The organism is Halorubrum persicum (assembly GCF_002727125.1).
In the GTDB taxonomy this organism is placed as follows: Archaea; Halobacteriota; Halobacteria; order Halobacteriales; family Haloferacaceae; genus Halorubrum; species Halorubrum persicum.
In genome coordinates this window covers 1-56856 of the sequence record NZ_NHOA01000017.1, presented here as the reverse complement: position 1 = coordinate 56856, position 56856 = coordinate 1, and the positions used below count along the sequence as shown (strand labels likewise).

Sequence of the window (56856 nt, the reverse complement as noted above, 5' to 3'; positions counted from 1 at the left end):
CTCGGCGAGGTCGGCGACGGCACGGGAGAGGTAGCTCTCGCTGTGGTCGAGCTTCGTCGCGAGCTCGGAGATCGTGTCGCCGCGGTCGACCGTGGCGAGGACCTCGAGTTCGATGCGCCGGAGCACGGTGTAACATAGTACGAAACTTGTATATAAAGAAGTTTCGAGTAATGTTACAGCCAACAGGCATGAGAGTCGTCTCCATCGTCTTAACCAACAAAACTATGGATTCGTGGGACGTGTTGGTTAACACGAGAGTATCCGATGTCCTACGAACCCCCGACCCCACCGGCGAACCTCCCGACGGAGATCGTCAACACGCTCAACGAGTCGGACCCGGAGCAGCTCCGAGACGTTGCGACGTACGCTGAAGCGCTCGCCGAGCACAAGGAACGAGAGGCCCGTCTCGAGGAGTCGGCAGATCAAGACGAGGTCGAAGAGCGACCGGACGATCTCCCGGACGACGTCCCTGCAAAAGCGACGATCACGATCAAGGAAATCAACGACAATCGCTACTACTACTGGCAGTGGCGGGAGGGAGAGAAGATTCGTTCTCAGTACAAGGGTCCGGTCAACCCGGACGAGTAAAACTCGATGATGGAGGACACCCACCCCACGTTTCCGTCGTAACTGGATGTTGGTGGAGGGGGTGACGCTGATTTCGAAGGGACCACACCCCCCGCGTTTCCGTCGTTTCTCCACGACGGCGTAGGGGGAGACTACGATAGTGCTATGCAGCCACTAATTCTGTTGACCTAGAACCAATCTAGAGATGAACTAACTTCTGTAACACATAGATTAAAGTGGTATAGCTGAGAAACGTTCATTAAGTGTACTTCGCCCAAAGAGGGGGCGAAGTACTTCGCCCCCTCAGATGAAACGATCCTTTCCAGCTGCTTCTGTAGACGGCCAGTATTGGACGGCTAGGCCGCTCTCGTCTTTGGTATCTCGTCGTAGATGTCTTCTTCGAGTCCCCTCCCCACCTGTTCGGTGATTACGACGGAAACGTGGGGTGTGTGGGTTCGGGGTTCGACATCGAGGCGACGCTTCCGTCTACGGGTTTCCTCTCTCACGTCGGAAACGCGGCTATATTGTCAGCAATCCAATTCCACCGAATTACGGCATTTTCCGGCTGATATCGGACAAGGAACGTCGGAAACGTGGGGTGGCGTTCTCCACTAGATTTATACTCCCCCCGCTCACACCGTGTGATATTCAATGACGCCCGACTCTTCACCCAGTTCTGTCGACGATCCACTCTTTGAATCCGGGCATCGTATCTTCGCGAACAAGGATCTCCTGAAAATCGGCCACGTTCCGGAGGCTGACCGGATCGTCGGTCGCGACGAGGAAATCTCGAAGCTCGCGAAACGTCTCAACGGTGCTGTTCACGGGTACTCCCCGGAAAACGTGATGATCTACGGGAAAACGGGGACCGGTAAATCTCTCGTTTCGAAACACGTCTGCCAACGAGCTCAGAATGCCGCTCAGGATGGCGTCGAGATTGGAACCGCGTATATCGACTGTGCTGAAGACAACACGGAGACTCAAGCAATCTCCTCACTGGCCGCGAAGCTGAACGATGAATCTTCGACTGGAATCTCCGTCCCACATACCGGCCTCAGTACGTCGAAATACTACAAACTCCTCTGGAAGACGCTCGACGCTCAATTCGATTCTGTGATCATCATCCTCGACGAGATCGATCTGATGAACGACGACAGCGTGTTGATGAAGCTCTCGCGCGCTGAGGAGGCGGGGAAAATCGACTGTAGCGTCGGCGTCATCGCGATCAGCAACAAGATCCAGTACGTCGACAACGTGAACGAGCGCGTGAAAAGCAGCTTCCAGCACAAGGAGCTGTTCTTCAAGCCATACGACGCCAACCAGCTCCGGGAGATCATGTTCAACCGTGAGGACGCCTTCCAGGACGGCGTCCTTTCGGAGGACGTGATTCCGCTCTCGGCGGCCTTCGCCGCGCAGGAACACGGCGACGCTCGGAAGGCGATCGACATTCTTCGCCACGCCGGGGAGGTCGCCTACGAGGCCGGAGCAGAGCAGGTGACGGAGGAACACGTCCGCCAGGCACAGCAGCACGCCGAAAAGGACCGGTTCAGAGAACTCGTGAACGGCGCACCCACGCAGGCGAAGGCGGCGTTGCTGGCGCTCACGGAGCTGAGTGTCAACAGCAACGACGATGCGTTCCTCACGAGCCGGGTGTACGACCAGTACGAACGCATCTGCAACCATCTCGATATGGATATCCTCTCCGTCCGCCGGTTCCGCGACATCCTGAAAGAGCAAGCCTTCCTCGGGGTTGTCGAAATCGAGAAGATCAACAAGGGGAGTGCGGGCGGCATCCACCTCCAGAACCGACTCATCGAAGATCCCCAGGTCGTCCGCGAGACGATCCTCGAGGACAGCCGGATGCAGGACTGGACTCGCGAGTAGTGACCCCCTACTACTGAGTGGGTGCGGACGACGGAAATCCGGGGTGGGGCGTGAGGAAACGACGGAAACGAGGGGGGTCGAAAATTACGTCGGAAACGTGGGGTTGGATCGAAACGACGGAAACCAGGGGTGGGGTCCACTACAACAGTTCGTTGGAGGCTCCGAACGAGGTCAAAACGGCGCCCCTCTCACCGGAGAGCTCTCGGCGAATATCGGTTCGGCCCCATCCGAGGGGTGAAAGCACGCTCTCGACGGCTCTGACCAGCTGCGTCTCGTAGTACGAGGCGTCGTAGGTCTCGATCTCCTCGTGGGCGAGGGCGACCCGGTCTCGCGAGGATTTCTCGTCGTCGACGACCACGTACTCGATATCCTGGCCCGGGTGGACTGCTAGGTCCTGTTCGCGGGCTCGCTTCAAGGCGGCCACGTTCTGGGTATTCTGTGAGTAGCCTTCCAGGGGCTTGGAGACACGGTTCCGCTCGACGAGCCGCTCTACTGCTACGGTGCCCGCCTGCAGTTCGTCGATTGCTCGTTCGAGCCGTCCGAGCACCGCGTCCGGTGACCGCGTAGCATCGAGCTGGTCGAGACAGTCCCGCTGGACGTCCTCAATGAACGGCGGGGTCGAGCGCTGCCGGGCTTCGATGCCCCTGATCTTGAAGTCGTCGTCGCCGGCGACCTTCCCGAAGTACTTCGTCAGCGCGCCGGCGTCGCTCTCGCGCTGCGGCACGAACGCCACCCAGTCGTAGTGGGCCTCGTGTTCGAGCCGAATCTCGACACATTCCGTGATCTCCGCCGCGAGCGTCTCGAGGTCCTCGCGGTCATCGTCGTCGACGTCGGGGTCCGGCGTCACCCAGATGGAGTCGACGATGCCGTGGACGACGCGCCAGCCGCCAGCTTCCAGTCGCTGTTTCGCCGTCAGCAGAATTTCACGAGCGAACGCGTTGATTGCCTCGTGGCACTCGATGCGGCCGAACTTCGCGTTGCTGAACCCTTGATAGCCGAAGCAGGCGACGAGGATCCACTTCAGCGCTCCCGACCGCCCCTCGAGTTCTGCCAGTCGGTCCTCGTCGGGGTCGTCCCGTTCCTTCTCGCGACGGATGGCCGCCTTGATCTCGTCGCGAGCGTCGATGATCGGCTGTAGCACGTCGACGAGGTAGCCCCGGTCCTCGCAGATCGAGTATCCGAGGCCGGGGACGTCGTCGCGGTCGCTGTGGCAGCTACACCGGATGACGTCCGGCGAAACGTTCCGGGTACAGATGATGTTCGGATACAACGAGGAGAAGTCGAGTTCGTGGACGTTCTCGTGCAGGCCGACCTCGGGCGCGAAGATGAACCCGCCGCGGTCGGCGTCGTGGAGCGTCCCCATCGGCTTGAAGAACTCGTGGCGCCAGGAGTTCCACGGGACGAGGACACCGCGGTCGTGGGCCTCGCAGATCTGGATCGCCGTAAGGACGTTCCCGATTGACGCCCACGCGAGCTCCTGGACGGGCTTTTTCGAACGCGACACGAGGTCGAGGACGCCGTCGAGGTTCGTCTCTCCGTAGAAGAACGTGTTCGACTCGTCGATAATCGCCCGGCCGGGCACGTTGTACCGCGCTGGGGAGTGACCGACGCGGCCGTAGCTTGAGTACGTCGACCGGCTCGCGAGCTGCTGGTAGTCGACGTCCGGCCACCGACTCAGCGAGAAGTCGTCGACGCCGGCGTCCGTCGCCATCTCGTACAGGGTCGGGACGATCTCGCCCGTCGAGCAGACCAGGACGTCCGGATCGTGTTCGTCAAGCGCCCCTTGGACGGCGGTCAGGATATCCGTCGGCGAGCCGGTGACGGTGTCGCCGGCGACGGACAGTTCCTCGTAGACGTCGTTGCTCGTTTCGGTCACCGGGACGCTGAGTCGGAGCGTCGACAGTTCGCTTGCCGGCGTCGGATCGGCGCCGGTTTCCAGACAGTACCGAAACTCTCGCGAAAAGTCCACGTTGAAACAGGCGAGATCCCCGACTGGATAGGCCGACAACTGGCATGCCTGCCGGGCAAGTGGGGTGACACGGTCGATATGGGCGACGTCGACGGCGAGGACTGGTTCCTCGTCTCGTCGAAAGCCGGGGCGTCGCGCAACCATCTCGGTCGCGACGACATCCGGGTGCTGGTCGTACACCGACTGGAGCGTCGTGAGGTCGAGGTCGGAATCAGGGTCGCGAGCAGCGACGTAGAAGCGCGGCGAGTAGTCTTCGTGCTCGGTCGCGACGGCGCCGTCGGCGGTTGCCTCCCACTCCAGGACGCGGCCGTCGTCTAGGAAGTCGATGCTGAACGGCATCTACGTCTCTCTGACGTTCGAGTCGTCGATAAGCTATGGCGTGTCGTTTCCGGGTTTCAACGTATGGCCCCAAGACCCCTCTACTGGTGTTTTCTACCCGTTTGTCCGTTCTCCGTCATCTCTGAACGGTTTCCGGAATTCATATCGTTGGATTCAGTCGGTGTACTCTCCAGTAGAAGTAATATAGGAATGTACCAAAGGACTATGTTCCTCTATCTCGTGCGTTTCCACATGAGCGACCGAAACCCGCCGGAGGAGTTTGGGGACATCAACGAGGCGGTCGGTGAGGAATGGGAGGCCGAAACAACGCCCTACGAGCGCATTCGACACGTCGTCGCGCATACGTACAGTCCCGTCTCAGCTGATGCGGTGGCTGACGATGCACGGACCGCTCCAAAGACCGCGCGCAAGCACCTGAACACACTCGCAGACGAAGGATTCGTCGAGACGACGCCCGGCGAACAGGGCGGCACGCTCTATCGCCGCTCACCCGAATCGCTCGTGGTCGAACAGGCTGCCGACATCCTCGAGCACGTCTCGACCGACGAACTCGTCACCCGCATCCAGGAGATGCGCGAGCAGCTCACCGAGTATCGATCCGAATTCGGTGTCGACTCACCCGAAGAATTAGCGGTCAACCAGACGAATCAGGCTCTCACCGAGGCCGGGTCTCCACAGGACGAAATCGACCCAGAGACGATTCGTGAGTGGAAGACGCTCCGCCGGAACCTCGCGTTCGCGAACGCTGCCCTCTCGATCGGCAACGCCGAGCAGTTCGTCGACACCGACCAGCGCTCGACTGACGACAGCGTCCCTGCCTGAGCGATGCAGGATGCTTCTGACCGAGCGGAACCCCATACGCTCCGCGGGGCGACGGACCGTCCAGCACTGTTGACGATTCGCGACGTCGTCGAGCAGATGGAACCGCTCGCGACAGCAGAACTCGACGACTACCTCCATCCATCAGTCCTCGAAGTCGTGCTTGACGACGGGCTGTGTGGGGCCGACGAGGCCCGAATCGACATCCAGTGGACGACACGAAATGATTACAAGTTCCACTATACGGACACGGAAGGGGTGAATCTGCGCTGGGGAAAGCACCCACACGCAGGAGACTACATCCACGTCCCCGGATTAGAACACTATCACCCACCGCCCGATGCGAGTTCTGATCCAGACGAGGTCGAAGCGTCCTGTATCACACAGTCTCCGGAAGAATTGGTCACTCGCGCGGTCCTCAAACTCTGGCGGGTCGCCTACCACACGCACTCGTATGAGCCACTTAATGCAGGTCGTAACCCGCCGTAGGAACCAATCCGAATGCTTTCCTCCACGACCCCTCACTGAGAAGCGAGCTCTTCAGGCGATTGGGTCAAGCGATTTCATCGAGAAATCCGACTTCGAGCAGTACTGTTCTGCAAGTTCCATCAACGCTCGAGTTCGTCGGATATCGGCAACGTTGTGGATGATGAGTGGCTCGTAGGCGCCCTCTTTCCATGCGGTGACTGCCTCACTACTGTCGGTAAATGGATCGACCTCGTTCATTCCGGCGCCGATCAGTTCCTCGTAGACGCCACTCAGCGTATCCTCACTCGTATTGAAGCGTGTCTCGAAGACATCCATCACGTCGACGTATGGCAACACTCCAAAGGGCCACTCGAGCCCGTGCGTACAGAGCCGAGTCCGTAGAAACGGCAGGTCGAACCCTCCGTTCCACCGTTCACCGTTGTACGCGACGAGCTTTGCTTCACGTTGTGTGAGTGTCGACGTGACGAATGTCGCCAGTTCATTCAGGAGTTCCTGTTCGCTGTCGAGGACTGAGAGCTGCACCGGCGTCTCGAGAGTGTCGTTCAGCTGATCTGCGAGGCCTGATTGTGGTGTCATTCCGTCTGTATTGAGAAACACTCGCGACGATACCGCCGAGTCGAACCCAACTACTGTGAGTTCGTCATCGGTCTCGAACCCCGTTGTTTCGATGTCGAAGGCGATCGTCGTCAACTCAGTCATTCTGACCTCCAGTGTCACGTTCGACGGACGATTGCTGTTGCTCGCCCCCAGCTTGCGAAAGCTGTTCCTCAAGTTCTGTCAGGCGTTCTTCGTGGTCGTCGAGGCGAGATTCCTGTTCGAGGTCGATGCTGAGCAGCGCCGGCAGCAGCGGATTCTGGTGGTTCAACAGCCCGCTCGCGTCGGCGTGCTCGCGGGCGTACTCGAACAGCCGGTCGAATCGTGGCTGGTTGCGACGCCGCAGTGCCCGCCGGAACTCCGCCCAGCGCTCTTCGATGGCCCGCAGTGCATCCCGGTACGTTGGGTTTGTGCGCCCCATCGCTATCGATCTCCTGTCCCGGTCGCCGTCCACGCATCGAGCAAGGGGTCCGCGGTGGGCGCCACCGTCTCACCGTCAGCTGTGACGCCCGTCCCGACGCCCTCCGGAGTCGGCGTCGACGGCGCCGGCGTCGTCGGTTCCACGCCGACCTGCGTGGCGCGTGCGGCGAGCAGCTGCCGCCAGTACGCGAACGTCGTCTGGTAGTACGCGCCGTCGTCGACGGGATAGACGAGCGTCTCGAAGTCCTCGCCGACGACCCGTGGGCCCATCCGCGTCTGCTCGCACTCCAGATGGTGGTCGGCGACCGTCGCGACCGGTTCGGTGAATTCGTTTCGCTCGTTTCGCGTAACGAGCACTGGGATGTCGTACCCCTCGGCGTAGGTCGCCAACCGGGCGAGAGTTCGAGCCTGAAGGGTTTTCGCGTGGGTCTCGCTAAGGGTATCGTCGGCACGGTACTGGGCGTCGACGGCCGGTGCGACGATGAGGGCGGGCGTGTGGGACGACGGGTCCTCGTCGCGACCTAGTGCCCGTCGACCGGCTGCCCGGGCGTCGGCGGTGGACATCTGGATTGCCGTGTTCACTGCTGTCGGGAGATCACAGACCGCGCCGTAGTGCTGGTAGGCGGTGAAACCGCGTGCCACGTGGATTCGGTTGAGCAACCGCTGGCTAGGGGCGATCTCCGTCAGCGTGGTCGTCGTCGCATGGCCGTTTGCGTCGACCCAGAAGGCGGGCCCGTCGTGCAGGAGGAGATGGTCGAGCACGAGCGACTGCAGAATCGGGACGCCGCGGCCTCCCTCGACGTCGAGCAGCGTGATACCGTCCTCAAGGGAGGGAAGCAGCATTCCGTCCGTAGCCGGATCGGCTTGATTAGCCAGATTCTGATTGCGGTCAGCGCTCCGTGTTGGCTGGTCTACCGCCAATCGGTTCGACGTTGAGTATTCTCCCATATTCGACTAGTTGTCTACGTTCCCGATAAGCCGCGGCGTGGCGCTTCCGCGTTTCAGGGAAGGCACGAGACAGAGGAAATTCGCCCCCAGTCGTCGAGTTTCTGTGGATAGCTAATGGTTTCCGAGAACATTTCCAGAACTGAGTTCTTCCCGTATTGGAGAGTTAACCAACAAAACGAGTTCTCGCGTATTTTGTTGGTTAATACGTCACAGCCGATTTCGCTGCTCAGACAGGAACGAAACAAGGTTGTCAACCGCGTCTGCTGGCAGTTCTTCTTGCCGAAAGACACCCTTGAATGAGTCTTCGAACCCATCCTCTTCGAGTCGATTCAGGACCATCTCGATCCGTTTATCGAGCTTCTCTGGGTCGCCACGGTGGACGTGTCGCTCGATGCGGTCGAAATCCGCACGCAAGCTAATCACGACGAGGTCACGGGTATCGGCCTTTCGCCCGCTGTGGAGTTTCATCGCGAACAGAAGGGCCGGTTCCGGGATTCGCCCGTTGAGGTCTTCGGCGACGTCAAGCGATTCGATGGTACTGTGTTCGTGAAGATAGCGATATGACCACTCTGCGTCCGTCTGTCGACATCCCATCGCATCCACGAGTGCCTCGAACTTGACGGCGTTCGCTCCGACCTCCTTTGCGTACTGAATCATTCGCCCGTCGTACTTGTTCGAGACATTCTGCTCGAACTGTTTCTCGTACCCGAGGTCACGAAGGAGGATATCGTAGTCGTCGAGTGCAGTGTCCGGAATCACGGTGTCGATATCCGTCGTAAACCGTGTTTGGAACGCGGATACTGCCCAACCGCCAACGAGAACATACGGCAGTTCGGCATCCTGAACCGCGCGATGCGTGTCAACCAGCTCGGATTGTCGCTCGGGAAGACTCATTCCATCTGTTCGTTCGTACTCATGGCACTGTGATGTGACGCATCGATGTCCCTGTCGTACTCGTTGGCGATGATCTCTAAGGCGGGCTCGTACGCTGGGCGATTCTCCATCATCTGGCTGACGGTATCGTCCAACGGGATGACGGGGTTGCCGTCGACCCACTCGGCGTCGATATCGACGGTCTTGGGGAACAACACGTAGTGAACGTTCCCGTCGACGTCGCTGGCGTCCGGGCGCTCGTTGATCGTCGTGTCGACGCCAAACTGCTGGAAGAACGCAATCCACCGTTCGATATCACGGTCGTGCACGTCGATGAACACGGGATAGTCGTCGTGGCTCCGCGCGATCTGGAAGCCGCCGTGTGTCCAGACGTATGCCGCGTCAATTTCTGTGTACGCGAACTCCATTCCGGCGAAGTGTGGAATGACGTACGCGTCTTCCTGAGAGATTGTGTCGCGGCTGTATAACGCAGCCATCATCTCGGCGTACTGCTGGCGCATCTCGTGATCGACGATCTGGATTCCATTATCTGTATTAGCGATAACTTCTGCGTCATCTAACCGCTCAACCCAGTCGTACACCCACGAGTACGAGACGTCGATCTTGCTCGCGATACGGTTGATAGAATCGCCACGCTGGACTGCTAACACAATTTTCGCAGCGGTGGCATCCATTAACTCGTTCATTATTGAACTCGCCTCCTGCTTGCGCTGTCGTTTTCGCTTCTAGCTATCTCTAAAGAGATACCAATACATAGAACTTCCGCCTAAACCGGATACCTACGGGACGTGCGTACGCGACCCTTTCCGGTCACTGCATCGGTGACGCGGCTGCTGAATCGACCAGCGAGTACTCTCGGTCTCGACTCGTGCCCTCCGCCTCGACGAGGTTGTATTGCTCCATTTTCGAGAGGTACGTCCGGACGGTCCGTTTGGTCCGGGGGTCATCGACCGCCTCGGAATAGCGCTCGTGGATCTCGCTCGGTCCGAGCGGGCCGTGCTCGCGAACGATGTCGTAGACAGCCCGCTGGTGGGGCGTGAGCGAATCGAGGCTTCGCTGTTTGATCTGGGCACGGGCATCGTCGGCCGAATCGCGGAGGATGTCGTCAGTGATTCGCTCGTGGTTTTCTCGGTCGGCCGTACTGGCTGCCGTCCGGAGGATGCCGATTGCGAGACGGGCGTCGCCGGCGGCCGCATCGGCGATCCGGTATAGCTGGTCGTCGTTGATGATGTCCTCGTTGAGGCCCCACTTCGCCCGTGCACTCAGGATGTCGTACAGTTGCTCGTCGTGGTACTTGTCCATCCGGACGTGTTCGCTGGAGCGCAGCCGGCTCACGAGGCGGTCGTCGACGCGGCTGAACAGCTCCTCTTCCTTGTTCGCGATGCAGATAATCGCGAACTGCGGGAGACTGTGAAGGTCGTAAATGACGCTGGGGTCCTCCAGCTGGTCGACCTCGTCGAGGATGACGACCGTTCGCGGGCCGTCGTATTGCTGGAGCCGGTCGACGAGTTCGTCGTGGGGCGTCGACTGCCGGTGGATGTCGATGGTCGCGCCGAGGTCGTCGAGGATCTGGTAGAGCGTGCGGAATCGAGTGTAGTTGCGCCAGCAATTCACGTAGGTTGCCTCGACGTCGAGGACCTCTTCCCGGAGTCGTTCGGTGACGAACTTCGAGATACACGTTTTGCCGGCGCCGCTGGGTCCGGTGACGATGGCGGTGTCGGCGGGTTCACCGTTCGTGATGGGCTCAAGGACGCTGGAGAGGTGGTTGACTTCGGCGTCGCGATGCTCGACTTCCCGAGGAACGAACCCGGCACGGAGGACGCGAGCATCGCGGATCATTTGATTCTGATTGACTGATTTTCGGTCAGGTCATAAAAGCCTGACCGGGTTGTTTCCGGAAACCCCTGTGATAGTACCATCTTAGGCGTCTGAAAACCGACTCCGTATCCCGATTCACTTCGAGGAAAGTCGAGGCTTCCGGAAACTTCCGGAAACTCATTTCCCAGTACTGATTAGACACTATAGGTGATTTCCTCTTCACCCCTTGAACAACGGGATACCGGAGAAATGGTCAATATACTCGAGTGACAAGCAAATCTAATACACGCACCCACCTCGATGCCATATCTTGGAGTTCAAAAAGGAACACGGGTTATCCCACCACAAGTAGCCGACGGCACGACTGTTACTTGTCCTGCGTGTGACCAACCGATGGCTGTTGTACGGTCTCACGAATGAGGCTCTGCGTTCATTTCCCGTCATTTCCGCCACCACGAACAGGAAGGGCGTTCTGAAATGGGGCAAACTGCAGGTCAGGCAACCTTTGCTGATCTAGTAGATGTCGGCGAGTGCTCCGGCGAATCGGACGAGCATATGAAAATGAAATCGATTGCGTATGCTCGATTGGAACACGATTTCCCCGATGCGACAGTTGAGCTGGAATCCGGTATCGACGGCCGAATTGCGGATGTCTTGCTCACATTCGACACTCCCCGAAAACCCTATGGAAAGGGTATCGCGATAGAGGCTCAGTACCGGAATCTAAGCAAAGATACTGAGGCAGTTACTGACCATTATCTACAGCATGACTATAGCGTTGCGTGGCTCGATGAGGACGATTTCTCAGCGTACGATGTTGATCTCTCCGGAATACTGACCGTCTGGCCCTATGCGCTTCCGACGCGGTCTAATACGGAGGGGTATCCGGAAGTCACCAAATGGCTCTGGCAAGAGAAGTCATCCTCTGTTTCGTTAGAGATTCCTATTCCCGGAGAATATTGGGGTTCGTTCGATAAGTCGGATGAGTGGGTGACTGTTGCTCAACAAGATCTTCGACGAAAGGGGCGCGCTTGGGCGACTGTTTCTCGCTCCCCAACGGGTCAGCTAACTCTTCAACTTGGAAAGAAGGACTGGGGCTGGGATGGCGATACCCACCGTGTCACCGTTCAACTTGAAGATTCGGATACCCAGGAACTCCGATCATTCACTGATAACTTGGAACGGCTAGCGTTTGGACCAGATCGCCCGAGTGAGGAAGATCGGGAACGCCCTTGGCATGATTTGACGACTGCTTGGTTCGCTGGCTCTCCTCGTGTTACCTCTTGGCTTTCGGCTTCCCTCTCTCCCGATGACGACGTGGTCCTCTCGTTAGGAAAGAAACATCCCAAGGAGACTGACCGAGTTAGTGTTCAGATCGACGATACTGCGACTCAGGCTCTGGACGACCTAACCACACTTCTTGAGAGGGCCTTCGAACTGGAGGCCTGACTTCTACTAGAACGGCTGGTGTTCGAGGATGTGCTCCATAATGAGCCGTTCGCGGGCGTCCACGAACTCTTCGAACGTCATCTCCTTTGCGCCCTCCGGGATATGATGAGTCTGCTTGTAGTCGTCCGTTCTGGAGTTCATCCAGTCCTCGAAGTCATCGTCCGATTTCATCTTGTTCGTCTTGTCAATCAGTAACTGGAGGTTCCCCACCCGGTCAGCATCTGCTTCTTCGGGGAGAACCGATTTTGGGATGATGTGGTCGATATCGTAGTCTTTGCCCCGTGCCGGCTCATCGGGGTAGTGTGATAGCTGCAGAAGGAACTCGATGTCGCGCTTCCCGTACTGGAGCTCCTCGAAAAGCGTGGTCAACTTTTCTTCGGTGAAACGGAGGGAGGTTCCGTAACTGGATGCCACTTCATCACTGATCCGCTCAAGTGGGAACTCCGAGCTCTCTTCCTCTCGGATAACATCCCGGACGAGTTCTGCGATCTGGTTCGATGATTGGCTGGTGAATCCGTTGAGTCGGGCTGCACAGATATAGTAGAGAATGTCACGACGTCGCCCGCGACCTTTGACTGAGGTCGAATCGAGCGAGGGATTCTCGTTCTGGTAGAGGTAGTAGGCGATAGGTGTGTAGAGGGCGGGACTGAGGATGTAGGTCACCGTCGGATAGTAACTATTCAGAAGCTCAGCGAGTTGTTCCATCGTGTTCGAGAACGTATCGGTGAGCCAGATCTCCTTCAGATTCCGCAGCAAGTCGAGTGTGTAGTTGTCGAACCGATACTGGATCTCGTTGCCGTTGATTGCGAGCAGTACCTTCTGGACGTGCTTCGTAGCAAAAGGAGCGTTCCCACCGTCGATGATCCCGTTCAGTTCGTCGACCATCGAGTGCACCTCGTCCCGTGCGTTGATTTCCGGCGGCTCCTGTTGCCAGCTACTAGTCATCAACGACAGGAGGATTTCGGCACGATTCGGTGTCACCCCTCCCTGATTGATCCGTACGAAGACGTCGCGAACACGGGTGATGTCGTTCTCGTCTTCGGTAAAGAAGTGGAGCTTCTCGTCCTTGTGGACCGCTCGATAGAGGTCCTCGAAATTACGCTGAGCGTTGAGAATCAGACTATCTGAATTCTCTATCTCGGGGTGGTTCTCGACCAGCTCCTGGATCTCTCCCTCAATTTCCTGGCGTTCTGCATAGAAATCGTCGTTGTCAGAGATGGACATGATTCGGTTGACTGGGTACCAGTATGCATTCGCGGTTGCGGACTGCTCAGAGCGGAAGGAGAAGTCGTATTTATTGCCGAGTTCCGAGTCCGCTGTCTGCGGGTCCGAGAGGAGGTTGAGATAGAGTCGCTTCTGAACCCACGAACTGGCCTTGTTCCGGGGGTGGTTGTGTTTCCGCTCGTAGAATGATCCAGTCAGACCGATATTGAGCGCGGTCAGTCGCTGCTGGCCGTCGAGGACTAGTTTCACCGGTGACGGGAGTGGGTCTTCAGAATTGTGCGGGGGGTTTCGATGGGTCGGTGTTGTGAGTGACTGGGGAAAATTTGGTTCGTCGACGTAGTGGGTGACGAAGCGATATTTGGGCTGAGCCTGTGCTTCCTCAGCCGAGAGGTTCCACTGAAGGAGCGCACCGATCGGATAGTCCCGTAACAGGGAATCAAACAGATCCACGATGTCACTCGTTTCCCAGACGAACTCCCGCTGAATCGCGGGTAAGAGATAAGAATAATTTATGTTTTCCACGACCTCAGCGATCCGCTTGGTTTCCATATTCCGTCTTGTGGTATGCTGGTTTTATATATCTACATAGTGGTGGTCGCCTATCATTTATAACGAAACAGAGCAATTTCTGATACGGAAATGAGCTTGAATATACCACTTCCTGCGGGTCTCGGGGACTATGCTTGGCTCGAAACTCTTGTTCAACGTGAAGAAATTGATCAAACGATTCCTCTCTATATCGAAGCTGATGACGGGATTGAGGTCGTCGCTGTTTCCCTTCTCTGTGAAGATGATCTTCGGATGATCTACCGGGCACCTAATGGCTGGCAATTGCTCACAGAATATGAGTTGTCCGAGGACCCGATTATTCACGTAGACGACCTCCTTGATGCTGTCGTTGCATTTGTGGGAACAGACGCGAGAGTTGTTCAAAAACTCGCTCAGGAACTCGGTGAGAAGTTAGAGGAGCATTGGAAGATGGGATTTGTTCCGTATAGTCAATCTGGGAAGGGGGACAAATTTGAGGAACTTAGACAGGACTGCAATTGCTCAGGGATTGACGACCCGTCAATTGAGCGTGTTCCGGGAATGTCCGAAATCGAGGAATCAGCAGAATTTCGCTGCCATAACTGTATGAGCTTATATGGTATCGAGTATCAGGGTCGTAGAATCGATCTTGATGAGGTGTTCAGTGCTGAGTGGCTCTTCACGAATTCGACTCCGGATGACATCGTGGAGATCGGTGCCGAAGATTCATTTCTCGTGTATTCTGATGGTCGACCAATAGACAAAACAGAACGAGTCATCGGCGCGATGACTAGCTATGGTGGTGACACGAGTTCTTCTTTTGCCCGATATATCCCTGAGAACCACCAGGGATTGCTCTATATTCGAGATGACGACGCGGCTGGATACGTCACTTGGGAAGAGCTGGATGGAATACAGGTTCTTCGACAGCTGTATGTCCGGGATCATTACCGGCGCCGGGGGATTGCTGAGGAATTGATTCAGACTTGGTGCCAGGAGTACTGCGAGGATGGTGTCTACTACATCGACGAACCGAACGACAAGAGCCGATCTCTGTTTTCAAAACTGGGTCATATTGACGGTGACGGTGAGTACGAAGCGATCGAACTATACCCGATTCGCGGAGTTGGAAATAGTCTCGACGGTAGCCAGACTCTCCCTCAATAGTTCATCCACGCTCTCATCAACTCAATCAGCCAGGTCTCGAATTCCCTCTACCACACTCTTTCCTTGCCACCCCACGATCTGATCTGCGTGGTCTTCAACGAAATTGGGCATCTGCTCGTTTCCGCGCGGTGTAACACCCAGAATAGGCTTGCTCTCGATTTCAGCTAAAATAGTTTCTTTCTTGATCCATTTGCTGTGTGCTACGTACATTCCCCCGAGTATTATTACGACCGTAGCTGGCTTGATCTGGTCTTCCCGGAGCGCCTGTTCCAGCTCCTCTTCGGTGTCAGCATCGATCTCATCCACCTTCGGTACTGAGTAGTTCCGGAAACTGAAATTCGGGTAGTCGCGAAGTAGTTCTACCATCCGATTGTACTCGTCGCTGTACTCCCAAGAGTGCGAGATGAACAGTCGGTATTCGCTCCGACGGTTGCTTGAAGATCTGCTGTTGAAGCTCATAACTATATGCGAATTGTTGACGGCTTACCCGTTTAGTACTATGGTCCTCTCTGATGCGGAATCCAAATCTGCCGATATTCCAGGGGGGAAGAACTTATACTATTTAAAAACGGATTGTTCATACGGTTATGAGCCAAGACACCTCCTCCCCATTGAAAACCACCTGGGAGGCCGCGTTTGATGATATTCGTGGCAGTCCAAACCCCGAATCAGCTGTTCGATTCGTTCTGAAGTCAGCTGTGAACGATCTACCTACCGGATTCTATCGCGATGATGGAGACCGCCTACTGCCGACCTACAAAGGGAACGATCTCGGAAAGGAGTTCACCGTTCGAGAACTCGGCCCCGTTTATACAGTCACGCAATCTGGGGATAACAGTCTCCCTGAGCTCAGTTCCTCTCAACCGTCGCTCTTCGAGCCGAATGACCAACAGTCGGGCCTTGTCCCGACCGACGATTCCCTGAGCCGCAGTTCTACCGACACTCAGAACCAGCAGGGGCTCTCGTCTGGACAAAAAATCGCTGGCGGTGCTTTGCTCCTATATGCTGCCTACAAAGGGCTGGAAGCCTTGGCCTCTGCAGGCTCGTCGACTCAAGAGTCCTCTTCCTCCTCAGGCGGAAATACTGGGCAATCACTCCCTCGCTTAGCACGCGCTGCAACTCGACTTGAGGACAAGCAGTACAACGTTTTTGTCTCCCACTCGTGGGAGTATGACGAACACTACGAGCGTATCGTTGATTTCCTTGATGAGGTTCCGTCGCTCAAGTGGCAGAATCATAGTGTCCCTTCAACTGACCCCCTGCCCGTGGATACCGAGTCTGCCCTTCGCTCTGAACTCCGGAACCAGATGAAAACGGCGTCGGTTGTCGTCGTAAGTAGTGGAATGTACGGTGCTCACAGCACTTGGATCCCGGAGGAGCTGGAACTCGCCGATGAACTGGACAAGCCGGTGATCGCAATCATTCCAGAGGGACAATCGAAGGTCCCCGAGAAAATCCAAGAAGTCGCAGATACTCAGGTAGGATGGCGAAAGGCCTCGCTTGTCGACGCACTCGCTGAATATGCCTGATTCAACCGACGAAGCGGCGGTTGATCTCTCAGAGGATGGCGCCGATACTGACGATGGAGACACGCCCGAAACAGAACCTGAACACTCTGAAGAGGTCACCGGAGGGGACCCTGCTGAGCCATCTGAGGAGGAAGATGTTACAACTGGACCGCTGGCTAATCTAAGTGAGGACGAGAAGAATCGACTGATGGAGCAGTACATACATTACGGGGAGGTTGCGATCGAGACAGCCAATCAGCGAGTCCAGATGAACCGCTTTTTCGGTCTGATTTTAACCTCGATACTGGCCGGTCTCTTTGCCCTCGCCCGCGGCAATCTCACGACCACTAACGCTGCGATCGTTCTCTTCGCATCAGGATTCGGTAGTCTGATTTGCTACTTTTGGTATCAAAGTCTTCAATCATACCGCCGGCTGAACAAAGCGCGGTATGCTATCTTGAATGAGATCGAATCGGTTCTCCCTGTTCGCATGTATCTCGATGAATGGCGATACTTGAAGCGAGAGAAACCCGACCCAGAAATCGTTGATCCTCGTCCAGCTGAAGATGCTGATCACCGCTCGCATACAATTGTGGAACAGTGGTTCGTCCGCCTATTGGCTGCTGGATACATCTCCGTCGGAGGATATGCCGGCGGGTTCATTCTTACTCCTCAGGTGAAGAGGTTCATTCCATCACTACCGGACCCATCGATGGTTGGTTTTGGTGTTGGTGGCGTCCTCTTAATCGGCTTAGCCATCTTCTTTAGGATTCAAACCCGCTGAAACCACTATGAGACGCTTCGACACCGGTGATTCGGTTCGAATTGATATCCCTGATGAGACGGATCCCGATCACGATCGACTCCATGGGCGTCGCGGAACAGTTGTTGAGATCATTTCTGACGATGCAGGAGCTGTGACCGATGATGAACGGGAGGGGTATCTCTTTCGCGTTGAATTGGATGATGGCGAAACTGTCGACGTGCGCTGGCGTGATCTCCGGCCTGCTTGACGTGACTGCGATGCTGGTAATCGTATCAACCGAGACGGAATAGTCTAAGTAAAGACTATATAATGGCGGTCAGTTGGGCAAAGCATCGCGAATGACTCGAAAAACAATCGCCCGGAATTCAGGCAACTCCGGGCGGGTGAACATCTCGGGTTCTGAGCTCGAAATGCTTGAAGCCGGGATCGGCGACGATGTCGACGTCGACGTTGCCGATACGAAGGACGTCGCTCACGCTATCATCGACAGCAAGGACACGGACCAGTTCCTCATCGTCACTCCACTATAACGTATGCAAACGGCACTCACCTATCGGACGAATCGCGACCTGTTCTCGAACTACTACCTGGACGAGCACCTCCCCGAAACCGAGGCGTGGGACGAGCTTAGCGACGAGGACCTCCGCGAGGCGAAAGCGGACATCATGGACCTGTGGGAGCGCGAGAAGGGTACGGCTCCCAAGCGTAACGAGTCCCAGCTCGAGGAGAAGTTTATCCGGCCGATGTTCCGGAAACTGGGTATCCCCTTCGAGGTCGAAGAGAGTACCAGCCGGACCCAGCGCCGTCCCGACTATGGCTTCTTCGAGACCGAGGACGCCGCACGCGGTGCGTTCGAGCGCCGCGAGGAAGGTGGCGATTTCTACAAGGACGCCGTCGCCGTCGCGGACGCCAAGCGCTGGGGTCGTCCGCTCGATACCCGCGGGAGCGGGGAACACGAGCGGGACTTCGAGAACCCGAGCTACCAGATTCACGTCTACCTGCAGGAGACGCCGGCGCGGTGGGCCGTCCTCACTGACGGGAAGAAGTGGCGGCTCTACTACGGTCCGACGAGCCACCGCCTCGACTCCTACTACGAAATCGACCTGCCGACCGTCCTCGAAAAAGGCGATCTTGAGGATTTCAAATACTTCTACCTCTTCTTCAGGCACGGCGCATTCCTCGAGGACTCCAGCGGCGAGTGCTTCCTCGATGAAGTCTACGACGAGTCTAATGTCTTCGCCCAAGAGTTGGGAGAGGACCTCCAGGACAACATCTACGAGGCGATCAAGGTGCTCTCGGAGGGATTCATGCAGTACCCGGACAACGACCTCTCCGAGGACGATCTCGACCTCATTCACGACAGTTCGCTCATCTACCTCTACCGGCTCATCTTCGTGCTCTACGCAGAAAGTGAGGGTCGTGACCTGCTCGACACGAACAACGAGATCTACGAGGAATCCTACAGTCTGAATACACTCAAGCAGGACGTCGCTGAAGAACTCGACAGCCCGAATCCGAAGTATCGCGACTGGCAAGACAACCTCTGGGACCGACTGGACGAGCTGTTCAAACTCATCGACCAGGGCAGTCAGTCGCGCGGTATCCCTGAGGAGGACCTTTACATCCCAGCGTACAACGGCGGACTGTTCAGAACTGACCCGGACGAGGACGACAGCGTCGAAGCCCGGTTCCTCGCGACCCACCAGGTCGGGGACGCCTACCTCGCTGAGGTCATCGAACTACTCACCCGGAGTCAGAACGGCAACGGCGGCGGGAAGATCTTCGTCGACTACTCGTCGCTGGACGTCCGCCACCTGGGGAGCATCTACGAGGGGCTTCTCGAGTATCAGCTCGACGTCGCTGACGAACCGCTCGCGCTGGAGGACGGTGAGTACGTCCCTGCCGGCGAGGGTGACGAGGTGATCGTCGAGGAGGGTGAAATCCACCTTACGACCGGGTCTGGGGAACGCAAAGCCACGGGCTCGTACTACACGCCGGAGTACGTCGTTGAGTACATCGTCGAAGAGACGCTGGAACCGCTCGTCACGGATATCCGGAACGACCTCATGGCACAGAGTGCCCGGGGTGAGCGTGGATTTGCAGCGGAATTCGCAGAACGCATCTTCGACCTAAAGATCCTCGATCCCGCGATGGGAAGCGGTCACTTCCTGACGAGTGCTATCGACTATCTGGCGCGTGAGATCATCGACGCCCAAGAAAAGCAGGCCGCCCAGCAGGGAATCGAAACCGTCGACGAAGAGCACGACATCAACTGGGCCCGCCGGCAGGTCGCCCAGCGCTGTATCTATGGCGTCGATCTGAATCCGCTCGCTGTCGAGCTTGCAAAGGTGTCCCTTTGGCTTCGGACGCTCGCGGCTGAACAACCGCTTGCGTTCTTAGATCACCACCTGAAGACGGGCAACTCGCTTGTCGGTAGCGACATCGAGGAAATTGAAGAGCTGGAGTCTGATGCTGGTGGTGATGGGCAGAACGCGACACTCGCTGACTTCGGTGTGGCTCGGAAGGGGACCATCGAACAGCTAATGCGGATCTATCAGGACTTCATCGCCATCGAGAACCAGGAACTCGCTGACGTCAAGGAGATGGAGGCCAAGTACGACGAGTTCGAACGGAACAAGCTTCGGCAGCGGCTTGAAGCGATGACGAATGTCCATACTGCCGAAGAATTTGGTCTGGATAATCTTCCCTCCGACGCCTATCAACGCATGGCTGCGGCCTTGGAAGACGATGAAAAGTGGGCCGCAATCGAGGGTCTGCAGTGGTTCGAAGACGCTCAAAAATGGGCAGATGAGAATGATTACTTCCATTGGAAGCTGGAGTATCCAGAGGTCTTCTACGACGTGGACGGGAACAGTGTATCCGATCCTGGATTTGACGCAGTTATTGGGAACCCCCCGTATGTCCGGATGGAACAAATCAAACCGCTAAAGCCGTTCCTCTCGTCGCGATATGACGTTCATGATACCCGCGTGGACTTGTATGCATACTTTATTGAGCGGAGTCTGGAGCTTTGTTCCTCCAAATATGGGGTGATTGTTTCTAATAAGTGGATGAGGGCTAAGTATGGAGAAAACCTCAGAGAACTATTGACAAATTATCAAGTCGAACAGGTGCTAGACTTCGGTGATCTAGAAGTATTCCCGGGTATATCGACGTACCCAGCGATATTCATCATAGACGCTCGAGAGAGATTCGTCGAAGATGTTCGAGCAGCAAAATTCGAGAGTCTGGATTTTGATGACCTGTCCGCAAAGTTTGAAGAACTGGCGGTGTCACTACCTGCCGAATATTTCGACTCGGACAAGTGGTCAATGGGGTCTGTCGATGAAGAACGGGTCAAAAGGACACTCGACAATCGCTCTAACGAACTAGTTGAATATGTAACAGAGGTTGCGGGAGTCAAGAATGCAGTTGATGGTCTCGGGAGAGGCGTCGTAACAGGCGGGAATGACGCTTTTGTTATTGACGAAAAGAAGCGAAACGAATTGGTATCACAAGACGAGAGTTCAGCTGAAATAATCAAACCGCTTCTGAAAGGGACTGACCTCTCTCGGTATCATATTGACAACCAATCGAGGTATCTAATTTATTCCAAAGTCGGTGTCAATATCGACGACTATCCTGCGGTGAAGAATCATCTATCGAAGTACAAGGATCAGATTGGAGATACCGCAACAGATGAAGAATGGTACGAGCTCCAGCAGGATCAGGAAGAGTATGAACCCTTCTTTGAGAACCCGAAAATAGTCTATCCTGATATCTCAAAAGAGTGTAGCTTCGCTATGGATACGTCGGGATATTATATGGTTAATACCTGTTACTTTGTCCCCTCGGATTCCTATGCTCTCTTGGCAGTTCTGAACTCAACCCCTGTCAATTGGTACTATCAATTCGTAACGTCTGAGTACCGAGGTGGCTACCAACGGTCTTTCACACACGCTATCAAAGGGCTCCCTGTCCCCACATCTCTGGCGGATGAACAGGATGAGGACGTCGAAGAATTAGCTGACCTTGCCGAAGAGTTGACTGAATCCCGACAAACGAGGGAGTCACTTAATCTGGATCTGCTTGATTATATTCGTCCATATGATGATGGTCGGAAACTTGCCGATATCGGGATATATCAGCCCCCAGAAGGAGTTGCCGAGTCAATCATTGCGGAGACTACAGAGACACGGGACAGTCTTCGAGTTGGTTCCGTTTCAGTCACAGAAAACGGGTCAGACGTAGTAATTAGCCTCTCTGCTCGTTATAAACCTGAAGACGAAGAAGAATTCGAAACTGATCGTTGGGGCTATACGGAGACAGAATTGATCCCTGCAATGGAGTTTGTCGGACTTGACGACCGGACTCGTTCCCTGCTCGCCGAATTCGTCGAATATGCTGTGAGTGAGGGAGACGGCTTTGCCAACTTCCGGGACAACGCAACTTCCACAACATCGTTAGTTGATAGACTGGAGGAACTCACTTTACCCGCAATCGATGATATAGAGGACGATCTTGAGCGCTACCTCGATAGAAAAGAACACGCTGAAAAACTGGATGTGAAAATCAGCGACCTTGACTCTCAGATCGATAATAAGGTCTACGAACTGTTCAATCTCGACGAGGCTGATATTCAGATTATTGAGGAAGCTACAGAAGGATGAACCAATTCGAGGTCGGCGATCAAGTCAAGTTCGCCGGCGGGCGTGGAGAGATTACGAAAATCGAGCAACGGCCCAACGGTGGGCATCTCCTCCACGTCTACACCTCGGAGGGCCAGCTCCGCAAACTCCCCAGCGGCCTCCCTCACATCGAGAAACTCGACTCGCTCGTCGATCGCCTCGCAGCAGGCCAGTCCGACGCCCCACTCCACTACGACCTTCGAGAGCGGGCGATCCGGCTGGATCTCGCCTACAAGTACGATCGATTCCTCTCGCTGACCAGCAACCGCATCGAGATCGAACCGTACCAGGTACAGGCCGCCTACGAGATCCTCAACTCCTACGACCACCGCTACCTCATCGGCGACGAGGTCGGCCTCGGGAAGACCATCGAAGCCGGCATCGTCATCGAAGAGCTCATCGCTCGCGACCGCGCCGACCGGGTGCTCATCGTCGCGCCGGCGCCGCTGACCGTCCAGTGGCAGGAGGAGATGCGCGAGAAGTTCGACCGCAACTTCGTCATCTACGACCGCGAGACGGTTCGTACACACCGAAAGTCCCACCCCAGCCAGAACGTCTGGAAGCAAGAGGACCTCATCATCACCTCCATCGACTTCGCGAAGCAGACCACCGACGACCCCGAGTCGGACCGCGTCTCCGTCCTCGATGCCCTCCAGAATCTCGACGAGGAGTGGGACGTCGCGGTCTTCGACGAGGCCCATCACCTTACGGCCAGACGGTCGAGCGATGACTCCATCGAGCGGACACAGCGATACCAAGTTGGTGAGGCCGTCGCCGACAACTCCGATGCGCTGCTGTTGCTCACCGGGACCCCGCATAAGGGGAAATCAGACCAGTTCTACTTCCTCGTGAGCCTGCTCGATCCGTATCGCTTCAGCCACGAGTCGCAGATCAGTCCCGAGGCGCTTGAGGACCTGATGATCCGCCGGCTGAAGGACGATATGTACGAGACCGACGGGACCCGAATGTTCCCCGAGAAGAACATCGAGGCACTCCCGGTCGAGATGACTCGCGAGGAGCGGAAGCTGTACGACGACGTCACCGAGTACATCCGCGAGTACTACAACCTCGCCCAGCAGGAGGAGAACCAGGCGGCGGGGTTCACGATGGTCATCTACCAGAAGCGGCTGGTCTCGAGTATCTACGCGATCCGGAAGTCCCTCGAAAACCGGATGCGGGCGATTCAGAACGACGCCGTCGCAGAAGACCTCCCTGACGAGGTTCAGGACCTCATTCCGCGGTATAGTACCGAACCCGAGACGCTCACCGACGCAGAACGCGCTCGGGTCGAGGAGGCGCTTGAGACGGTCACGATTACGCTCAATCAGTCGCAAGTCCAGCAGGAGCTGGACCGCGTGAAACAGCTCTGGCAGCAGGCCAAGAACATCGAGACGGACTCGAAGGCCCGATTGCTCCGGCAGTTCGTCGACCGCATTCTCTCAGAGGACCCCGACGAGAAAATCCTGATCTTCACCGAATACACGGACACGCTGGAGTATCTACGTGACGAGGTCTTCGCTGATCATGATGTCGCCCAGGTGTACGGCGACCTCGAGCAGTCCCGTCGACGGGAAGAGATGAGCAAATTCGAGGAGGAGGCCAACCTGATGCTCGCGACTGACGCCGCCCAGGAAGGGCTCAACCTCCAGTTCGCCCACATCATGGTGAACTACGACCTCCCGTGGAATCCCATCAGGATCGACCAGCGGATGGGGCGGCTCCACCGCTACGGCCAGGAGCACACGGTCGAGATTCGGAATCTCTTCTTTGCCGATACCCGCGAGAGCGAGATCCTCAACCTGCTCATCGAGAAGACGAACCAGATCGAGTCGGACCTCGGGATGCGCTCAGATGTCCTCGGTCGCGTCCTCGAGGATGTCGACTTGGACGAGACGATAATGGCGGCTATCGCTGAAGGGGAGCCGACTGAACGTGTCGTCGCCGATATCGAGGCGACCATCGAGGAGAAACGCGAAGCGATTCAGACCGTCGAAAACGAGTTCCTGATTCGCGACCGCTTCGACCTCTCCGGCGAAGACGATGAGATTCTCGACGTGATCGAACGCAGTCAACACGGCGAGGTGTCCGAGGACGATATCGAGACGCTCGTGCGAGTGTTCTTCGACGAATTCGGCGGCTCTATCAAGGGCGTTCGACCGGGGCCGGCCAGGATGGAAGGGGACGTGTTCCAGTTGGATGTCCCTGAGGTCCTGAGTGGAAATCAGGTAGCACGACAGTACCCACGGGCCACGTTCACCAAGGATATCGCGATGGAGGAGGATGATGTCGAGTTCATCTCGCTTGACCATCCTCTCGTCGAGTCGCTCATCGAAATCTGCTCGGACAGCGACCGGATCCAGGGTGAAATTGCGACGAAGGTCGCTGCGACGGCGTCTCGAACGCCTGGAATCCTGTTCAATTACCGACTTGGCTACGTCTCCGGTGCCGGCGACGTGGTGACTGAGAAGTTCGTTCGCCTCTACGCTCGCCCGGATGGCAGTGTAACGACGGATGTTCCTCAACTCTCGAAGACGGTCGCTCCCAGTGACGTCTCGTTGTCGCACGAGGTTGATCGGCTCTCGAGTATGGCTGAGGACCTCTACGAGGCAGCAGAGATGGAGGCGTGGACGCACGTTGAGTCGTTTGCTGAAGAGGCCCGAACCGAACGAGAACGGGAGATCGAAATCAAACGTGAGCACGCTGAGCGATACTTCGAAGAGCAAATCGAAGAGTGGGAGGAGCGGTTAGAGCAGTACCAACAGCGGGCTGAGCAGGGTGCGGATATGTCCGCGCCGATTGGGAACGCGAAGCAGAAGCTCGAGAGTCTACGACGAGAACGTGAAGAGGAGCTATCCAGGCTTGAGGAAGAGAAGCACGTTACTCCCCAAGAACCGGAATTAGTAACAGCGGCGTACGTCGTCTCTCCTACAGAGGCAAAGGACGAATGATATCTATTGCGAACGCTGTCGGGTCGGGAGATTTGGGTGTGGAACTCGACGTCGCCGAGGTCGAGTCCGATTTGGATCTGCCATACACCGAATACGACCCTTCGAACTACCATGGTCTCTATCTTCGGCTTGTTGAGGGTGGTCCGCTCATCACGGTTTATCGGAGTGGGAAATACATCATCAGTGGGTGCTCTACGTTCGAACAGTTGTACGAAACGAACGACGCGTTCCTCACAACACTGTCTGAGTTGGACATCGTAGATGCAGAGACTGAAACCGGATTCACGGTACAGAACGTTGTCTGTACGGCACAGCTGGACGACCCGGTCGATCTGAATACACTCTCTATCGCGTTGGGCTTGGAATCCGTGGAATATGAGCCAGAACAGTTCCCCGGTCTCATCTATCGGCCCGCTGACCACCCGGCCGTTCTCTTGGTTTTTGCCAACGGGAAAATAGTCATCACAGGGGCTTCTGACGTGGACACTGCCGAGGATGCGTTCAAGCATCTTCAGAAACAGGTGACGACCTACCTCGAACAGTAACATCTCTGCATTCTATGCGAAAACACGTCTCTCGCGGTTCGTAAAACGACGCTTCTGAACACCTGCTTGTCGAACTGGTTGTCGGAGGTGGTAGTAGTCGATAGAATTCTCTCCAAGCCCGTCAGGTGTGATCGTCTTCAAAGCGCCCCTCATCCAAATATGACCTCAGACCCAGCGGATATTCTCGATGACCTGGCTGACCAGGTCGCCGAGGAATTCGAGGCGTACAGACAGCCGGACGAATTCAAAGACGTATCGCTTGTCATCGACAATAACGATCCAGACCGGCCAACGCTGATCGTTCATGTCGAGAGAGAGGACGCTGATACGCTGGCCGATGAAATCGAGAACTTCCTGCAAGAACGGGGTGCTCGAACTCAGCGCGAACGACACTCGGACACAGATGTCCGAGTGCTAGCGACCGTCGGGTGAGTTCTCAGTCCTCTCTGCTTTATTTTGGTCCCTCTCGGTAAGCCACTCCTAAGCTGTCAGTCTCGCCAAGAGTGAAGTGAGACCGATATCTTGGTAGGGAGTGTTCGATGGATTCAACGCTTCTCACCGGTCCGAAACACGCCCGATTGGAACGACGGGCATTTCAGCGGGCTGATGACATCGCCACCGATTCGCTGGGGAGTATTCTCTACATAACGCGGAACGACGCTCGCCGGGGTATGGTCGAGGATCGCTGGGCCGCGTCCCACGCACCCCTCCGTCTTCGTGCCGAGACGCTCGATGCGGTCGTTCGGGAGTGGTATGAGGAGCTCCACGGTCCGGTTCAACCCCTCTCCGGGCAGCTGAACCGCCGGCTGGCGGAGTATGCGCTTGACCGAACGACAGCCGAAACAGATGGCGCTCTCGCCGGCGAACCCGCCTCGGCCGCTCTCGCGGATTCGTTCAGCAGCCGTTTCTCACTCTTCGACGACGCCGGCGTCGGGACCCCCGACGCATTGGCAGCGGAGTTCGAGGGCTCCGCTCTCGATGACCGTATCGCGACAGCCACTGTCGATGCGTACCGACACTACCGGAATCTCCACGCTGACTACGTCGACGAGTGGGTCTGTACCCGGGGAGAAATGTTCGACGCAGTGGCTGCGACAGAGAAGTCACTCTCAACACTCTCCCCGGAACTGGATGTCGTCGTCCTCTCCGGGTATCACGAATTCCGCCCCGTCGAACGCCGCTTCATCGAACGCCTCGTCGACGAACTTCCGATGATTGCACTGCTGCCGCTTCACCAGGATGGTCGGAGCGGAGTCGACACTGTTGCGGAAGATGCCCTGGAGGTCTACGAAGCGCTCGACTTTGAAATAGTGGAACTCGAGCCGATCGACCAGTCGGGGCAGACCTTCGGAACGATCACTGAGTCACTCTACCGCCCGGACCCGGATACTGCCCCTGTTCCAGACGGCCTCCGGTGGCGGGAACTCCCGACGCCTGAGCGCGAGATTCGCTTCGTCGCTCGCGAGCTCCGAACCGAGTTGGCCGATGGTCGCGACCCCGACGACTTGGCCGTCGTCGTCCCCGGGACCGAGGCCTATTCGGGGTACGTCGAGGACACGTTCGATACGTTCGACATCCCGCACGTCACGACCGCCGCCTCACAGCTGAACCGGACGTTCACCGGGAGTGTCGTCCACGATCTCCTGAACCTCGCCGAACCGGATCCGCGGGCCGAGGACCTCACGTCCCTGTTAGCAAATCCACTGGTTGACGTCGTCGACACCGACCAAGCCAACGCCGTCACGGCAGCTGCTCGCCGGCGTGACACGGTTTCTGTGTCACCCCTGCTCGATGACGTCGACGGCGAGGCGGCGCCCCTAATCGAGGAGCTGCTGGCCACGCTAGAGACGCTCCGAACGGAGGACATCGAAGCCGCAACCGAGACGCTCCGACGACTGTTGGACGACCGATTCGGCTTGGAGGCGGCGACGGAGGACTACGCCAGCGGCGCTGAGCAAGCCGTCGAACAGCGCGCCTACGACCTCGTGGACGAGGTCCTCTCCTCGTTCGAGTCGCTGGCGGCAGTCAATAGCGACCTCTCTCCGTTGGCACTGTTCACCCGTGCGTTCGATGGCGTGCCGATTCGGGTTCCACAGCGCGCTGCTGGCGGCCACGTTGAGGTGATGGGGCTGCTCGACGCCCGGATGCGCTCGTTCGAGAAGGTGTTCCTCGTGGGCCTGACGAGCGAGCATTTCCCGGTAACGCCGGAACGCCCGGCCTTCTTCGAGGAGATGACCGACGCCCATCCGCGGTTCGACACTGGCGACGAGCGCCTCCGGGGGCGCTATCTCTTCGCGACGCTCCTCGCGAACGTCGACGAACTCACGATCACCACACCAGAGACGGGCGACGACGAATCCGCCGTCGTGCGGTCACCGGTGCTCGACGAACTCCAGCGCGTGACCGGCATCGAACCCGAAGACGGCGTCGACGACCGCGTGGGCTCCCGCGAGGACCTACAGCGGCATGTCGCTGCAACGGCCGACCGGCGTGCGGCAGTCAGCCGCGCCGGCGACCGAGGTGATCTCTCCCCCGAGCAGACCAAGCGCACGGATCGGGGACTCCACTGTGCGGACAACAGGGGAACGACTGGCCTCTCCGAACACGACGGCGTTTTAGAACCCGAGACGGTCGATGAGGTATACCCTCCGTCGGCGCGGGAACCCTACAGCGCGAGTCGAATCGAGCGATACGTCGAGTGTGGGTTCAAGTTCTACGCCGACGAAGTGCTCCGAATCGAGGATCCCGACGACGTCGAGGTCGTCCCTACGCCCCTCGAAACCGGATCGTACGTCCACGACGTCCTCGAACGGTTCTTCGCGGATCTACAGGACGAAACCGAAGATGGTGTCGACCTCACCGAGTTCGACCGGAACGACCTGGCGATACACCTTCGCGAGATTGCCGTCGAAGAACTCCGGGATGCTGACTTCGAGTACGACGGCCTGTTCTACGAACGGTGGAAGGCGGAGCTGTTCGCGGGCCTGGGTGGCGGCGAGAGTGCTCCGTACGAGGCCGGGAGCAAACCTCACGACGCACCGGAACAGGGGTTGTTCGCTACCTTCCTCGACAACGAACTCTCGCGGGACGGCGCTGACCGCCCACACCTGTTCGAGGCCCCGTTCGGCGAGGGACTTCCCGACTCGGATGCTGGGCCGTTCACAGTTGAGCGACCGGACGGCTCGACTGTCTCGATTCGGGGATACATCGATCGCGTTGACGTGAGCCAGGGTGGCGAACAACCGACGCTCACGCTCTACGACTACAAAACTGGTCGAGCACCGTATATGACGAAGACGACCGGCGGCACGAAGTTCCAACTCCCCATCTATCTGCTCGCTGCCGCCGAGGTCGTCGACGGTGATCTCTTCGAACAGGGCTCGCTCTCGGCGACGTACTATCAGGTGCGACCGCCAAACGACCTCAAGGTTCCACGCGGCGTCGAATCGAAGTTCGATTCAGAGGTCGAACTCCGCCGGTTCCTGAACGATGTCGTTCCGGAGTGGTTGGGCCAGATCGACGAGGCGATCGGCAACGGACGGTTCCACACGACGCTTCTGTCCGCCCGCGGAGCGAACTGCCGATACTGTGACTACCGTCGGGCGTGCGATGTCCGCCATCACCGCAAGCGGGAGTTCGTCGACGAGGTTCATGAGGACGAGGCTGCGTACGTTCCGCTCCGTGTTCGCGACGACGAGGACATCGAGGCGGTGATGAGCGATGACTGAGGAACCCGAGGAGATTCAGCTCACAGAGGAACAGGAGGACGCGCTCGTCCAGGGCCGGAACGTCGCGATCACTGCCGGCGCTGGGACGGGGAAGACGACAACGCTCACCGAGCGGTACGTGACGATACTGGCCGAGAACCCGTCGCTCACCCCGAAGAATATCGTCACGATCACCTTCACGCGAAAGGCTGCTGCCGAACTGACCGAGCGCGTTCGGGAGGAGGTGTACGACCGGCTCGAGGCTGTCGACTCACCACAAGCCTACCACCGCTGGCGAAACGTCCTCGACGACCTGGAGGATGGCTACGTCCACACCATTCACGCGTTCTGTACGCGGCTCTTGCGAGAACGGGCCGTCGAGGCTCCGGTCCCGCTCGGCTTCGACGTGCTCGACGAAGACGGCGCCGCGACACTCCAACGCGAAGTCGTGACGGAGTACCTCGAACGCAACCAGGACGATGACGACGTCGCGCTCCTCGCTCAGCTTTGGGGTCGTGACCAGCTGGTCGATGTACTCGCTGGACTACTCGATGAGCGCCCACAGAGCGAGGCGGTCCTCGAGGCGTGGCGTGACGCCGAGGCCGACGACTACGTCGATATCTGCTGGGAGTTTGTCTGTGATCTCGACGTCGCCGACGCCCGACAGACGCTGTATGCGGACGGACTCCTTGACCAGCTACGCACGATTGCGGGCCGTGTCGACCGTGAGGACACTATCGCCGACGAGGACGGCCTTCGAGCCTACCAGACCTTCACCGAGGTCGCGACGACACTCTCGGACGACCTGGAGGAAAGCGATCCCCGGGACTGTCAGCGGGCAATTCTCGAGCTCTACGAGGCCTGTGAGAAGAAGAACGGCGGCCTGTACAGCAGTTCGGGGTACGTCGTCGGTGACAGGGATGATTGGGGTGAGTACGGTGACGTCTACGACGACCTGAAAGACGCCATCGACACGGTCATCGATGCCGTCGAACCGCACGCGGATGCGGTCGAGACCACACCCGGTGAGCTCGAAGCGAACAGCGCTCACTACGCGCTGGCTCTGATGCGGGTTTTCGACGACGTCCTCGCAACCTACACCGACGAGAAGGACCGCCGGGATACGCTCGACTTTCCCGACGTGATCGAGACCACCCTTGAGTTCTTGCGAACGAACGATGCCGTCACGGAGCGGCTACGAGAGCAGTTTGCGGCCGTGATGGTCGACGAGTTCCAGGACACGGATCCGCGCCAGTGGGAGCTGGTCAAGCTCCTCACGGGCGTCGACGAGCAGACGGCGTCGAACGTCTTTCTGGTCGGCGACGAGAAACAGAGTATCTACGGATTCCGTGGTGCCGACGTGACGACGTTCGGGGAAGCGAGAGCGGAACTCCAGACTGTCAACGAAGCCCGTGGGGTCGACGACGTTCCCGACAGCGATGCCGAGAGTCCGACCGCGCTCGAACTCTCCGGGAACTTCCGGACGCTGGACGAGCCGCTGTCGTTCCTGAACGAGCTCTTCGAGTACCTATTCCAGCCGGAGGGTGACAGCCACGAACCTCACGAAGCGCCACCGCAGGAGTTGACCACACAACGCGACCGTATCGAGGACATCGAGGGACTGACCGGGAGTGTCGAGTATCTCGCTGTCCCCGACGACGCCGATACGGCAGCGGAGCTCTTCGGCGACGACCATCCGGTCGCCGAAGGCGCGCTCGACCACACCATCGAGGCCGAAGCGCAAGCGCTCGCTGCTCGACTAACCCACCTGTTCGACGATCCGCCGCAAGTCCAAGACCCCGATACAGGTGTCCATCGTGACGCTACTCCCGACGACACAGCAATTCTCCTCCGCCGGCGAACCCATCTGGATCGGTATCAGCGCGCCCTTGAGGAGTACAATATTCCCTACACTGTCGTCGGTGGCGTCGGGTTCTACGATACGCCTGAGGTCCAGGCGCTCACGAACCTGCTTCGAGTACTCGGTGATCCACAGGACGATGTCTCCCTCTACGGGGTGCTTCGGTCGCCGCTGTTCGGATTCGCGGATGATCGCCTCGCACCGGCTGTCGCAGAGGCCGATTCAGTATGGGACGCACTCGCCGAGACGGACGATCCACAGCTCGCGGACGCGTTCGACCTCCTCACAACGTGGCGGACCCTCAGCGGCTGTGCGACGCCGTCCGAAGAGGGCGTCCTCCCGTGGAACCGCCTGCTGTCCCGGGTGATCGACGACACGGGGTATCTGGCGAGTGTGAGTGCTGACGAACGCGGTCGGCAGGCCGTCGCGAACGTCGAGAAGTTCCGCGATCAGGTCCGTACTTGGACCGAGAACGGTGTTCACACAGCTGCCGGGTTGCTCCACCGGATCGACCGCCAAGCCGAGATCGACCCTCGTGAGGGGGAGGCAGATATTCCCGGTGACGCCGAGGGCGTCCGGATCATGACGATCCATTCAGCGAAGGGACTCGAGTTCCCGATCGTCACCGTCCCTGATCTCGGGAGTGACCTCAACTTCGGTCGCTCTGTGGACGACTATGGGTACGTTCGACTCGTGGATGGAACTGATGACGCGCCGCCGGTGCCGGCGGTCGGTGGGCCGAATCCGGGCGATACGTTCTCCATCGAGAAGACGGCCGTCCACGAGTACGCCGACCGACGGTCGCGTCCTCAGGAGCGGGCGGAGTCGAAACGCCTCCTCTATGTAGCGTGTACACGAACGCGGGATCACCTCCTTCTCTGCGGCACGCATGACATCGACGTCGACGAGTCCGGGACAATCGAACTGGGCGAGCCTGCAGCCTTCGACGACGCAGACCGGTGGCGGGACTGGTTACAGCCAGCCCTCCTTGACGGAGCTCTCGTAGCCGAGGCGGTTCGGGATGGACAGGCCCGTGGCGAGATGGATGGGGCCAGCTATACCGTTCGCAAGCCGCCGCGCCCAGTAGACTGGCACACTGACGACGACGCTGTTGATTCAGCGCCGGAGATCTCGATTCCTTCACCACCGTCGCTCGCGCCGGCGAAATGGATCGCGGCCACGACGCTCGTGAATGCGGTGGCGGATGCGTCTCCAGACAGTCACAGTTACACTCAACGGGAGGAGTCGGCGGGCCTGAGTCCAACGACGTTCGGGACGGTCGTCCACCGGATCAACGAACTTCGGCCTCCAAGAGACGAGTGGCCTACCCTGATCCGCCGTCTGAGTCGGATGTCCGGTGAGGAGCCGACAGAACCTGACCTCCGCGATGCTGTCGATCATGCCGCTGATGCGGTCGAATTTGTGGACCAGGTTGAGGCTGATTCCCAGCTCCAAGCGGTTTACGACGAGTATTCTGTTGTCGCCCGAATTGATGAGTCGCGAATTGTCGGTGATATCGACCGGCTGCTCGTCACACCGGATGCCTTCCACATTATCGACTACAAGACCAACGACCTCTCTGCTACGACATCGGGTGAGCTCGCGGAACACTATCGGCCGCAGATGCTCGCGTACGCTCTCGCACTCCTCCAACATGACCGAAATCGTGACGTACGAGCTTCACTCCGGTTTACTGATGCGGGCGTAGAGGAACGGTTCCATTGGGTGTCGGATCAGATGGCGGAAATTGAATCTGAACTTCGACCGATGATGGACCTGGTCAAGTAGTCCCACGGCTATTCGACAATCAGCTGTTCGCAGAATGGTTTGTAGCCACGACTGATTCTCAATCCAACCTATTTACCTGCTCTGTCAGATATTCTTGGAGGGCGGAGACTGTCTCTTCTGAGACAGCTGAGGCTCCGAAGTCACTCCGATACCCGTGCTTGAGTTCGTCGCTCTCCAAGATCTCCAGTCCACGCTCTAGCTGCTCCCGTAGTGCATCGTCGCCCCCTCGCCGCAGGTGGGGCGTGACAGCGTCGAGGTCGATCTCTTCCGCCACTGCCAGGACGTCCCGAAGGTCTGTCTCGCGGCCGCTGTGGAGCTTTGCCGCCACGAGGACGGCTCCATCGATGACTCTGGCCGTCGTCGTTACTGTGCCCCCGCTTACCTCCTGCTGGTGGCTATGGTCGTACAGGTAGTCAAACGACCACTGTGCCTCCGTCTAGCGGCAACCGAGGCCATTCACTAGCAGATCGAAGCCGATCGGCTGCTGCGGCGTGAGCCGCTTCTCGTACTCGATCACTTCGGTGTCGTAGAACCACTCCTTGGCGTGGCTGTCCGTTTCCTCGAAACCTCGTTGTTCGAGGAATTCGCCGAACTCGGCCTTGGAGTCTGGTGCCACGACGATATCGAGGTCCGTAGAGAAGCGTGCGTTGAATGCTGAGACAGCGTAGCCGCCGACAAGGACGTACTCGTGTCCCTCCTGAGTGAGGTCCTCGAGCAGTTCGATGAGTGCGTCACTTCGGTTGTGGAAACTCATGGCTGCGCTCGTTCCGTTTCCCGGTACGTGACACCGAGGTCGATGTCCTCGTACATCCGGTCGAGCATGGCGAGCGCCGACTGGAACTGGGCGTAGTTCTCGCGCATATATTCGATCGTCTCTGCTCTCGGGATAACGGGGTACCCCTCGACGTGTTCAATGTCGAGTGAGGGGCGTGGCTCGAGGACGATCTGCAGCGCCCCGTCTATCTCGTCTTGGGGCTGCCGCTCGAATGCGGTGGGGAGGTCAAACGAGTCGAAAAACGCCTCCCAGTAGTTGACGTCTTGCTCACGAACAGCGAGGAACAGCGGATAGTCGTCGGGCTCGCGACCAACTTGATAGCCGCCTTGGGTCCACACGTAGACGGCGTCGATCCGCGTGAACGCGAAGGGCCAGTCACCGAACTGTGGGATGACGTAGGCTTCCTCGATGGATGGTGGACTGGCGCCGGCGCTGGCAGCGACGAGCTCTCGTGCTGCGTCTCTCACGCGGTCATCGACGACTGAGAGCCCGTCATCATAGCGGACGTAGCCTGCGTCTTCCAGCCGATTGACGGCCTGTCTCACCGTTTCGTACGGCGCGTGGAGGTGTTGGGCGACACGACGGATGGAGTCACCACTCTCGATGGCGAGGATGATCTGCGCCGCCGTGTCGTCGAGCACCTCGTACATCTAGGGGTTACCAATAATCCGGTAACAGTTAAAAGTCTTACTCGAATGGCCATGAAGCCACTATCTCTTCATTCGTCCCGGAGGTAGCCTTGACCCCTGTCGAAAACACGCGGAACGACTATAACGAATTAAACGAACAAAACGAACAGAACGAGCAACACGAGAGTAATGAACGAATTCTGAGGAACGAACTGGTTGAGGATGTCCTGGTTGACCTGTCCTCGATGATCATAACGAGAGAAACGAAAGTAACGAATAGAATGAATGGATTGATGGCAACGAGTGTGTTTGCTTCAACGAGTGGAACGAACACTTGGTTTTAACATCGTAGTATTCCTCTCACCGAGTGAAACACCCTCACCGAACCAAACGAACAGAACAATCAAAACGAGCAAAACGAACGAAACGAACACAACGAGGTAAACGAAGAAAATGACCGACACCAACACAGCACGAATCACGGTGGCGAATCAGAAGGGAGGCGCGGGGAAGACAACTGACGTCATTCATACTGGCGGCGCACTCTCCGCCCGAGGCCACGACGTCCTCCTGGTCGATATCGACTACCACGGCGGGCTCACCTGCTCACTTGGCTACAACGATCTGTACTACGATACCGACCGGACGACGCTGTTCGACGTTCTCGACTTCGACCAGATGGAGTCGGTGAACGACATCATCGTCGAGCACGAGGAATTCGACATCCTCCCCGCAAGCGAGAAACTCGCGAACAACAAGAACATCCAGACGCTGCTTGAGGCGCCGAAGAGTCGCGAGCGGTTGGAGATGACTCTCGACGAACTCGACAAGGACTACGACTACATCATCGTCGACACGCCGCCATCCCTGAACGTCCTCACCGATAACGCCCTCGTCGCGACCGGCAACGTCGTCATCCCCGTCATTCCAGAGAAGCTCAACGCCAACAGCCTCCAGATTTTCGCCAAGCAGTTGAGCTCCCTCGAACAGGCGTACGGAGACATCAATCGGCTCGCGATTGTCTGTAACCGTGTCGAGCAGAACGCCGAACATCGCGACACCATCGAGGAGATCAAGTCGGCGTACTCCCTCCCAGTGTTCGAGATCCCGAAGCGGACCGACCTCTCTCAGTCGATTGGCGAGGGGGTGTCCGTCTTCGGCTTCAGCAAGGAGAACCAACGCGTCGAGGATGCACGCGACCTGTTCAACGAGATCGCCGACCTGTTCGACGAGACATTTGAGAAGACCGCACCTGAAGAGGTGGAAGCATGACTGACGGCTGGGGCGATGCTTCCGGAATCGAGGGCAACTACGAAGAGGAGGACGATGAGGTCGATTCCGGTGAAACGAGTGAGGTGAGTGAAACGGTGGAAACCAGTTCATCGACCGAAACGACCGAATCGACTTCAACGAGTGAAACGAACGAAACGAGCAAAACGAAGACGAACATCAAGGACGAGTGGAACGGGCGGACGATCTACATTCCCGACGATGTCCTCGACGAGATGGAGGACACCTACCTCGAGTCCCAGCTAAAACTCCGGAAGGCGGGCCAGGACGAGTTCAAGAAGAACCGCCACTTCTACCCGCTACTCGTCCAGTTCGGTGTTGAGGCGCTCTCTGAGGCGGATGCCGAGGAAATCCAGTCTCGGCTTTCGGAACTCGGAGACAAATGACCTCGCGCAGAACGAGGACCGAGATTTTGTATAGCGATATACGATATACAATTTCCTGTAGTGCGGAATTCCGGCGCTAAGAGACTTCAGTTCCTCGAATTCTCCCGATGGCTCGAAAACAACAAGTGGTTCTGATTATGCCCGTAATCACGACCACTTTCAAGTACCCCGCCGCCGTCGGGTAAGCACGAATGCTGCAACCGCCTCACGACGGCGCTTCCCCCGGGGTAGAGGCACCGAGACCGGGCCCGCAGGACGGTGGAGGGCCGGTAAATGCCTGACCGAGCGCTTTCGACGCCGCTCGACGACAGCTTCGAGCGCTACCTCCAGGACAAAGGGAAAGGCCGTGGTGGCGACGGCGGGAACTATCGACGAAACGCTGCACGCGAGCTCGAGCGATTCGCCGAGTGGGCCGCCGGCGACCGCGGCGACGACGACTGGACCGGGATCGTCCCCGACGACGTCGACCGGGAGCCGACCATCGACGATCTCGACGAACGCGTCTTCCGGGAGTATGCCCGACATCTCGGGGGAGATCGGGGACTCAAGCAGAACACGGTACAAACCTATTATCGCTATATCTCTGCGTGGTGTGGCTGGTGCGTCAACGAGGGATATCTTGAGGCCCACTACGCGCAGCGGGCGAGTGCGATGGCGCCGCTGCCGGAGGACGACGGCCGCAAGCCCGGTGACCAGCAGGCCTGGACGTCCGAACAGCGCCACGACCTCACCCGCCACGCCGACGAACGGGCCCGCGACGCCGTCGAGGCATTCACGACACTCCCGGAGGATACTGATCCCCTCGACAAGCAGCGAGCACGCTACGCGGCGCTGAAGGCGGCTCGTGACCGGGCTCTGGTGTTCGTCCTCGCGTACACCGCCGTTCGGGTCGGGGAACTCCTTCGGGACCCAAACGATCCGCGCCGGCGTGGCGTCCGCTGGGAGGACCTCTCCCTCGACGACGGGAGTATGGACGTCTACCGGAAGAAACAGCAATGGGACGCCGCAAGCCTCCCCGATCCGGTGATCTCGCCGTTGCGAAGCTATCGCCAGCTGATGGCCCCACCAACGGAGCGCTGGCCGGTGTTTCCGACGTTCGACCAACGGACGCTCGCAGAGCTCGTCCGGGAAGAGCTAGCCGAACGAGGGAAACGCCCAGAAGCAATTACTGAGCGCCGTGAAGAATACGCTCGCGACCTCCTGCTGGCGCTCGATGAGGACATTCGGCCGCCATCAATCACGACGGACGGCGCACGGTCGATTCTCCAACGCCTCTCGGAGGCCGCGGAGATCGAGATCGACCATCCGAAACACGATTACCTTGCTCCGCACGGTGGTCGGCGTGGGATGGGTGAAGTTCTCGTTCGAGCATTCGGATATACTGTCGCCGCCCGGTATCTCGATAATTCGGAGGAGATGGTGCGGGAGCGATACTCGCATATCGAGGCCGGAGAACTCGGTGATGTCGCTACTGAGGCGCTCGAGGAGATCGATAGTATACCGTAGTAACATATTTCGAGTGTGAGGGGTAGACCGTCGCGTTCACACCGCGTCGACGGTGAACAGCGAGTCGTCGCTGAGGACGACCTGTACCCGGCGGTGCCAGGCGTCAGCAAAGGCCTCCCGTTGCTGGTCGCTTGCCGATCCGTCGAGAATCCCCTGGAGGTTCCCGATCGCGGGTCCACCGCCAGGAACGTCGCTGACGTGGTAGGCCACTTCGACGGTCTCGTCCGTGTCGGTTCGGCGGAACCGGAACGTCGGCTCCGGGGTGTCCGGGTCGAACGCGTCGAAGACGAGGAGGTCGCGGCGGCCGCCGTAGCCGCCGGCGAGCCCGCTGAATCCGTCATCGTCGGTCGCGCCAGTCACGTACGAGATGATGCGGCTCATCACGCCGTACGCAGCATCGTCCTGCGGGCCGGCCGTCTGGACCTCGATTTCGCTCCGGACTGGATAGTCGTCGGGATAGAGGGCGTCGAGCCCGAGCTGGACAATCCGGTAGGCGCCCGAGGCAGTCGGACAGGAGTGTCCGGCTTCTTTCACCGCGTCCCGGTAGGTGACGACGAACGGCTCGCCCGGTTCGAGGACGCCGAGGGCCTCCGCGACGGGGTCGCGGATTTCGATCGGGTCGACGTCGTAGTCGACCTGCCAATTGGTTCTAGTCTGGGTCGTGTCAGTCGCAGTCGAATTCGATGTCATGAGTTGTGGTTGTGTTCGTGTCTCGTGGTCAGTGGCGGAGCAGTCGCATCCCGTTGAGGATGACGAGGAGGACGCTGGCCTCGTGGACCAGCATTCCGGCGGCGAGGGTGACGTAGCTGGTGAGCACGCCCGCGAGGAGGACGGTCACGGTCAGCACCGCGAGCCCGACGTTCTCGAGGACGTTCCAGCGCGTTGCCTTGCTCAGTTTGACAGCGTAGGGGATGCGTTCGAGGTCGTCGGCCATCAGCGCCATGTCCGCCGTCTCGATGGCGGTGTCCGTCCCGGCAGCGCCCATCGCGATGCCGACGTCGGCGGTCGCCAGCGACGGCGCGTCGTTGATGCCGTCGCCGACCATCGCGACGACGTGGCCGTCGGCCTGGTAGCCCTCGATGACGGACTGCTTGTCCTCGGGGAGGAGTTCGGCGCGGTAGTCGTCGATGCCGACTTCCTCGGCGACGGCGGCGGCCGTCCGCTCGTTGTCGCCGGTGAGCATCACCGTCTCGATGCCGGCGTCCTGAAGCGCCGCGACGACCCCAGGAGCGGCCTCCCGGAGCTCGTCCCGCATCGCAATCGCGCCGATGACGTCCCCGTCCCGAACGACGTGGACGACTGTCTCGCCGCGCCCCTCACGCTCGCGGACGTAGTCGGCGACCCGACTGGGGACGTCGATGTCGCGGTCGTCCAGCAGTGCGCGGTTGCCGACAACAACTTCGTGGCCATCGGTATGGGTGATAACGCCCTTCCCGGCGACCACGTCGAAATCGTCCGGATCGGGGATCGACTGGAGGCTGGCGTCCGTATCGTCCGCCTGGGCGACCGTCGTTCCGCCGTCCGTCGCGGCGGTCGGATCCTCGCGGGCCGCGTCGACGATGGCGTCAGCGAGGTGGTGTTCGCTCTTCTTCTCGGCGGTCGCCGCGAGTGAGAGGACCTCGTCATCAGCAACGCCGAACCCCTCAACATCGGCGACGGTGGTCTCGCCCTTCGTGAGGGTGCCGGTCTTGTCGAAGGCGACAAGGTCGATCTTGCCGGCGCGTTCGAGGTGTTCGCCACCCTTCATCAGCACGCCAGACCGAGCGGCGTTGCCGATGGCCGAGACGATGCTGACCGGTGGCCCGATGACCAGCGCGCCGGGACAGCCGATGACCAACAGGGTCAGTGACAGGATCGCGTTCTGCGTGACGGCGTACGAACCGATAGCGAGCACGATGACGGCCGGCGTGTAATACTTCGCGAACCGGTCGATGAGACTCTCCGTGGGCGACTGGGCCTCTTGGGCCTCCTCGACACGGCGGATGATCCGTTCGAGCGTCGTATCCGAGCCCGCACCCGTCGTTCGGATCTCCAGTGCGCCTTCTTGATTGACAGTCCCGGCGTAGACCTCGTCGCCGTCGGCCTTGTGGACGGGCGCGCTCTCGCCGGTGACTGGTGCTTGGTTGACGGCGCTCTCGCCGTCGACGACGGAACCGTCAACCGGAATCTTCCCGCCCGGCTTTACGACGACGACTTCGTCCTCTTCGACCTCGCGGGCGGGGACTTCTTGGAGTTCCCCGTCGCGACGGACGGTCGCCGTGTCGGGCGTCATCTCCAGCAGCTCCTGGAGGGCAGTCCGGGTCTTCCGCATCGTCCGTCCCTCGAGGTAGCTGCCGAGGCTGAACAGGAAGACGACGGCGGCGGCCTCCCAGTACTCCCCGATGATGATGGCCCCGATGGCGGCTAGCGTCACCAGCGTCTTGATGCCGAGCGTCCGGTTGGTGACCTCGTGGTAGGCGGTCTTGGCGATGTCGTAGCCACCCACGATCGTCGCGAGGATGAGGATGGCGGCGCTCGCCGTATTGAAACTCGTGAGGTAGCCGAGACTCCAGCCACCGCCGTAGAGCAGGCCACTCGTCGCCGTGACGATGGCCGTCCGGTGTTTCCGGTAGTACTGCGTGATCGATTGTTTGTTCATGGTGTTAGGCGGGCTGGGGCGTGTACCCCTGGTTTTCGATGGTCTGTGCGAAGGCGTCGGGGTCAGCGACGTTGTCGTCGTACTCGATCTCGACGCGGCCGGTCGCGTAGTGGACTTCGACGTGCTGGACGCCGTCGACGTTCGAGAGGGCGCGTTCGACGGTGCTCGCACAGGTCGGGCAGTCGAAGTCCATGACGCGGAACTGGGTTGTGTCGCTCATTACAGTTTGAGGTAGTGCCCGCACCCCAATAACTATTTTTTAGATGATATGTTTGAATGGGGGAATAGATGATTTGAACGGTCAAACGGGTCGTCTAGGGCTTTCAGTATCACGAACCCAGCGAACCCAGTTCCAAGCAGCGTGCCGCTAGCTTTTCCCGCCTGCTCATACTCAGTTCTCGTATGAGTAGTTCCGGCACCGACCACCGGCTTGCGGACATCGCGGTGCGAGACACGCGGGTTTCGGACGCCATCGACGAACCGATGCGGGCGATGATCCTCGATATTCTCTCGGAGGAGGCGCTAACGGCAACCGAGGTCCACAACCGTCTTGATGACCGCGGCGTTGACCGCACGGAGAACACGGTCCGCCATCACATCAACGAGTTACGAGATGCCGGTCTCGTCGATGTGGTCCGCTTTGAGGAGGGGCGCGGCGGGACGACGAAGTACTACCACGCAAATACGATCGTCCTCTCGTACTCGCTTCCTGAGTCAGCGGATGACGCTGTCGAGGAGATGATTGAGGCCGTTCAGCCCCAGATTTGGGATGCACTCGGGACGCTCACAGAAGACCACGAGGACGCGATAGCGGAGATCGTCGCAGATATGCAACCGTGTGAGCACTGTCAGACCCAGAAGTACGAAACCTACGTGCTCCTAACTGTCCTCCGCCGGGCGTTCGTTCGTGCGCACAGAGAGTCCTAAGCGACAAAATCGGGATTGTTGGGCTCCATCAATAAGGCCACAACATGAAATAATCGGTCGCTGAAGGCTGTGCATGGATCAAGATTACCGATCAGCAACAACTGGTGTCGTCGGGAGTCCACTCGCACGCATTCCCGGTAGTTAGGTTGTTCTCGTCGATATATGCGGAGAGGCAGGCGTAGTTACAGAAATACGTTGGTGAGCCACAGCCGTTCTCGCAATCGCGGACGCAGATTGGATCATGGTCGAAGATCCGGGAGTCACAGTACGCACATGTCTCGTCTGTTTCGGGGGTTGAGACAGTCGTCGACATACTTGTGCTGAGGTGCCCCTCATAGAAAACGCTTCTTTGGGCTGTGATCAGTGAAGGAGTCTCGATCACCACCTCCTCCTCGAATTAGCAGCCTTCCCACCACCTTTTCGAACAGCGTTGAAAACAGTCACCTGTTACAAATCCTCAGGTTTCGGTTTGCGTCGTCCGTCGATATCCTTCGTACAAGGCCGGCAATCCAAGAGGAAGTGCGAGGAATCCAAACCCGAGAAGGGCATATCGGTCTCTATCCTGGTGTCGCACGACGAGGAAGGTCGTGACGATGCCGAATAACGCAATGACGTATGCGGTGTTGCTCCAGAGCACGTTGTAGGTCGAACAGTACAGCCAGCAAACGAACGTGTAGGCTGGGGCGTTCCAGGTCGGTGGATGGAGTTTCGGCCAGAAGAACCGGCAGTACGTGGTCCAGCCCAGCATTGCCAGGGTCGGCAACCCGACGAGCCATACCGCTGCCCCACGGCTTCTGTCACCGTATCGCCGGTATCCGGCGAGGAAGAGTGCGGGAAAGCAGAAAACCCACAGGCAGATGCCGATAGTGTAGGTCACTGGCCAGTGTTCGATGCGGGGCTGTGCAACCGGCAGCCGTACTGCCTCGGGCAGCGTCGCCCACGGGAACGAGGGGTCGGGAACGGGGTTCGTGAGGAACGCTACCAGACAGAGGACTGTCCCGACAAGTAGTCCGTACAGTCCCAGCGTCGTGTATCGGACGAGCCACGGTGGAAGCTGCAGATGCGTTGACTCTTGACGGCGGTCGGAGAATCCGGTCATCGTTCAAGTTTCCCGGGTGGAAATCAGGTATCTCGTTCGAGTGCTTCGCGTCGCTGTTCGTATTCCTCGTCGGTCAGCTCTCCGCGGGCGTAGGCGAGCCGGAGCTCCTCGAGGGCTTGGTCTGAGCTACTCTCACTTCCCGTAATCGCACGGTAGATGAGGTAGCCACCGCCGACGAGGGCGGCGAGGAACAGTAACTGCATCACGATGCCGACGATGAACATCCAGCCAGGCATCGTCCCGTCGCCCCACATGTGACCGCCCCACATCCCGCCCATCATTGGGCCGAACCCCATCATCCCGAAGCCCATGAAGAACAGCGGGACGATGAATACGGCACCGATGATAACGAGGAGGAGCGTAACAAGTCGCGTGTCGTCTGAATTTGTCGGCATATTGTAATCCCTCCGTGAGTTTGGGTCTCAAGTAATACTACGTCCTTACTATTCAATGCGGTTGTGCCTTCGATCTGCGTGTTCTACCCACCGCTAATCTTTTGAATTCACACTCTCAACGGCTCTAACCTGAACTATCTGAAGGAAAACTGCAAAAGATGATCCGTACGACGATACATCTATGCAGGCGACGATGGTCGAGGGCATCTTCGAAGCCCTCCGAATCGGTGTCGGGTTCCTCTGGACGGCGGCGTGGGCGATCATTATGGGTCTCACGATCACGAGTCTCGTTCAGGTCTACGTCTCCAAGGAGCGAATGGCACAGGTGTTGGGCGACGGTGATCTGAGTGGGCTCACCAAGGCGACTGCGTTCGGCGCGGCCAGTAGTGGCTGCAGTTTCGGCGCTGTCGCCATCGGGAAGGGACTGTTCAAGAAGGGAGCGCACGCGGTGAACTTTCTCGCGTTCATGTTCGCGTCGACGAATCTCATCGTCGAACTCGGGCTGATGATTCTGATTCTGCTCGGCTGGGAGTTCCTCCTGGCGGAACTGCTGGGCGGCCTCATCCTCATCGCCGTGATGGCGGTGATCGTCCACCTCACGCTCCCCGAGAATCTCTTCGACGAGGTCCGGGAGACGCTCAACGAGCGCGACCGTGAGGCGGGCGTCACCGAAGACCCCACCTGCGGGATGGAAGGCAAAGACGAGTACACGCTCACGACCGACGGTGGGGAGACGCTCAAATTCTGCTCGGAGGGCTGTATGGAGACCTACCGCCAGGAGACGTCGAGTCGCGGCGGGTGGCGTGACGAGTTGCTGTCGTGGGGTGGCTGGTACAAAATCGGGAATCAGTACCGCAAAGAGTGGTCGATGATCTGGAAGGACATCGTCGCTGGCTTCCTCATCTCGGGGTTCGTCATCGTCTTCGTCCCCCAGTGGGTGTGGAACACGCTGTTCATTCAGGGCGACGGCCTGCTCGTGACCGCCGAGAACGCAATTATGGGTGTCACCATCGCCGTCCTCAGTTTCGTTGGCAGTATGGGCAACGTCCCGTTCGCCGTCGCGCTGTGGGGCGGTGGCGTCAGCTTCGCCGGGATCATCGCGTTCGTCTACGCCGACCTCATCACGATCCCCGTGCTGAACGTCTACCGGAAGTACTACGGCTGGAAGATCATGCTGTACATCCTCGGCGTCTTTTTCGTGACGATGGCGTTCACCGGCTTCCTCATGGAGCTGCTGTTCGACGCCCTCGGCATCGTCCCGGACTTGGCCGGCGGCGAGACGGCGACCGAACAGACGTACTTCAAACTCAACTACACGTTCTACCTCAACCTCGTCGCGTTCGCGCTCTCCGGGTTCCTCCTGTACGTTTATCGTCGCGGCCTCGGTGCGCCCGGCCAGTACCGCGACCCCGTCTGTGGGATGCGGACCGACGACAGCGAGCCATCGGCGACCCACGACGGCGAGACGTACTACTTCTGCTCGCAGACCTGCAAGGAGACCTTCGGGGAAAACCCGGACGAATACGCCACCGGGCATCCGATGGTGATGGAGGGGCACGACCACTGACGGACAGCTCGTCGATGGTTCACAGTCTCGATTGAGTACGTCAGTCGTGCTTGGACACATCCGCTGACGCGGCCATACTGAACACGCTACCGTGACTCTTGAGCAGAGAGAATTGGACGCCGAATTTATGATACCTGCCTTTGAATTCTGACTGAATGTACGACCGAATTCTCCTGTCGACCGATGGAACTGTCGCGTCTGAAGATGCTGAAACACACGCACTCGAACTCGCAGCCGCCCACGATGCAGTCCTCCACGTGCTCTACGTCGTTGACGAGGATGTCGTAACTGCGTACAGCGGGGACGAGTACGTCGACGAAGCCGAAGGTCCCGAACACGGTCTCGAAGAACACGGCGAGGAGACGCTTTCGGAATTCCGACATCGAGCCGAAGAGGCCGATGTCGACGTCGAGACGTCGATGCAACATGGTCGCCCCGCTGAGACTATCGTGAATCACGCAGACGACTGTGACGCCGATCTCCTCGTGCTCGGTACCAAACGCCGGCCGGACGAATATCGTGCGTTGCTCGGAAGTGTCACTGACCGCGTTCTCCGATTGACGACGCGTCCGGCAACCGTCGTGAAAACTGAAGTCAGCGAGTAGGGAACGATCGTCCGTTACCGTCCATCATCTGGTGTGAGACGGGCGCGACGGCGGTCGAACTCCTCGTCGTCGATCTCGCCACGGGCGTACCGCTCTTGGAGGACGGCGAGTGCGCTATCTTCGGCGGGGCCGTTCGATTGTGACCGCGTTCCCAGCCAGTAGATGAGACCGAGGGGGACGGCGACGAGGAGTGCCATCCACAGGAGCGCGAACAGCATCATCCCCCAGCCCCAGCTACCCCATCCGGCCATGTGGCCGTCGTTCCACATCCCGTCGTGCCAGCCCCACATCATTGCATCTGGGATGGTCGCGTGCGTTAGCACCATTCCGGCGACGACAGCCAGTGCTAGCGCTCCAACGACGATGAGTCCCAGAGAACGAATCCCGCGTGCTTGAATTGGATTTTGCATTGTTGTACTCCCAACGGTCTCGGCGTGGTTAGCCGAGGATGTATTCGAGGGCGGGGTAGCGCTCGACGAGCGTCTCGCCGCCGACGTCGTAGTTCTCGATGTACTGGTCGAGGCCCAGGATGCGGCCCGCGGCGAACGCGGCGACCGCGAGGAACACGAGCATGTACGCGAAGTCCCCGTTGATGAACCCGTGGCCCATGTCCCAGTTCCCGAAGTAGAACATGAGCATCATGAGCGCGCCGAAGAACGCCGCGAGGCGGACGAGCGCACCGACGAGCAGGCCGAGGCCGATGAACAGCTCGCCGTACGGCACGGCGACGTTCGCGAACTCGACGAACCACGGCGTCGAACCCATCCACGCAAACATCCCTGCGAGCGGGTTGCCGTTCGTCGCCGCAACGTTCGAGAGGTAGCCGCCGGCCGCGAACTCGCCGGTGATCTTCGTGAACCCGGAGTACGCGAACGCGTAGCCCATCATGAGACGGAGCGCCAGCACGAACCACGCGCTGAGGCTGTGGACTTTCCCGCCGACGGTCAGGCCGCCGACTCTGCTCTCGAGCTGGTTCATGCCGGAGTCGAGTGTGGACATAATTATTGCACCTTCAACTATCAGTAGGCGGGTAGAGACGATATAACAGCGAGCCGGCGTTCTGAGTCAGAAAACCGGCGGGCTATATTACCCTCCTGTAGCGAGTACGGACGTGTGACTGAGGAGGCCGACCCGTCGGACATCTTCGCCACACTCGACGACGAGTACGCCCGCAACATCCTCGTGGCGACGAAGACCGACCGACTCTCCGCGAAGGAGCTCAGCGAGGAATGCGATATGTCACGCCCGACCGTCTCGCGGCGTGTCACCCGCCTCGTCGAGCAGGGCCTCCTCGAGGAGTACACGCACGTCGACCCCGGCGGACGGCACTACAGCGAATACGAGGCGCGCCTCGAACGCGTCGAAGTCCTCCTGCAGGCCAAGGGCTTCGACGTGCAGATCGATGTTCGGCCGGACCCCGCCGACCGGATTACGTCCATCTTCGAGGAAATGCGGGGAGACTGACTCATGGAACACACGTTATTCGTCATCGGCAAGCTGTTCACGACCGCCCTGGCGCTGGTGATCGCCTACCAGGCCTATCGCGGATACCAACGGCATCACACGCAGTTACTCCTGTACGTCGCCGCCGGCTTCGCATTGGTCGGGCTTGGCGGCCTCCTTGAAGGCGTCCTCTTCGAACTCCTCCAGGTGTCGATCTTCGAAGCAGGATTCGTCGCAGCACTCGTCACCGCAGCCGGGATGCTGTCGATCCTCTACGCCCTGTATGCCCCGAATCCATAAGGATTCAGGACGCCCATTCGACAAGCGGCCTCTGCGCGTCGTGCCCGGTTCGAAGCCGCTACTGTTCGGACTCCCCTCGTTCTCGATAGTGTAGCGTCGCAGTGGGAGTTATATCCATATCGGTCGTACCATATCGTATGATTCGAACACTCGTCGGTGTCCTCGGCGCTATCTCAGCGCTGTTCCCGGACGAAATCGTCGAGCTCTTCGAGAAACTCGCGATTTCGAATCCAGACGAGGGAACAGTGAGAGGGTGGATACGTCCAGCAGTCCGGTCGGAGGGTGTTCTGATAGCTGCGCTTTCACTCTTTAACGGGCGAGCATACGCGTTGCTGATGAATCTTACCGGCGTGTTCGGCGCGATAGTCCTCTTATTTCCCGACCTGTATCAGAGATTTGCCACCGCGTTCCTGTACGAGCGTCCAGAGTCGATAGAATGGAACGAGCGATTCCGCTTGGGCATTCGGGCTATCGGCGCACTCTATGTCTTTTTAGCGGCGAAGACGTACAGGGAGCGTCACAACGATACTTGAGCCTTCTCGCTATTGACACCTGGCGCATCCGATGTCTAGTTCGTTACGGCCGCAGGTATCGCTTTGAATCTAAAGTTTGAGCCCCACGATATCAGTATGATCGAAGGGGAAATCCGCTAAAGAGAGGAGGCCGTGTGTATCCCTGTATGACGACGACGATCATCGTGGAAGGCATGACGTGCGGTCACTGTGAGCAGACGGTCGAAGAGGCCCTCGAAGAGGTATCCGGCGTGACTGACGTGACCGTCGACAGGGAGAGCGAACAGGCGAGCGTCGATGGTGAGGCAAATGTCACAGCTCTCGTGGAGGCCGTCGAAGACGCCGGGTACACCGCTTACGCCTGAGAATCGCGCGGACCACTCCGAGACAACGGCCAACCGTTGTCTTTGAAGCTTCGCTACGCTGGTCCTGCTGTACAGTTCAGTGGGGAAGATTCAGGGGGCCAGCGGATCCACCTCTACAGAGAATATGGGCTATGGACGACCACAAAGATACAAATGAGAATCTCCCTGGAGGGGAACACCAGCAGGACGACAGCAGTCACCAGCACGAACACGGCGAGCAGGATGAATCGGACGCCGAGTCGGACGAGCAGCGGGTAGAACAGGACCTACTGGAAGAAGAGGCACACCCTGCTGCGGAGAGTGAGACAGTGCTCGACGAGCAGCACGAGCACGCTGGACACGAGGGCGAAGGACACGACCACGGTTCCCATGAGGGCCACGGTGAGGGGCATGGCGGGATGCACAAGGGCCACGAGCAGATGTTCCGCCGGCGCTTCTTCGTCTCGACGCTCCTGTCGATCCCAGTCCTGCTATACAGCGAAATGCTGCAGGAGTGGCTCGGGTTCTCCGTCCCCGCGTTCCCGGGCAGCGAGTGGATCAACCCCGTCTTCGCGGTCATCGTCTTCGCGTACGGTGGGATGCCGTTCCTCCAGATGGCGGTACCGGAGCTGAAAGATCGGTCGCCGGGGATGATGACGCTCATCTCGATGGCGATCACCGTCGCGTTCGTCTACAGCCTCGCGAGCGTGGTCTTCCCGACGCAGTCGGCGTTCTTCTGGGAGCTCGTCACGCTGATCGACATCATGCTGCTGGGCCACTGGATCGAGATGCGGTCGGTCCGGCGGGCCTCCAGCGCGCTCGACGAACTGGCGAAACTGATGCCAGACACCGCCGAGCGTATCACCGACGACGGGGAGACCGAAGAAGTTCCCGTCAGTGAGCTCTCGGAAGGCGATCTCGTGCTCGTCCGGCCGGGCGCGAGTGTCCCTGCTGACGGCACCGTCGAGGAGGGTGACTCCGACGTCAACGAGTCGATGATCACCGGCGAGTCCAAGCCCGTCTCGAAAGAGCCTGGCGACGAGGTCATCGGCGGCACCATCAACGGCGACGGGAGTCTCCGTGTTCGCGTCGGTGCGACGGGCGAGGAGACAACACTCGCGGGCATCATGCGCCTCGTCGAGGAAGCTCAACAGAGCAAGTCCAAGACGCAAGTGTTGGCCGACCGGGCGGCCGGCTGGCTGTTCTACGTCGCGCTCGGGGCGGCAGTCGTGACCGCGATTGCGTGGACGGTCGCAGTCTCGTTCGACGCGACGGTCATCGAGCGAGTCGTGACGGTGCTCGTCATCGCCTGCCCACACGCCCTCGGGCTCGCCATCCCGCTGGTCGTCGCGATCAACACCTCACTTGCAGCGCGCAACGGGATGCTCGTCCGCGACCGAATTGCGATGGAGGACGCGCGGAACTTGGATGCCATCATCTTCGACAAGACAGGGACGCTTACTGAGGGTGAACACGGCGTCGTGGATATGGCGACCGTCGACGGCGTTGACGAGGACGACGCGCTCGGGCTGGCGGCAGCCGTCGAGAGTGACTCCGAACACATGATCGCCCGAGCGATCCGTGAGGCCGCCGACGAGCGAGATGTAACTACTCCTGACGCGACAGCCTTCGAGGCGATTAAAGGCAAGGGTGTCCGGGCGAATGTCGACGGAAACGAGGTGTACGTCGGTGGCCCGAACCTGTTGGCCCAACTCGATAGCGAAATTCCCGACCATCTCCAGCACTTCGCTGACGAGGCCGGTCAGAACGCCCAGACTGTGGTGTATCTCGTTCGTGACGGAGAGCTGATCGCCGCCTTCGCGATGGCCGACGTGATCCGCGAGGAGAGTTTCCGCGTCGTCGACGCCCTCCACGATCTGGGCATCGAGGTGGCGATGCTGACTGGGGACTCCCAGGACGTCGCCAACGCTGTCGCCGACGAACTGGGCATCGACACGGTGTTCGCGGAGGTCCTACCCCAAGACAAGGACGAGAAAGTCCAGGAACTCCAGGACCAGGGCAAACTCGTGGGGATGGTCGGCGACGGCGTCAACGACGCGCCGGCGCTGACGCGAGCCGACGTCGGCATTGCGATCGGGAGTGGCACCGACGTCGCGGTCCAGTCGGCCGACGTTATTCTCGTGCAGAACAACCCGATGGACGTCGTTCGGCTGGTGAAGCTCAGTAAGGCGAGCTACCGGAAGATGCAGGAGAACATCGTCTGGGCCGCCGGCTACAACGTCTTCGCGATTCCGCTCGCAGCAGGCGTGTTGGCACCGATTGGGATTCTGCTGTCCCCCGCTGTGGGTGCACTTCTGATGTCGTTGAGTACAGTAATCGTCGCGATCAACGCTCAGCTGCTCCGCCGCGTGGACCTGTCCATCCCCGAGCTTCCAAGCGGGACACCAGCGACTGACGCACAACCTGCAGACTGAAACGCTCCCGATCGCTTCGGAGCTTCTTTCAATTGAGTTCGGTTAATGGACAGCAAATGGCGACACTGCGTGATTTCGGTGGGTATCGCTATGCGGTCACCGATTCCACAGTTATCCCGAGGGGTGCGAAGTTTGGTATACACAGACGCTTCCTCTGATGGGCGACATTGTTGCGCCAGCACTAGGTTTATACCGTTAGACGGACTTCATTCCGATATGAGCCTCGAAGAGACGGTTGACTACCTCGCCGAGGAACTCGACCTCGAGCGAAGTGAACACGTCCGTGAGGTTGGTCAGTCGGTCGCCGAGCTTCGCGACTGATCAAAACATTTCTCTGAAGTCTCGTTCGACCAGTCCGTTCTCCAGATACGTGATGAACTCTTGTTTCTTTGGTCCTTGACGGTCAAGTAGATCGTCCCGTCCTGCTCGTTCGAGAACTGCCTGCGCGAAGTCCGTACAGTGGGATTCGTGCTGCCCAGCATACTCTGTGAGGGCTTCTCGCCAGTGCATATCCAGCTCGAACTCGGCTAACCGGATTTGGATCCCATCTTTCCGTTCGACGAGGTCGACGTCCAGCTCTTCGAGTTGCTTGAAACGGAGGTTGTTCCGGCGGACCGTGATGAGACGCTTAGAATCAACAATATAGGGATTGACCCACTCTCGCCAGGTATCGTCGTCGACGTGCGTTCGTGGCATCTCAAAATCCGGGTCCACACTCTCAATACAGAACTGCAGCATCGCGATGCCAGTTCGGTGATTCGCATTTGGGAGGGAATGTCGGAGGATCAAATTCGCCATCACCTCTCCAGCGACGGTCGGCAGTGGTGCTCCCCAGGAGACGTGATCGAGTGCCTGCTGGATCTTTTGCGGTTCGAACTCCTTGTAGAGTCGGAACTCATCCTCATCTCGAACATCGACCGCGGCTTCGAGCAACTCTACTAATCGGAATGCGACAACCTGCCCAGCACGGGGGAGGTCACGAATACGGTCGCTCAGCCATTCCTGATCGAAGTCGACCTCTCAGGCTGATTCGATCTCTGAATCGCCTTCGTAGAGCACATAGACCGGTGTTTCAAAGGGGTACCCGATGAGCTTTGTTGACTCGTCGGATTGCTCTCGCTGAGACAGGATTTCTGCCACCGATGCCGAGCTATATTTGAGTGAGAAATTCTCGGCCTGGGGGTGGTGATAGAAGACGAGCCGAGCCATCTTACTGTGGATTCGTGGGAAGTAGGTAAAGCAGTCTCGCTTTTATAATGATTCTACGACGTAGTGGGTGCGTTCACATCTTCTAAATACTGACTTTCCCACTCACGTCGCGCCTCGATTTCCCGCAATCCGCGTTGCGTGACCGTGTACACGTTCGTCCGCTTGTCGAGTTCACCCTTCTCCAGCAGTCCTTTGTTGACGAGATCGTCGAGATTCGGATAGAGGCGGCCATGATTGATCTCCTGCTCGTAGTAGTCGTCGAGTTCGTCCTTGATTGCGAGCCCATGTGGTTCCTCGAGCCCGGTGGTTACGTACAAGATATCCCGCTGGAACCCAGTTAGATCGTGCATCTGCCTGTTCCCTATTTTTGAGGGGTGGCATATGTTCTCTCTGGTACTCAGAGGCGAATTCGGCGTGACTGGCCAGGAAGACTACGTGAGAACTTCGAACCTTTATATGGTGGACAAGAGAAGTCCGCGATGGAATGTCTGACCTCATCGTCAAAGCAGCCGTGAAGGACGCACTTTCGGACCACAACGTCTCGGCAGATTTCTACGACGCCCTCAACGAAGAGGTCGCCGAACTGCTCGACGACGCCGCAGAGCGTGCTGAGGCCAACGACCGGAAGACGGTCCAGCCCCGCGACCTGTAGGCCTGCGTAACGCAGCCAACCCCGGCACTCGAACGTAGCTTTTTGAGGTTCCTGTTCAGAAGTTAGAAAACGGAGATGGCGGACGCACCGGATACCGAACGGCAGGCGGTCGAACCCGATGCGAGAGAGGTCCTTAGCGTGTCACAGCTGAACGACCGGATCGCGTCGGTCGTCCAGGACACGCCTGCCCTCAACGGCGTCCGTTGGATTGGCGAAATCACTGGCCTCCACTAAGGCAGTACGGCACTCTATTTCACGCTCACCGGCGGCGACGACGAACTCCCCTGTATGGTCTTGGAAAGCCGGTACTGAGACATGGACGCGGAATTTAAACACGGAAGCGAGGTTATTCTGTTCTACGACAATCTTCGATATCTGCGATGAGGTCTTCTGCTTGTGTTTCTGCCGTTTCGGAGTCCTCCTCCGGGGCATCTGCTTTTGCATCTGGATCGAAGGTCGGGAGTTCCTGTTCCCAGCCCTTCTCGGCGTAGTTGTCGTCGGGTGCTGACTCGAAGAATTGAACGAGTGAATCGAGCGATTCAAGCCGTCGCTTTAGCTCACTGGCTCGGCTTGGGTCAACGTAATAGACGTTGTCTACTCGTTCGATAAGCCCGTGCTCGAAGAGACGATCCATCGTGTTCGACACGGCGGTCTTGTTGAGGGCTGTTCGATCTGCGATTTCGCGTGGAGTGAAGCCGTATTCGCGGTGTGCGATAAGGAAGCTGAGAGCGCAGTACTCGTTCGTGTCCGGCTTGATCGGGAACCGATCGTCACTCGTGAGTTCGTCAACCGGAACGGGCATCCGTACCAATATCTGTCGGCGGACGATAATACGATTTTCGCAGATGGATATGCCTCAGCAGATCTCCGAAGAACATTTCAGAGAATTTCGCTCCTGGCCAGTAGAAGTATAATTCGACACTCGGTGTCCAATCCTGTAGAGAGTTAATGACCAGCAGCGGGATGCGCATCGTCATCCCGATCACTCTCGATCGGTTCGTAATCGGCGTCGTTGCCGACTGGCTTGAACCCGGGGACGTAGCTGAAGCGTTTCCCTGGCTCGCTGCGGAACATCAACGGGAACATGCCACGATGCTCGCGAGCGCGGTACTGTGGCTCCCATTCTCGGAATTCCATCGTTGGTTTGGCAATCTGTGGGGCAGGCAGCTCTGCACGCTCTAAGTCTGGTAGCTCAAGCACGCGCACTTCGAGTTCACGCGCCAGTTTCTCGGTCCGCGGCGTCAACTCGGTCGTGTGACAGAGCACTGGCATCGCACGACAGGCAAACGCCACGGTACACAACCGGAAGAGAGCCGTCGGTGTGATTGGGTCGTCTGTCCAGTCTTTACACTGGGCGACAATCCAGTCATTGGGCTGCTGCTGTTTCTCACTCCGTTTAGCGACGACATCAATCTCCATACTATAGAGGTGTTGGCGTGTCGCTGCACGGTATCCCCAGCGCCCCAGTGCACGCTCGAGTTGATACTCCAGCCACCGCCCATCACCATTCCCACGCCCCCCGACGTGCGGGTCAACGTTGTCGAGGTTGATGTCCTCTATGTCGGCGAGAACTGGACTATCTTCGGGAACCGCTGGCAGGATATCTCGGAGGGCTGTCGCGTACTCGAGGGCTGTTGTGAACTTCTCGACGGGTGGTTCGTCATAGTGGTGGGCTGCCGGCTGTACAGCACGGAGTGAGCGAATCAGCCAGCACAACTGCCGTTCGATGTTGATGACTGCAGCCGCGTAGTCATCCCATGAAGCGGGAGTTAGATCTTCTGCTGAGTCAACATCTCGGTCTGGCTCGGGCAGAATCCGTTCGGCTTCAGTGATCGGCTGGCTCGCGAGGAAGAGGAGCCGGCAGGCGAACATCCGTTGGTCAGTGGGAAGCGAATGATCGCGCTCGAGTGTTTCACGGAGTGCCCCGATTGTCTTCGTCAGCAGGCTCAGGCGGTCATCGTACTCCCCTGGAGTGGGCTCATCCGTCGTCATCGGTGAGTGGACTCGGCGTAAAGTGCTGGCGCGTCAGCGAAGTCTCCGAGAGCGACTGGACGGTCGGCTGACCCTGCTTCTGGACGTGATGAGAGAGTTCCGCTTCGTCGGTGACGGTGTACCACTGGTGACTATCGGCTCCTCGATACCGGAGTTCGTCCTCGACAGCCATGAGGACGCCCTGTTCAGTCATCCCGGCCGTATCGAAGACGAGAACGGCCGGGTCCGGATTCGTCCAGGTGCCGCGAATCAAGGCGAGAAGCGTGTCGAGTGTTGGCGGATCGACGGGGTCTGGGTAGCGTGGTTCCGCGGGGGCGCTAATCGCAACATCACGGATGGTGTCGCGACGACAGCTGCGCCAGCCAGCGCCTGTCCACTCGAGTTCACGCCGCGTCCAGCTATCGCCGTCGCCGTCGGGCTCCAGAACGAGCCGCCGCGGTGGAGACGTAGTTGGAGTCCACTGGAGGACACACGAGCCGCCATCTGGGAGTGGGTTGTCGTCTGTTCGACGGTGCTGTTTAAAGAGCGCAGCGTCGATCTGCGAGCGTGCACGTCGGAGTGTGGTGATTGGGTCTGGGACTGGCGTGGCTGCTGTCTCATCCGCAGTATCGACCGCCTCAAAGAGCCGGTGGAAACGGCCATCGATGTCTCGAAGCGTCGCGAGGGCGTGCGCTTGGGTGTCTGTCATGTGGATTCCTCCGACTTGGGCTTGTAGCAGGCCGTCTGGAGTCGACGAATGTATTCGGCGAGCGGTTCCGTCGCGTCCGTCGAAGTCACAGTCTTCGAACGGTCATCATAGTCGACCGCGCCGACCCCATCGAGCGTCTCAAGATGCCGTTGGGTCAATGCGATGTAGACTGGGGTTCGGTCGTCGCTCCCGACTTTGCTGGGGTCGATTCCGTTTTCGATGGCCGCGATTTCGACCGCAAGCTCGTCAGCAGTGACTTCATCGGGAGCCCGTGACAAGGACAACAGGACGCGACGACGGCGACGGTTCCCGATTGCATCGAATACGCTATCAGGATCCATTGGGATGGCAAGTGACGCCGACTCGCTGGATGTCGCGGTCATGCAGCTCGCCCTCCTCGTCGGTGCGTCGTTCGATGGGCCTGTCGCGTTCTCTGGAATGCGCCTTCGTCAAGGCGGGCCTGCTGGCGTATCTGTGACTTCGTGGTCGCTTCACGGGGTTGATGTGCGAGTTGTACGACTCGGTGTGTCTGTGGGTCGGTGTCCGGAGTGGTGTTCTGAGAGACAGAGTTATCACTCCTGACACGGGTATTCTGGCTTGCTGTCATCCGTCTGGCAGCACGAACCCTCCGGCGTCCTGACGCCGGGGGATTCCGCTGGACTCGTGCTAGTCTGGCGTAGGAGCGATTGTAGCTTTTATATCAGCACCACAAACCTCGCACGCCGAATTCCGGTCTTTGAGTACTTTTACCGCTCGAATCAGTCCGTATGCTTAATCACTTGGTAAATCACACTCCACGCCTACCGGTAGCTAAAAACAAACCACTCACAACACGAGTGATCCGGGGAGGCGCTTGCGCTCCGGAAGTATGGAAACAGATTGTCGGCTAAGTCCACATCGACAACATCAGCACGTAAATCGCACTTGCTGACTTATCCGCAAGTGCCTAATAGTGGTTACGGGAGATTCGTTCTCGGACGTGACGAGTACGGCTCTCTAGCCCTGGGAACGTAGAATTTGATTTTAGAACTATGTGTTTGCCGATTCCAAATAATCTGGTTTGTTTTCCCCATTAGCTGCGAATTTGAAGAGCGTTGATTGATTTTCAGGATGGGTTTCTAACCTGTTATGCAAGGTTGTGTGTTCACTGTGCGATAGCAATTCGAGATTAGTCGGACGATTATCGAACGCAATCTTCGTTTGATGATGAACATCACGGTTGTACACAGCTTTGGTGCCATGCTCAGCGACCATAACTAGTTGATGGATGTCGACTGATCTGTGTGATCCGGACGCTTCCTCGTTGCCATCAGTATTCGTCCGGAAGGTACTGCGTCTGGTCCATGGTCCGGGGCCTCGAGTTGGAACTTTGCGGTCTTTCATTCGCCGGTGGACCGTTGTTATCGAAACCCCCACCTTCGTTGCGATGTCTTTGAGGGTCATTCCGTTGCCCCAATACATTTCTCGTAGGTTTTCGGCTGTATCCCAAACCCAGATTTTACGATTCATCTGAAGGGTCTGTTGTCGTGGGTCATCTGGTTCCATGTTATCGTTCTAATTAGTAGTCAGAGCCGAATTATTATAATATTTTCTTCATATTCCAATTGATTGAAGGGTATCTTCAGTTATTTATTTAGATTGGACTGTAATCTGCCATAGATCTTTCCAGAGACCACTAATGGCCGGAATTTTAGCCCAAATTTCCAACCCTCTGCGAAATAGAATCACCCGCACTCAGGCATCTTATCTGGTAATACTGTATACTTAATATAAATTCAATACACCCCATGCGATTTGGAGACGAGCATAATAACCACACTCACAAAATCAGTTTGACATTTCAATTCGTGATTTGGCGAGAAAATCATATCGTACGCCCAGTCGGAGTTGTGACAACTGGACCAGTAATTCGCCAGATAACCGAACAACACCCCTGCAATACGGTAGTCGGCTATCAGAGAAGTCACCACAAAGGAACTGTCCGAATCGTTCTGAACCACTAATAAAAATAGAATTTTTACTACTATCTCTTTCGACTAAAAGTTCTAAGCGATTTTGTGAACATAGATCGCCCAAACGTGTGCACCCAGCAGGACGGGAAAATAAGTCGAAGCGACACATATTAGAATATTCTCCTACCTCTCGAACCTTACTTGGCTGTGAGACTCTAGTTGACAGCTCCTATAGCTATGTTTAAACCCTACTCTTGACTGCCAACTTCGGCCTTACTCCGCGTTCTCTGCCGGCCCCGACTACTCCCCGCCGCCGCGCCCACCGTCTGGCCCCGTCCTGTCCGACTCCTCGGCTCCGCCCTGACCAGCCCGCCCACGGCAACGCGGGGAGACTATCCAACCCGCCCTCTCCACTCAACCCCCACCAACCAATTCTCCTCGCTCCCCTTCTTCCGAGCTAGAGAAGGGGTCCGCCGCGCCGACGTCGAATGCCGTTGCCCGCCGAGAGCTGTCCCTCCTGCTGTCGCTGTCTGCTGTCGCCGTCTGCTGTCGCCCTCCGCTCTCCGACCCATTCCACCAACCGCTGCCGTCG

The 56856-nt window shown here is 58.3% G+C and carries 53 protein-coding genes and 2 pseudogenes (1 of these 55 only partly in view); 28 read left to right on the top strand and 27 right to left on the bottom strand.

The annotated features are described in order from the left end of the window. On the bottom strand, positions 1 to 126 hold the beginning of the coding sequence (locus DJ69_RS02720; RefSeq protein ID WP_099254192.1) for a helix-turn-helix transcriptional regulator. The gene continues 795 nt to the left of window position 1, outside the view; the window shows 126 of its 921 coding nt (coding positions 1-126); its start codon is at positions 124 to 126; its stop codon lies beyond the left edge, outside the window. 138 nt (positions 127 to 264) lie between these two features. Between DJ69_RS02720 and DJ69_RS02715 the strand changes: the two genes are divergently transcribed. Continuing rightward, entirely contained in the window at positions 265 to 588 is a 324-nt protein-coding gene (locus tag DJ69_RS02715; protein ID WP_099254191.1) for a hypothetical protein, read from the top strand. Positions 589 to 1218: 630 nt separating this feature from the next. Continuing rightward, the gene (gene orc4, locus DJ69_RS02710) at positions 1219 to 2451 is read left to right on the top strand and encodes a DNA replication protein Orc4 (protein ID WP_049908454.1); all 1233 of its coding nucleotides are present in this window, start codon (positions 1219 to 1221) and stop codon (positions 2449 to 2451) included. Between the two features lie 139 nt (positions 2452 to 2590). Here the strand turns inward: orc4 and DJ69_RS02705 are convergent, their stop codons facing one another. After that, entirely contained in the window at positions 2591 to 4759 is a 2169-nt protein-coding gene (locus tag DJ69_RS02705) for a type B DNA-directed DNA polymerase (protein ID WP_099254190.1), read from the bottom strand. Between the two features lie 231 nt (positions 4760 to 4990). On the opposite strand from DJ69_RS02705, the gene DJ69_RS02700 reads away from it, so the two are divergent. Next, positions 4991 to 5581 carry a DUF7342 family protein gene (locus DJ69_RS02700; protein WP_099254189.1) on the top strand — a complete coding sequence of 197 codons (591 nt, stop codon included), beginning with the start codon at positions 4991 to 4993 and terminating at the stop codon, positions 5579 to 5581. Positions 5582 to 5584: 3 nt separating this feature from the next. Continuing rightward, on the top strand, positions 5585 to 6067 hold the full coding sequence (locus DJ69_RS02695) for a hypothetical protein (RefSeq protein WP_099254188.1): 483 nt from the start codon (positions 5585 to 5587) through the stop codon (positions 6065 to 6067). A 51-nt stretch (positions 6068 to 6118) separates the two neighbouring features. Here DJ69_RS02695 and DJ69_RS02690 read toward each other — a convergent pair whose 3' ends face one another. From DJ69_RS02690 to DJ69_RS02665, 6 genes are all read right to left on the bottom strand, one after another. Continuing rightward, on the bottom strand, positions 6119 to 6766 hold the full coding sequence (locus DJ69_RS02690) for a ribonuclease H-like domain-containing protein (RefSeq protein WP_099254187.1): 648 nt from the start codon (positions 6764 to 6766) through the stop codon (positions 6119 to 6121). Then, positions 6759 to 7082 (bottom strand): hypothetical protein, encoded by a 324-nt coding sequence (locus DJ69_RS02685; RefSeq protein ID WP_099254186.1) that lies wholly within the window; start codon positions 7080 to 7082, stop codon positions 6759 to 6761. Before DJ69_RS02685 ends, DJ69_RS02690 begins: the two co-directional genes overlap by 8 nt. Before the next feature lie 2 nt (positions 7083 to 7084). Next, on the bottom strand, positions 7085 to 8029 hold the full coding sequence (locus DJ69_RS02680) for a hypothetical protein (protein WP_180271701.1): 945 nt from the start codon (positions 8027 to 8029) through the stop codon (positions 7085 to 7087). Positions 8030 to 8236: 207 nt separating this feature from the next. Next, positions 8237 to 8923: a hypothetical protein gene (locus DJ69_RS02675; RefSeq protein ID WP_099254184.1), complete on the bottom strand. Its 687-nt coding sequence runs from the start codon at positions 8921 to 8923 to the stop codon at positions 8237 to 8239. Further along, entirely contained in the window at positions 8920 to 9597 is a 678-nt protein-coding gene (locus DJ69_RS02670; RefSeq protein WP_099254215.1) for a helix-turn-helix domain-containing protein, read from the bottom strand. The genes DJ69_RS02675 and DJ69_RS02670 overlap by 4 nt, the downstream gene beginning before the upstream one ends. A 136-nt stretch (positions 9598 to 9733) precedes the next feature. Continuing rightward, positions 9734 to 10762 carry a Cdc6/Cdc18 family protein gene (locus DJ69_RS02665; protein WP_099254183.1) on the bottom strand — a complete coding sequence of 343 codons (1029 nt, stop codon included), beginning with the start codon at positions 10760 to 10762 and terminating at the stop codon, positions 9734 to 9736. A gap of 456 nt (positions 10763 to 11218) precedes the next feature. On the opposite strand from DJ69_RS02665, the gene DJ69_RS02660 reads away from it, so the two are divergent. Further along, positions 11219 to 12190, top strand: coding sequence for a competence protein CoiA family protein (locus DJ69_RS02660; RefSeq protein WP_180271700.1), 972 nt, complete (start codon positions 11219 to 11221; stop codon positions 12188 to 12190). A 6-nt stretch (positions 12191 to 12196) separates the two neighbouring features. Here the strand turns inward: DJ69_RS02660 and DJ69_RS02655 are convergent, their stop codons facing one another. Beyond that, entirely contained in the window at positions 12197 to 13963 is a 1767-nt protein-coding gene (locus tag DJ69_RS02655) for a DUF262 domain-containing protein (RefSeq protein ID WP_099254182.1), read from the bottom strand. A 90-nt stretch (positions 13964 to 14053) separates the two neighbouring features. On the opposite strand from DJ69_RS02655, the gene DJ69_RS02650 reads away from it, so the two are divergent. Beyond that, positions 14054 to 15109, top strand: coding sequence for a GNAT family N-acetyltransferase (locus DJ69_RS02650; protein ID WP_099254181.1), 1056 nt, complete (start codon positions 14054 to 14056; stop codon positions 15107 to 15109). A 21-nt stretch (positions 15110 to 15130) separates the two neighbouring features. Here the strand turns inward: DJ69_RS02650 and DJ69_RS02645 are convergent, their stop codons facing one another. Then, positions 15131 to 15568, bottom strand: coding sequence for a TIR domain-containing protein (locus DJ69_RS02645; protein WP_099254180.1), 438 nt, complete (start codon positions 15566 to 15568; stop codon positions 15131 to 15133). Between the two features lie 128 nt (positions 15569 to 15696). Between DJ69_RS02645 and DJ69_RS02640 the strand changes: the two genes are divergently transcribed. From DJ69_RS02640 to DJ69_RS02595, 10 genes are all read left to right on the top strand, one after another. Continuing rightward, positions 15697 to 16638 carry a TIR domain-containing protein gene (locus tag DJ69_RS02640; protein ID WP_082226613.1) on the top strand — a complete coding sequence of 314 codons (942 nt, stop codon included), beginning with the start codon at positions 15697 to 15699 and terminating at the stop codon, positions 16636 to 16638. Beyond that, positions 16631 to 17401, top strand: coding sequence for a RipA family octameric membrane protein (locus DJ69_RS02635; protein ID WP_144050371.1), 771 nt, complete (start codon positions 16631 to 16633; stop codon positions 17399 to 17401). The genes DJ69_RS02640 and DJ69_RS02635 overlap by 8 nt, the downstream gene beginning before the upstream one ends. Before the next feature lie 7 nt (positions 17402 to 17408). Further along, positions 17409 to 17630, top strand: coding sequence for a hypothetical protein (locus tag DJ69_RS02630; RefSeq protein ID WP_082226615.1), 222 nt, complete (start codon positions 17409 to 17411; stop codon positions 17628 to 17630). 91 nt (positions 17631 to 17721) lie between these two features. Then, on the top strand, positions 17722 to 17913 hold the full coding sequence (locus DJ69_RS02625; protein WP_049908457.1) for a hypothetical protein: 192 nt from the start codon (positions 17722 to 17724) through the stop codon (positions 17911 to 17913). Between the two features lie 3 nt (positions 17914 to 17916). Next, positions 17917 to 22053: a class I SAM-dependent DNA methyltransferase gene (locus tag DJ69_RS02620; RefSeq protein WP_099254178.1), complete on the top strand. Its 4137-nt coding sequence runs from the start codon at positions 17917 to 17919 to the stop codon at positions 22051 to 22053. Next, on the top strand, positions 22050 to 25019 hold the full coding sequence (locus DJ69_RS02615) for a DEAD/DEAH box helicase (protein WP_099254177.1): 2970 nt from the start codon (positions 22050 to 22052) through the stop codon (positions 25017 to 25019). The genes DJ69_RS02620 and DJ69_RS02615 overlap by 4 nt, the downstream gene beginning before the upstream one ends. Further along, entirely contained in the window at positions 25016 to 25564 is a 549-nt protein-coding gene (locus DJ69_RS02610) for a TATA-box-binding protein (RefSeq protein WP_049908458.1), read from the top strand. Before DJ69_RS02615 ends, DJ69_RS02610 begins: the two co-directional genes overlap by 4 nt. A 159-nt stretch (positions 25565 to 25723) precedes the next feature. Further along, positions 25724 to 25996: a hypothetical protein gene (locus DJ69_RS19165; RefSeq protein WP_082226617.1), complete on the top strand. Its 273-nt coding sequence runs from the start codon at positions 25724 to 25726 to the stop codon at positions 25994 to 25996. Between the two features lie 239 nt (positions 25997 to 26235). Next, the gene (locus tag DJ69_RS02600; RefSeq protein WP_099254176.1) at positions 26236 to 29292 is read left to right on the top strand and encodes a PD-(D/E)XK nuclease family protein; all 3057 of its coding nucleotides are present in this window, start codon (positions 26236 to 26238) and stop codon (positions 29290 to 29292) included. Next, positions 29285 to 32920, top strand: a complete 3636-nt coding sequence (locus DJ69_RS02595) for a UvrD-helicase domain-containing protein (protein ID WP_099254175.1) — start codon at positions 29285 to 29287, stop codon at positions 32918 to 32920. The genes DJ69_RS02600 and DJ69_RS02595 overlap by 8 nt, the downstream gene beginning before the upstream one ends. A gap of 58 nt (positions 32921 to 32978) precedes the next feature. Here the strand turns inward: DJ69_RS02595 and DJ69_RS19160 are convergent. Beyond that, positions 32979 to 33674: pseudogene (locus tag DJ69_RS19160) on the bottom strand (hypothetical protein). Beyond that, on the bottom strand, positions 33671 to 34345 hold the full coding sequence (locus tag DJ69_RS02585) for a helix-turn-helix domain-containing protein (RefSeq protein ID WP_099254174.1): 675 nt from the start codon (positions 34343 to 34345) through the stop codon (positions 33671 to 33673). Before DJ69_RS02585 ends, DJ69_RS19160 begins: the two are co-directional and overlap by 4 nt. A 432-nt stretch (positions 34346 to 34777) precedes the next feature. Here DJ69_RS02585 and DJ69_RS02580 point away from each other — a divergent pair, with 432 nt between their 5' ends. From DJ69_RS02580 to DJ69_RS02570, 3 genes are all read left to right on the top strand, one after another. Continuing rightward, positions 34778 to 35596: a ParA family protein gene (locus DJ69_RS02580; protein WP_099254173.1), complete on the top strand. Its 819-nt coding sequence runs from the start codon at positions 34778 to 34780 to the stop codon at positions 35594 to 35596. Further along, entirely contained in the window at positions 35593 to 36000 is a 408-nt protein-coding gene (locus tag DJ69_RS02575) for a hypothetical protein (RefSeq protein ID WP_099254172.1), read from the top strand. The genes DJ69_RS02580 and DJ69_RS02575 overlap by 4 nt, the downstream gene beginning before the upstream one ends. Positions 36001 to 36273: 273 nt before the next feature. After that, a complete protein-coding gene (locus DJ69_RS02570; protein WP_099254171.1) occupies positions 36274 to 37506 on the top strand; it encodes a phage integrase SAM-like domain-containing protein in 1233 nt (410 codons plus the stop codon). 36 nt (positions 37507 to 37542) lie between these two features. On the opposite strand, the gene DJ69_RS02565 is transcribed toward DJ69_RS02570, so the two are convergent. From DJ69_RS02565 to DJ69_RS02555, 3 genes are read right to left on the bottom strand one after another with little or no spacing between them, the layout of a single operon-like run. Continuing rightward, entirely contained in the window at positions 37543 to 38196 is a 654-nt protein-coding gene (locus DJ69_RS02565) for a hypothetical protein (RefSeq protein WP_099254170.1), read from the bottom strand. Positions 38197 to 38224: 28 nt separating this feature from the next. After that, positions 38225 to 40144 carry a heavy metal translocating P-type ATPase gene (locus DJ69_RS02560; protein WP_099254169.1) on the bottom strand — a complete coding sequence of 640 codons (1920 nt, stop codon included), beginning with the start codon at positions 40142 to 40144 and terminating at the stop codon, positions 38225 to 38227. Between the two features lie 4 nt (positions 40145 to 40148). Beyond that, positions 40149 to 40364: a heavy-metal-associated domain-containing protein gene (locus tag DJ69_RS02555; protein ID WP_099254168.1), complete on the bottom strand. Its 216-nt coding sequence runs from the start codon at positions 40362 to 40364 to the stop codon at positions 40149 to 40151. Positions 40365 to 40546: 182 nt separating this feature from the next. On the opposite strand from DJ69_RS02555, the gene DJ69_RS02550 reads away from it, so the two are divergent. Beyond that, complete coding sequence (locus DJ69_RS02550; protein ID WP_099254167.1) at positions 40547 to 41071, top strand: ArsR/SmtB family transcription factor; 525 nt, start codon at positions 40547 to 40549, stop codon at positions 41069 to 41071. A gap of 91 nt (positions 41072 to 41162) precedes the next feature. Here DJ69_RS02550 and DJ69_RS18735 read toward each other — a convergent pair whose 3' ends face one another. From DJ69_RS18735 to DJ69_RS02535, 3 genes are all read right to left on the bottom strand, one after another. Next, positions 41163 to 41384 carry a hypothetical protein gene (locus DJ69_RS18735; protein WP_099254166.1) on the bottom strand — a complete coding sequence of 74 codons (222 nt, stop codon included), beginning with the start codon at positions 41382 to 41384 and terminating at the stop codon, positions 41163 to 41165. A gap of 144 nt (positions 41385 to 41528) precedes the next feature. After that, the gene (locus tag DJ69_RS02540; protein WP_099254165.1) at positions 41529 to 42170 is read right to left on the bottom strand and encodes a hypothetical protein; all 642 of its coding nucleotides are present in this window, start codon (positions 42168 to 42170) and stop codon (positions 41529 to 41531) included. A 23-nt stretch (positions 42171 to 42193) separates the two neighbouring features. Further along, complete coding sequence (locus DJ69_RS02535) at positions 42194 to 42565, bottom strand: SHOCT domain-containing protein (RefSeq protein WP_099254164.1); 372 nt, start codon at positions 42563 to 42565, stop codon at positions 42194 to 42196. 181 nt (positions 42566 to 42746) lie between these two features. Here DJ69_RS02535 and DJ69_RS02530 point away from each other — a divergent pair, with 181 nt between their 5' ends. Together DJ69_RS02530 and DJ69_RS02525 are read left to right on the top strand one after the other, a co-directional pair. Continuing rightward, a complete protein-coding gene (locus DJ69_RS02530) occupies positions 42747 to 44132 on the top strand; it encodes a permease (RefSeq protein WP_099254163.1) in 1386 nt (461 codons plus the stop codon). A gap of 155 nt (positions 44133 to 44287) precedes the next feature. Further along, a complete protein-coding gene (locus DJ69_RS02525; RefSeq protein WP_099254162.1) occupies positions 44288 to 44737 on the top strand; it encodes a universal stress protein in 450 nt (149 codons plus the stop codon). A 14-nt stretch (positions 44738 to 44751) separates the two neighbouring features. Here DJ69_RS02525 and DJ69_RS02520 read toward each other — a convergent pair whose 3' ends face one another. Next, complete coding sequence (locus tag DJ69_RS02520; RefSeq protein ID WP_099254161.1) at positions 44752 to 45147, bottom strand: SHOCT domain-containing protein; 396 nt, start codon at positions 45145 to 45147, stop codon at positions 44752 to 44754. Between the two features lie 28 nt (positions 45148 to 45175). Further along, positions 45176 to 45736 (bottom strand): DoxX family protein, encoded by a 561-nt coding sequence (locus DJ69_RS02515; protein WP_099254160.1) that lies wholly within the window; start codon positions 45734 to 45736, stop codon positions 45176 to 45178. Positions 45737 to 45850: 114 nt separating this feature from the next. Between DJ69_RS02515 and DJ69_RS02510 the strand changes: the two genes are divergently transcribed. The 5 genes from DJ69_RS02510 to DJ69_RS02490 all read left to right on the top strand — a co-directional run bounded on the left by DJ69_RS02510 (position 45851) and on the right by DJ69_RS02490 (position 49771). Beyond that, complete coding sequence (locus tag DJ69_RS02510; protein ID WP_099254159.1) at positions 45851 to 46201, top strand: ArsR/SmtB family transcription factor; 351 nt, start codon at positions 45851 to 45853, stop codon at positions 46199 to 46201. 3 nt (positions 46202 to 46204) lie between these two features. After that, complete coding sequence (locus DJ69_RS02505; RefSeq protein ID WP_004515576.1) at positions 46205 to 46480, top strand: DUF7521 family protein; 276 nt, start codon at positions 46205 to 46207, stop codon at positions 46478 to 46480. Between the two features lie 137 nt (positions 46481 to 46617). Continuing rightward, entirely contained in the window at positions 46618 to 47013 is a 396-nt protein-coding gene (locus DJ69_RS02500) for a hypothetical protein (RefSeq protein WP_004594583.1), read from the top strand. A 146-nt stretch (positions 47014 to 47159) separates the two neighbouring features. Further along, positions 47160 to 47357 (top strand): heavy-metal-associated domain-containing protein, encoded by a 198-nt coding sequence (locus DJ69_RS02495; protein ID WP_004594582.1) that lies wholly within the window; start codon positions 47160 to 47162, stop codon positions 47355 to 47357. Positions 47358 to 47488: 131 nt separating this feature from the next. After that, complete coding sequence (locus DJ69_RS02490; RefSeq protein ID WP_099254158.1) at positions 47489 to 49771, top strand: copper-translocating P-type ATPase; 2283 nt, start codon at positions 47489 to 47491, stop codon at positions 49769 to 49771. Between the two features lie 321 nt (positions 49772 to 50092). Here DJ69_RS02490 and DJ69_RS02485 read toward each other — a convergent pair. Continuing rightward, a pseudogene (locus DJ69_RS02485) lies at positions 50093 to 50980 on the bottom strand (hypothetical protein). A gap of 53 nt (positions 50981 to 51033) precedes the next feature. Next, positions 51034 to 51330: a PadR family transcriptional regulator gene (locus DJ69_RS02480; protein WP_004048633.1), complete on the bottom strand. Its 297-nt coding sequence runs from the start codon at positions 51328 to 51330 to the stop codon at positions 51034 to 51036. Between the two features lie 134 nt (positions 51331 to 51464). On the opposite strand from DJ69_RS02480, the gene DJ69_RS02475 reads away from it, so the two are divergent. After that, complete coding sequence (locus DJ69_RS02475) at positions 51465 to 51632, top strand: DNA-binding protein (RefSeq protein WP_004048632.1); 168 nt, start codon at positions 51465 to 51467, stop codon at positions 51630 to 51632. 346 nt (positions 51633 to 51978) lie between these two features. Here the strand turns inward: DJ69_RS02475 and DJ69_RS02465 are convergent, their stop codons facing one another. The 5 genes from DJ69_RS02465 to DJ69_RS19155 all read right to left on the bottom strand — a co-directional run bounded on the left by DJ69_RS02465 (position 51979) and on the right by DJ69_RS19155 (position 55773). Then, complete coding sequence (locus DJ69_RS02465) at positions 51979 to 52434, bottom strand: MarR family transcriptional regulator (RefSeq protein ID WP_099254157.1); 456 nt, start codon at positions 52432 to 52434, stop codon at positions 51979 to 51981. Between the two features lie 143 nt (positions 52435 to 52577). Then, a complete protein-coding gene (locus DJ69_RS18175; protein WP_180271698.1) occupies positions 52578 to 53624 on the bottom strand; it encodes a hypothetical protein in 1047 nt (348 codons plus the stop codon). Continuing rightward, on the bottom strand, positions 53611 to 54312 hold the full coding sequence (locus DJ69_RS02455) for a hypothetical protein (protein WP_099254156.1): 702 nt from the start codon (positions 54310 to 54312) through the stop codon (positions 53611 to 53613). Before DJ69_RS02455 ends, DJ69_RS18175 begins: the two co-directional genes overlap by 14 nt. After that, the gene (locus DJ69_RS02450) at positions 54309 to 54695 is read right to left on the bottom strand and encodes a DUF7344 domain-containing protein (protein WP_245851447.1); all 387 of its coding nucleotides are present in this window, start codon (positions 54693 to 54695) and stop codon (positions 54309 to 54311) included. Before DJ69_RS02450 ends, DJ69_RS02455 begins: the two co-directional genes overlap by 4 nt. Positions 54696 to 55341: 646 nt before the next feature. Next, on the bottom strand, positions 55342 to 55773 hold the full coding sequence (locus DJ69_RS19155) for a winged helix-turn-helix domain-containing protein (RefSeq protein WP_394295192.1): 432 nt from the start codon (positions 55771 to 55773) through the stop codon (positions 55342 to 55344). Positions 55774 to 56856 lie beyond the last annotated feature (1083 nt).

Excerpts from the sequence above, each read along its gene's own strand:
- DJ69_RS02635 (WP_144050371.1), top strand. The coding sequence starts at position 16,631 with ATGCCTGATTCAACCGACGAAGCGGCGGTTGATCTCTCAGAGGATGGC.
- DJ69_RS02505 (WP_004515576.1), top strand. The coding sequence starts at position 46,205 with ATGGAACACACGTTATTCGTCATCGGCAAGCTGTTCACGACCGCCCTG.
- DJ69_RS02535 (WP_099254164.1), bottom strand. The coding sequence starts at position 42,565 with ATGCCGACAAATTCAGACGACACGCGACTTGTTACGCTCCTCCTCGTT.
- DJ69_RS02690 (WP_099254187.1), bottom strand. The coding sequence starts at position 6,766 with ATGACTGAGTTGACGACGATCGCCTTCGACATCGAAACAACGGGGTTC.
- DJ69_RS18175 (WP_180271698.1), bottom strand. The coding sequence starts at position 53,624 with ATGACGACGGATGAGCCCACTCCAGGGGAGTACGATGACCGCCTGAGC.
- orc4 (WP_049908454.1), top strand. The coding sequence starts at position 1,219 with ATGACGCCCGACTCTTCACCCAGTTCTGTCGACGATCCACTCTTTGAA.
- DJ69_RS02715 (WP_099254191.1), top strand. The coding sequence starts at position 265 with ATGTCCTACGAACCCCCGACCCCACCGGCGAACCTCCCGACGGAGATC.
- DJ69_RS02455 (WP_099254156.1), bottom strand. The coding sequence starts at position 54,312 with ATGACAGACACCCAAGCGCACGCCCTCGCGACGCTTCGAGACATCGAT.
- DJ69_RS02595 (WP_099254175.1), top strand. The coding sequence starts at position 29,285 with ATGACTGAGGAACCCGAGGAGATTCAGCTCACAGAGGAACAGGAGGAC.
- DJ69_RS02650 (WP_099254181.1), top strand. The coding sequence starts at position 14,054 with ATGAGCTTGAATATACCACTTCCTGCGGGTCTCGGGGACTATGCTTGG.
- DJ69_RS02625 (WP_049908457.1), top strand. The coding sequence starts at position 17,722 with ATGACTCGAAAAACAATCGCCCGGAATTCAGGCAACTCCGGGCGGGTG.
- DJ69_RS02520 (WP_099254161.1), bottom strand. The coding sequence starts at position 45,147 with ATGCAAAATCCAATTCAAGCACGCGGGATTCGTTCTCTGGGACTCATC.
- DJ69_RS19155 (WP_394295192.1), bottom strand. The coding sequence starts at position 55,773 with ATGTATTGGGGCAACGGAATGACCCTCAAAGACATCGCAACGAAGGTG.
- DJ69_RS02475 (WP_004048632.1), top strand. The coding sequence starts at position 51,465 with ATGTCTGACCTCATCGTCAAAGCAGCCGTGAAGGACGCACTTTCGGAC.
- DJ69_RS02665 (WP_099254183.1), bottom strand. The coding sequence starts at position 10,762 with ATGATCCGCGATGCTCGCGTCCTCCGTGCCGGGTTCGTTCCTCGGGAA.
- DJ69_RS02610 (WP_049908458.1), top strand. The coding sequence starts at position 25,016 with ATGATATCTATTGCGAACGCTGTCGGGTCGGGAGATTTGGGTGTGGAA.
- DJ69_RS02585 (WP_099254174.1), bottom strand. The coding sequence starts at position 34,345 with ATGTACGAGGTGCTCGACGACACGGCGGCGCAGATCATCCTCGCCATC.
- DJ69_RS02620 (WP_099254178.1), top strand. The coding sequence starts at position 17,917 with ATGCAAACGGCACTCACCTATCGGACGAATCGCGACCTGTTCTCGAAC.
- DJ69_RS02450 (WP_245851447.1), bottom strand. The coding sequence starts at position 54,695 with ATGACCGCGACATCCAGCGAGTCGGCGTCACTTGCCATCCCAATGGAT.
- DJ69_RS02675 (WP_099254184.1), bottom strand. The coding sequence starts at position 8,923 with ATGAGTCTTCCCGAGCGACAATCCGAGCTGGTTGACACGCATCGCGCG.
- DJ69_RS02655 (WP_099254182.1), bottom strand. The coding sequence starts at position 13,963 with ATGGAAACCAAGCGGATCGCTGAGGTCGTGGAAAACATAAATTATTCT.
- DJ69_RS02615 (WP_099254177.1), top strand. The coding sequence starts at position 22,050 with ATGAACCAATTCGAGGTCGGCGATCAAGTCAAGTTCGCCGGCGGGCGT.
- DJ69_RS19165 (WP_082226617.1), top strand. The coding sequence starts at position 25,724 with ATGACCTCAGACCCAGCGGATATTCTCGATGACCTGGCTGACCAGGTC.
- DJ69_RS02480 (WP_004048633.1), bottom strand. The coding sequence starts at position 51,330 with ATGCACGATCTAACTGGGTTCCAGCGGGATATCTTGTACGTAACCACC.
- DJ69_RS02575 (WP_099254172.1), top strand. The coding sequence starts at position 35,593 with ATGACTGACGGCTGGGGCGATGCTTCCGGAATCGAGGGCAACTACGAA.
- DJ69_RS02500 (WP_004594583.1), top strand. The coding sequence starts at position 46,618 with ATGATTCGAACACTCGTCGGTGTCCTCGGCGCTATCTCAGCGCTGTTC.
- DJ69_RS02630 (WP_082226615.1), top strand. The coding sequence starts at position 17,409 with ATGAGACGCTTCGACACCGGTGATTCGGTTCGAATTGATATCCCTGAT.
- DJ69_RS02550 (WP_099254167.1), top strand. The coding sequence starts at position 40,547 with ATGAGTAGTTCCGGCACCGACCACCGGCTTGCGGACATCGCGGTGCGA.
- DJ69_RS02695 (WP_099254188.1), top strand. The coding sequence starts at position 5,585 with ATGCAGGATGCTTCTGACCGAGCGGAACCCCATACGCTCCGCGGGGCG.
- DJ69_RS02645 (WP_099254180.1), bottom strand. The coding sequence starts at position 15,568 with ATGAGCTTCAACAGCAGATCTTCAAGCAACCGTCGGAGCGAATACCGA.
- DJ69_RS02570 (WP_099254171.1), top strand. The coding sequence starts at position 36,274 with ATGCCTGACCGAGCGCTTTCGACGCCGCTCGACGACAGCTTCGAGCGC.
- DJ69_RS02540 (WP_099254165.1), bottom strand. The coding sequence starts at position 42,170 with ATGACCGGATTCTCCGACCGCCGTCAAGAGTCAACGCATCTGCAGCTT.
- DJ69_RS02525 (WP_099254162.1), top strand. The coding sequence starts at position 44,288 with ATGTACGACCGAATTCTCCTGTCGACCGATGGAACTGTCGCGTCTGAA.
- DJ69_RS02555 (WP_099254168.1), bottom strand. The coding sequence starts at position 40,364 with ATGAGCGACACAACCCAGTTCCGCGTCATGGACTTCGACTGCCCGACC.
- DJ69_RS02660 (WP_180271700.1), top strand. The coding sequence starts at position 11,219 with ATGGGGCAAACTGCAGGTCAGGCAACCTTTGCTGATCTAGTAGATGTC.
- DJ69_RS02515 (WP_099254160.1), bottom strand. The coding sequence starts at position 45,736 with ATGTCCACACTCGACTCCGGCATGAACCAGCTCGAGAGCAGAGTCGGC.
- DJ69_RS02685 (WP_099254186.1), bottom strand. The coding sequence starts at position 7,082 with ATGGGGCGCACAAACCCAACGTACCGGGATGCACTGCGGGCCATCGAA.
- DJ69_RS02680 (WP_180271701.1), bottom strand. The coding sequence starts at position 8,029 with ATGGGAGAATACTCAACGTCGAACCGATTGGCGGTAGACCAGCCAACA.
- DJ69_RS02670 (WP_099254215.1), bottom strand. The coding sequence starts at position 9,597 with ATGGATGCCACCGCTGCGAAAATTGTGTTAGCAGTCCAGCGTGGCGAT.
- DJ69_RS02600 (WP_099254176.1), top strand. The coding sequence starts at position 26,236 with ATGGTCGAGGATCGCTGGGCCGCGTCCCACGCACCCCTCCGTCTTCGT.
- DJ69_RS18735 (WP_099254166.1), bottom strand. The coding sequence starts at position 41,384 with ATGTCGACGACTGTCTCAACCCCCGAAACAGACGAGACATGTGCGTAC.
- DJ69_RS02565 (WP_099254170.1), bottom strand. The coding sequence starts at position 38,196 with ATGACATCGAATTCGACTGCGACTGACACGACCCAGACTAGAACCAAT.
- DJ69_RS02560 (WP_099254169.1), bottom strand. The coding sequence starts at position 40,144 with ATGAACAAACAATCGATCACGCAGTACTACCGGAAACACCGGACGGCC.
- DJ69_RS02640 (WP_082226613.1), top strand. The coding sequence starts at position 15,697 with ATGAGCCAAGACACCTCCTCCCCATTGAAAACCACCTGGGAGGCCGCG.
- DJ69_RS02465 (WP_099254157.1), bottom strand. The coding sequence starts at position 52,434 with ATGCCCGTTCCGGTTGACGAACTCACGAGTGACGATCGGTTCCCGATC.
- DJ69_RS02490 (WP_099254158.1), top strand. The coding sequence starts at position 47,489 with ATGGACGACCACAAAGATACAAATGAGAATCTCCCTGGAGGGGAACAC.
- DJ69_RS02700 (WP_099254189.1), top strand. The coding sequence starts at position 4,991 with ATGAGCGACCGAAACCCGCCGGAGGAGTTTGGGGACATCAACGAGGCG.
- DJ69_RS02580 (WP_099254173.1), top strand. The coding sequence starts at position 34,778 with ATGACCGACACCAACACAGCACGAATCACGGTGGCGAATCAGAAGGGA.
- DJ69_RS02530 (WP_099254163.1), top strand. The coding sequence starts at position 42,747 with ATGCAGGCGACGATGGTCGAGGGCATCTTCGAAGCCCTCCGAATCGGT.
- DJ69_RS02495 (WP_004594582.1), top strand. The coding sequence starts at position 47,160 with ATGACGACGACGATCATCGTGGAAGGCATGACGTGCGGTCACTGTGAG.
- DJ69_RS02705 (WP_099254190.1), bottom strand. The coding sequence starts at position 4,759 with ATGCCGTTCAGCATCGACTTCCTAGACGACGGCCGCGTCCTGGAGTGG.